Raw genomic sequence first — 57,671 nt, 5'->3', positions numbered from 1 at the left:
TGTTCCATCAAGGTCACATAAGATTAAATGTTTTTGATCCATATTACGACGTTGGATTGCCATGTTATTTCCTCCTATTTTTTATTTTTACTGACTAAATAATTAAGACCAATCGTATCTTGGACTAAGGTTAATTTTTGGTTAGCAATCTGATTAGCAATTTTAGCTCCTTGTTCTAAAAATTCTGTTAATTGAAATGATTTTATATTAACTAGTTCATCATGTTTTTTTTGCATAGGTGTTAATAAACCATTAACTACTTTAATAACTTCTGATTTTAAAAATCCATAGTTTTGATTAGCAAAATATTTTTCGCAAGTTTTCATGTCTTGCTTGGTAATACTAGCATAAATACTTAATAGGTTACTGACACCAGGTTTATTTTCAATGTCGTATTTAATAATATCTTCGCAATCGGTAACAGCCTTTTTAATTTTATTTGTTACTTCTGTTTCACTGTCATTTAGAAATATAACATTTTTAATATTTTCATCTGACTTTGACATTTTTTTAGTAGGTTCTTGTAAACTCATAATTTTTTGTGCTTGTTTGTCAAAAATTGCTTCTGGGATTTTGAATAATTTAGTTTTATGGAGATTATTCATTCTTGTAGCAAGTGTTCTAGTTAATTCTAAATGTTGAGTTTGGTCAACACCAACCGGAACGAAATCAGCATCGTATAATAAAATATCAGCAGCCATTAATGTTGGATACACAAGAATTCCAGAAGGAATACTTAAAGTTTTATTTTGATTAGTAGCTTTTTGACTTTTATCTTTGAATTGTGTCATCCGTTCTAACTCGCCTAAATAACTATGACATAGTAAAATATAACCTAGTTGCGTATGAGCTAAAACATCAGATTGGATAAAGATGTGTGATTTAGTAGGATTAATACCAGCAGCAAAATATCATGCGGCAATGTCTCTAATGTTTTCTCGTAATGTTTGTGGATTAATGGGCAGTGTTAAACCATGTAAATTGGCAACAAAAATTAAAAGTTGGTGGTCATCTTGAAGTTTTAAAAAATTATTAATTGCACCTAAGTAGTTACCTAGAGTTAGTTTTCCAGTACTAGTTATTCCTGATATAACACGAGCCATGTGGGCATTCCTCCTAATTGTTTTTAATTATTATAATTATCAACGATATAATTAAATAATTCAATTAATTATCTTATTTAATTATAAAAAATTTATATTCTAAACCAAATAAAATGCTTATGAGAGGGTCACCTTACTAAGTTTTATCCAACTTAGAGGTGACCCTCTCATGTAGCTCTAATAAGTTTAATATCGATATTTTTTGACAATAATTAATGAATCATAGTCATAAGATTACTACAAAGGTAAATTCCTGAGTAGAAACTATACGTTGACAAAGAAGAATATGATATAATATAAAAATGAAGGATAAAATGAAAAGGTCTTTCATGTGCTTTATTTAACATTTTTTAAATAAAGATTATAAGTTAAGTGGCAGTGTCAAGGAATATATTAGTATTATTTTTGTTAAGCAATATAAGTTAGCTATAAAATATTGGTATATTAAAGTTGATATTGGTAGGGTATTAATGAAGAAGAGGAAGAGAAAAGGGGTTCTTGCCATGATTAAAATATACGTTTCTCCAAGTTGTTTATCGTCAAAAAAAGTTATTCAATTTTTTGAAAAACATAAAATTCCATATATTAAACGTAACATAATTAATAACCCATTAACAGACACTGAAATTAAATTATTGTTAAGATTTGTACCTAATGGTGTCGGAGATATTATTTCAACAAGAGCAAAATTTATTAAAACACATGCTATTAATATTGAAAAATTAACAATGTTACAAGTGTTTGATTTAATTAAAACTTCTCCAACAGTTTTAAAACGTCCTATTATCGTACAAGAAAATAAACAAAGAATTCAAATTGGTTATAATGAAGATGAAATTGAATTATTTCTTCGCGGTTCTATTGAAAATGAATTTGAAGATTCTTGTGAGATATTTTAATTAAGTATTTAAAATGATTGGAATTGATTATGAAAAGTTATGAATTTATCATTATTGCTAATAAATACGAAAATTCACAAATTTTATCTGAAACTTTAAGGGCCAAACTTTTGGCCCTTAAAGCAATTGAGACTGATTCTAACCCACAAATTGTTTTTGTAATTGGTGGTGATGGGACATTTCTAAAAGCAGTTCATGATTATAATCATCTGTTAAAAAGAGTAAAATTTGTGATTTTTAAGTGTGGAAATTTAGGATTTTATGAAAACTTTAACCACACCCAAATTGATGATGTTCTAACTTGAATTGCTAACAATGACAAAAATTTAAAAATAAATCCCTTGTCATTGTTAGAAATAACGGTTAATAATCAAACCTTATATGCAATAAATGAAGTTAAATTTATTAATTTAACTACAACACTATCATGTCAAGTTTTAATTAATAACCAACTCTTTGAAAACTTCCGTGGTTCAGGAGTAGTTGTATCTACTAGAACAGGTTCAACAGGTTTAATGAAATCACTTGGTGGTGCAGTTGTACTATCCAATCATAAATTAATGCAATTTCATGAGATTGCTCCAGTTGCTAATAATAGTTATCGTAGTTTAAACTCGCCCTTAATTTTAGATGAAAAACATGAAATTACTTTAAAAATTAATAATCAAGTTGACAAAATATCAGATTTTGGTAAATTAATTGTTGATACTTTCGTTTTTAATGATAAACTAAATGATGAGATAACAATTAAATTATCAAGATTATCCTTACAAGTTTTAGAGTATAGTCCTAATCATTACTCATTACTTACTAAAGTTAAAAAAGCATTTATTCAAGATTAAAGTAGATGCTATAAAATACATTAAGGAAGTGTTTTATGATGCCAGCTTGACAAATTGCCTTATTAGTTTCTGCGTTATTATTTGCTGTTGTTAGCATTGGTATTTGAATTTGAAATGTTAATACTTCTAAAAAATTACGTAATCAAACTAATGTTAAAGGTAAAATTAATAATAAACCACAAAAATTTCCATTTAAATTAGAAAATTTTATTTTATATTTAGGTGGGATTGAAAATATTAAAGAAACATCAGCCTCTGCTAATAAAATTAAAATTTCAATTATTGAACATACCAAAATTGATTTTAATAATTTAAAAAAGATTAAAAATCGTGGTATCTTAGATCAAAGCGAAGCTGTTAGTTTAGTATTAGGTAGTTATTGTTACAACTTAAGCAGTGCTATTAATGAATTAATTAAATTAAATAACGAAAAGTAGTTTATTTACGATAGTAACCATAAACTCCGTTTTTTAATACATAAGCATTAGGATAACCTTGCTCACGTAAGCTAATAGCTGCTGCTGTTGAGCGATGTCCTGCATTGCAAATAGTGATAATGTTCATATTTTTATCATCAGTGTTTGTAATTTTTTTAAGAACTTGATATTCACCAACATCACGAACATCAATTAGTAGTGCTCCTACTTTCATTTTGTCAAATTCTTTATTTGATAGTTCCACTTTGGTGTTAGGTGATGGCTGTTTATTTTTCAGCATAATTTATCATCTCCTTAAATAAATTTGATTTATACCTAATTTTAACATGTTATTATGCTATAATGCTGATGTATTGTGACAAAAAAGGAAGTTAAGGAGTAAAAATATGTCAAAACAAAAATTTAATTTGACAGTTGGTCAATATGATTTAACTGTTGTTCTGGGGACTATGGCTAATTTAGCAGAAAAATCAGTAAAAATTAGTTATGGTGATACTGTAGTTTTAACTACCGTTGCTTATAATGAACATCTTAATAATCAGGATTTTTTTCCATTACAAATTGTATTTCAAGAAAAACTATATTCGGTTGGAAAAATTCCTGGTGGATTTCTAAAACGAGAAGGTCGCCCTAGTGAATATGCGACACTATGTGCAAGATTAATTGACCGTTCAATTCGTCCCTTGTTTCCTAACGGTTTTGTTAATGAAGTACAAGTAGTAAATAATGTTTTTGCTTTAGATGACAACTGTGATGTTCGTATTAATGCTGCCTTTGGAACATCATTAGCATTATCTTTAAGTAGTTTACCGTTCCAAGGACCAAGTGCAACAGTAGTAGTGGGAAAAATTAATGACCAATTAATCTTAAATCCTAGTCAAGAGCAATTGTTAGTTTCAGCAATGGAATTAATTGTTGGCGGAACCAAAGATGCGATTAATATGGTGGAAGCGGGATGTCATGACATTAGCGAAAAAGATATGATTAAAGCTTTAAAATTTGCCCATGATGAAATCATTAAATTAATTATTTTTCAAGAAACAATTATTAAAGCAATAACTCCTACTAAATTTGAACCAACATTAGTGTTAGTTCCTAATGTAATTAAAGAGTATGTTAAAACTCATTGTGCTACTGCCATTGCTAAAATTAGTACGACTGCTGATAAAAAAGTTCGTGGTAATTTAATTAAAGATTTATTAACAACAACTTTTGATAGTTTTAAAATTTCACAACCAGAATTCTTATTAACTACTAATGAAGCAACAGTAACTCATAACCTTCGTAAAAGCATTGAAGCATTATTACAAACAACAATGCGGGCAATGATTTTAAAAGAAAACAAACGAATTGATGGCAGAGGTCCTGATGAGATTAGAAAACTAACAAGTATGGTTGATATCTTACCTATTGTGCACGGTAGTGCAATGTTTAATCGTGGTGAAACACAAGTTCTTTCAATTTTAACGTTAGGTGCTTTAGCTGAACATCAAATTATTGATGGTTTAGGTAAAGAAGAGTACAAACGTTTTATTCATCATTATAATTTCCCACCATTTTCTGTTGGTGAAACAGGAAGAATGGGAGTGCCGTCACGGCGCGAAATTGGTCATGGTGCCCTTGGTGAAAAAGCATTATTACAAGTTATTCCGCAAGAAAAAGATTTTCCATACATGATTCGATTAGTATCAGAAGTTCTTGCATCTAATGGTTCAACATCACAAGCAGCGATTTGTGCTTCATCAATGGCATTGATGGCCGGTGGTGTTCCAACGAGAGCAGCGATTGCTGGAATTGCGATGGGATTAATTAAAGAAAATAAAGATTTCGTAGTACTAACAGATATTCAAGGTTTAGAAGATCATTTAGGTGATATGGACTTTAAAGTAGCTGGCACAAGTGAAGGAATTTGTGCACTACAAATGGATATTAAAATTGTAGGCATTGATTTTAACATTATTACGCAAGCTTTAGAAAAAGCTAGGATTGCTAGATTACAAGTGTTAGAAAACATGAATCAGGTTATTAAAGCACCGCGAACTATTTTAGCTGCAAATGCACCTAAAGTAATTATGAAACAAATTCCTGTTGATAAAATTCGTGATATTATTGGTTCTGGCGGTAAAGTTATTAATAAAATTATTGCTGATTGTGATAATGTTAAAATTGATATTGAAGATGATGGTCGTATTATACTGTATCATAATAACCAAAGTGTAATTAATAAAGCATTAAGTATTATTGAAAGTATTGTTTTTCCTGTGCAAATTGAAGTAGGCTCGACATTTGCTGCTAAAGTTGTGAAAATTGCTAAATTTGGTGCCTTTGTTAACTTAAAAGATAAGATTGATGGTTTAGTTCATATATCACAATTTTCAAAAATGTTTGATAAACGCATTAATGATTTAAATGACTTTGTTAAAATTAATGATATAATAAAAGTTCGGGTAGTTAAGGTTGAAGATAACGGTAAACTTAGTTTAGAAATTATTGGTTAGAGATAATTATTATGTGTTTAAAGATAAACTAGTAGTTGTTTTTCAATTTTTATAAAACAGTTTCAATATTTTAACTAATTTAATGTTAAAATATTATTATAAGTACAATGAAGAAAAATTATTTTTAATTTATCCATTATTGAGTATGAATTATAAAATTAAATGGGATAGTTAAAAATTAAAAAAGAAAGTAGAAAACTGGTGAAATAAATGGCAAAGATAAAAGTATTTGCACTGGGCGGTCTTGATGAACGTGGCAAGAATTTATATGTTGTAGAAGTAAATGAAAAAATATTTCTTTTTGATGCAGGAATTAGACTACCAGAACGAGAAATCTTAGGAATTGATATTATTATTCCTGATTATACTTATTTAAAAGAAAATAAACAACGTATTCAAGGAATTTTTATTTCAAAACCATCAGATGACACCTTTGGTGCTTTACCTTATTTATTAAAAGATTTTAATAAAGATAAAAGTAATCATAAAGTTCCTATTTTTGCTAGCAAATTGACTGACTTCATGATTAGACAAAAATTAGAACGTTTTCGTTTTATTAATCAAAATGAAATTAGTATTAAAAGTATTCAACCAAATGAAAAAATGAATTTCGGTAATGTTAGTGTTGAAACTTTCAAAACCACAACTTCAATTCCTGGCAGTTTAGGATTTGTACTAACTGTTAATAATGAAGAAAAAAATCAATCAGCAGAACGAATTGTTTATACAGGAGATTATATTTTTGATGGTGAATACCGCAATGATTTTGCTACTGATATTCCCCATTTAGCAAGCGTCGCTAAAAATGATGTCTTGTTATTAATTAGTGAAGCATCATGTGCTGTCAGAAAAAACTTTACAGCTCCTAATCATAAAATTCAAAAAATTATTGAACCAGTATTAAAAGAAGCCCCAGGAAGAGTTATTCTTGCTTGTTATGATCAAGATTTGTATCGTGTTAATGAAATCTTAAATGCCATTCAAGAAACTGATTCGAAACGTAAAATTGCTGTTTATGGTGTAACGTTATATGATATTTTATTAAAAGTTAATGATTTAAATGCTTTTAATTTTAATAAATCACTACTAATTAACTTAGCACAAACGGTTGGTATAAAAGACACAGTTATTATTGTTACTGGTAGTGGTGAACGGTTATTCTTAAAAATGAATAAAATTGCTGTTGGTAATGATGACTATTTGAAATTAGAACCACAAGATACAGTAATTTTAGCAACGCCACCGATTCCAGGTAATGAATTAGCACATGCTTCGTTACTAGATGAGTTAGCAAGGACTGATGTTAAGGTTATTAGTATTTCTGAAAAACAAGTTTGAAGTTTAAATGCTTCATATGAAGATATTAAATTAATGGTTAACATTATTCAACCTAAATACTTTTTGCCTGTGAAAGGATTGTATAAAGATTTTGTTGCTGCCCAGCAAGCTGCTATTAGTGCAGGTGTACTAGATAACAACGCCTTAATACATGATAATGGTGAAGTTATTACTTTTGAAAACGGTAAGTTAGTAGATAACTTTGTTAAGGCAACCTTTAATCGTACATCTTCAATTGGTGATAGAAACTTTAATACTATTAAATCAACAGAAAACCTAATCAAAACTGGTGATGTTTATGTTGATGGAATTGGTGTTGGTGATATTGGTGCCATTGTGATTAATGAGCGTAAGCAATTACAACGTGATGGTGTATTAATTACTGGTGTTACGATTGACCGTAAGACTAAAGAAATTATTTCTTTAATTGATGCGCAAATGCGTGGTGTTATTTATTTAACTAACAATGAAGGAATGCTAAAAAGTATCCAAAAAATTATTATTAATGTTATTGAAAAGTATAAAGCAAGCAATACATTTAGTATTAATGAAGTTAAAAATAAAATGCGTAATGATTTGCAAGATTATATTAAAAAAGAAACTGGAAAATTACCGATGATTTTAACAGTTATTAATGAAATTTAATCTTTTTAAGTAGGTGCACAAGATGGAAAACAGTAATTCACAAAGCATAATCACTTTTTCTAAACCTCATACTCGAGGTGATGAAGTGGGAACCTTATTTTTTGCGGTTATCATTTTGTGCTTTTTAATTATTAGTTTTCTGAGATTTAGTGTTATTGGCAAAGCATTAGATGATTTTTGTTTTAGTTTTCTTTTTGGTTGAGTTAAATACTTAGTATATGGTATTAGTTTGGTTGCTATTGTTCCTTTATGTTTTGGTTATCGTTTAAAAATGGAACCAAGCATTGTCGGAAAACTAGTATTGATATTAGTATTAGTTTGTTGAACAACTGAAACTTTGTCATTAATGATTAATAATCGTAATCATTTATATTCTAATTATTCTAATTTAAATTTAATAAGTATTACTACGAATTATGTTAATACGTGATGAAATAGTAGTGTTATCACTAACTATAATGGGTTTTTTGGTAAACCAATTTCCTTTTCTAATTTAAATCTTAATACGTTTTTTCCAAGCAGTGCCACAGGTGGTATGATTAGTACAATCTTAACAGGACTATTTAGTTATGGTTTTTTCATAACTAATGTTTTTGCTAATATTGGTGCGTTTTTGTTATTAGTTTCTTTTCTTTGCTTTAAACGTCCATTAATTATTTTTACTAAAATCAAATTATTTACGATTGCTGTTACTAGAAAATTGCAATGTGTTAAACATAAAAATAAAAGCAATAAAGTTACTAAGAAACAATTAAAAGTTGAAAAACTAGAGTATGAACAAAAACGTAAACAAGTTCTAACAGATAAAACTGCTATTGAAAAAGAAGTGCTAAAAGAAATTAAAGATATTAGAAAACAAACTAAAAATACAAGTCAACTTAATAATACAATTACTAATCCGACTTCTAATTTAGTTGCTGCCATTAAATTAAAACAACAACAAATCTTAGCTAAACAAAATCAAGCAACTAAGACTAAAGAATTAGATACCCAACCAATAACTACTTCTGAATTAGTTGATAATAAGTCAAAGCATTATTTTAATGAAGATTCTCATTTAACACCATTTGGTAAAATTAATCCAGATCATCAAAAAGACAATGTTAATGTTAATAAAGGAGTACTTGTTATTAAACAAAGTTTAGAAGATAGTGTCTTTAATAATAAAACCGTAGTGCTAAGTTCAGAAAATAATCTTGATGTAGACATAGACAAGTAGTTATTAATTATGAAAATGAAAAAAGAGATTTAAAAATGATTCGTCATGCCAAACCTAATGAAACCGTTGAAAATATAGCCATAATAATTAATATTTTTTATGAAGTTTATCGTTCATCAAAAAGTAAAACCTTTGCCAAATATAGTGATAGTGAAAAAATAAATCTGCTTAAACAAATTTTCTTAATGAAAAATCACTATTTTAGTTATGAAAATTATATTGTTCATGAAGAAAATGGACACATTAATGGTATTACCTTAGTTGTTTTGCATCAAGAAAGTTATCAATTAAAAGTTAATACTTTTAAAATTTTATCTAAAATTTTCCAAATTGATTTAGACTTTGAAATTGAAAATGAATCAAAGGAAAAGGAAGTATACTTAGATACATTTGGTGTTAAAAGTGATTTTCAAGGTCAAGGCATTGGGACAAAGATAATGTTATTTATTGTTGAACAGTATCAAGAACAATCAGATATTAGTTATTTATCACTTAATGTTAGTTTTAAAAATGATAAAGCTCGGAAATTATATGAACGAGTAGGTTTTCAAAAAAATGGTGAATTAAGTATTAATTATCATCCTTTTTATCATATTATTAATTTAGTTAGGAGGTCAGACATCAGGGATAGAACTTGTAACGCTGAATCTAACATCGTTGGAATCCCCTACACACATAGAAAAAGGAAGACCATTTATGACTAATATTCAGTTATGTCATCTATTAGTACTAGGAATTGATGATTCATTAAATCTTTCATTTTGTCAACGATCATTACCACTTGTTCATTCAACTTTATCAGTATCTTGAATAAAACCATTTTTTTCTAAAAAATCTTTTGTTTTACCAGTAATGTATTCATATATTTCTTGAATTGGGACATTTCTCTTTTTAAAACCATCATAAACGTCACGATTAAGTGCGAAATTAAAATTTTCTCATTCTTTATTAAAAGTTCAATTTTTCCCCCATTTAAATAAAGCTTTATTACCAACAAAAAGTTTTTCTAAAATGGTTAGACTGGCAGTATAGTATTCTCTGCTCTATTTTTAGCAGCACTAGTTATATAGTAATGAATTGGTAGATATTTAATTTTCAAACCACTAATTTTTCAATTAACTGCTCTATATTCACCAAACGAAAAGATATCATCTGTTTTATGAATAGTTAAACTGTTTTTAGTTTTTCAAGTTTTCAATAGGGTAGCAAAATGGTTTTCACGATTAATAATTACAGGATTTAATCAACAAATGAAATCCTGTTTTGATTTTATGTTCTGTGCACCTTGTATATTAAAATCCCTGCCATCTTCTGACATTCAATTATAATCAGTATTATCATCACCGAAAATTGCTGAAGATGGGTAAATTTCTAATTCTTTAATATTAAGTTTTGTTTTTAATTCGCCATTAATTTTTTTAACACTTCATCGTGTTTTTTATCAAAACTTTAATTTCATTCTGGATATTCAAGTTTAATAGGGCCAAGCTTTGTTACTTTATCTTCGATATTTGCACTAACAACTTTAACTATTTGATTTAAATTAGAATCATCATTGGCAAAATACATATCAAATGATTGCTTAATAGTAGTCGTATTTACTTTGGCATTTTCACCTAAACATGTAAAATCTAATTCTAAATTAGTAATAAGATAATATCAATCAGTAACACCATAATCATTTTTAGCATCAAATTTTTCTAAACCAAACTTTTTAATCTCTCATTCAAATTCTTTGTTAGTAAGTTTTAAACCATTGGTATTTATTTTTAAAATCTCATTGGGATTGATGCCGTTGAATAATGGTTTTAATTCTGGATATTTTTCCATTAGGGTAGTACTAACTTGTTGGTTTAAGACTTCTAAGAAACCATGAAATGTTACTGGATCATCATTTTCAGTAATAACTGTATCTCCTGCTTGACCAATTCCTTGTAAATATGTCAGAATGTCACCACCATCAGTGACATCACTCTCTTTTCGGAGATTTAATCCATCATTAACCAAATTGGCAAATTCAGTTTGAATTTTTTCTTGGGCTGTTTGTGCTAAGGCAAAATAGTCAGTTTCGTCTACTACTGGTGGTTTAGTTCAGCCACAGGCCATCACATTTAGTGGGACTGGGGTTGTTACTGTTAGTACGGTTAGTAAAGATAGTAGTTTTCTCATAAATTGTTCTCCTCTTTCTCTATATATTAAAAGTAACACTTATTTAGTGAAATAATCTGCCCTTTATTATATATTTATTTACATATAGTAGTGTGAAATATGATTTTTACCTTAATTTTAAGCAAGGAGAGGGTCACCCTTTTTATCATATTAAAGTAATTTTACATTTTAAGAATTATTTATATTATAATAAAAATAACTATTTTAAGTTGGGAGATAATATCTTATGTTAGAAAAATCTTTAAAAGCTAGTTGAAAAAATCTTTTTAATTTCATTATTATTAAAATTACTCATTCTTTCATTACCAATCTTTTATTGATTATTTCGCTAACGCTATCTTTTATTATTGTTGTTGTTTTATTTAGTTTAAACTTAGCAATTAATAAATTCTTGGTTAATATTCAATATTATTTTATGATTTTTTATGCCATTTTCTTGTTTATCTTTGTAATAATGAATGCCATTCGGATTTTTGGAATTCAATTTGAAGATAGTTCTTTCTTATTATTGTATCATTACTAGCACTATAATTGGTGGTTTGATTAGTTGTTGGTGCTGTTATTAAAGAGCCATTTTTGGCTTTTTATATTATCACTATTTTAAAATTCTTTAGTTTTTTTGCTTGTTTATTTGTCATAAGACCTTTTGATGTGGAAATGATTGCGATTCCGTAACCATTTAAAACAGTAGGAAGTTCTTTATATTTTGTATACATTCTTAATCCTGGTTTCGAAATTCTTTTTAATCCAAGGATTGAACTTTTACCAGTATGTACTAGTAACATTTCTAATTTAGGTTTTTTTAATGCTTCTTCAGTGATACGATATTTTTCAATGTAACCATTTTTCATTAAGATTTCAGCAATTTTAACTAATTCTTTTGAAGAAGGTACACTAACTACTCTGTGTTTACTACTATCTGGGGCAGTAATAGCGTTACGAATAACGGTAAGCATATTACTTATTGGATCTGTCATCATAATTATATACCTCCTATCATGATGATTTTCTAATACCAGGGATTTGTCCTTGGTATGCTAAACCACGAAAGCAAATACGGCATAACATAAACTTACGAATAACCGCATGAGGACGGCCACATTTTTGACAACGTGTGTATGCTTGTGTACTAAACTTTGGTTTATGGGCTTGTCTTATTTTTAATGAAGTCTTTGCCATCTGTTATCCCTCCTCCTGCTTTCCTGATTTTTTAAATGGTAATCCCATTTTTTTCAATAACATAAATGCTGTTGAATTATCAGGGGTTGTTGTAACGATTGTTATTTCCATACCGCGAACTTTATCTACTTCTTCGTAGTTAATTTCTGGGAAAATGATTTGTTCTTTAATTCCAACAGTATAGTTACCAGTTTGGTCAAAAGCTTTTGCTGATAAACCTTGGAAGTCACGAATTCTTGGTAAAGAAATTGCGATAAATTTGTCAAGAAATTCATACATTTTTTGTCCTCGTAATGTAACTTTATATCCGATTGGCATTCCTGCTCTTAACTTCAAACCAGCAATTGATTTTTTGGCTTTAGTAACTACTGGTTTTTGACCAGTAATTTTTGCTAATTCTGCTGATGTTAATGCTGTAGATAAATTTAATAATACTGCTTTAATCTTAGTTCAAAATCAAGAAAATTCTAAAATTAAAGAAATATTATATAATTTTTTTTCTTTTCAAGGTTTATTTAAAAAATTAGAATTGAATTTTTACGAAATACTTCTGAAAAATAATAATTTATCTAAAGAAAAACTAATAATCCATTTATTGAAAAATCTTGAAACTATTATCCAAAAACCAAAAATTTTAGATTCAGATATTATATTTTTTTAAGAAAAGAATTTATTAATAATTTAAAGTTTGATGATGAAGATTATTCAATATTACATTTAGCAGTATTAAAAAATATGCTAAATTTAGTTAAGTATTTAGTTAATGAATGACCAATTGATATTAATTATAAAGATGTCATAGGATTATCAGCATGAGATTATGCTTGTTTTTCTTTAGAAAAAGATATTGGTTTGACTATTAAAAAAAGTAATCAAACAACTAAGGAAACTAGAAAATTTGTACAAGATTATCTTGTTGCATCATCAAAAGAAAAATTTGCAGCAGTTGAAGAAAAAGAAATTTATGAAAAATATAGTCAAAACAGAAAATATCTTTTAAATTATTATCAAAACAAGTCAAATGATATTATTGAAGATTTTAATTCAAAAAAAATAAATTCAATGGATTTACAAAATCAACCTTCAAAAAACAAACTACCATCTAATATAAAAATATAGCCACTGTAGAGTAAAACCAAGTAGACATCATTAGTTTTAAAATTACCACTATTAATTTTTTTTAAGATAAAATTATACAGAGAACAGAAGTGAGGAACATTAATGATTCGTATGGCTAAATCTTCAGAAACTGAACAAAATCTATCAATAATTATTGATTTATTTTATAAAGTTTATAAAACTACAAAAAATAAAATCTTTAATAAATCTAGCGATGAGAGTGTTATCAAAATTTTTAAGCAAATTTTCTTAATGAAAAATCACTATTTTAGTTATGAAAACTTCATTGTTAATGAAGAAAACAATCAAATTAATGCAGTTGCTTTAGTCGCTCTTGATAAAGACATTCATGAATTAAAGCACAAAACTTTTCAATTAGTAAAACATAAGCTAAAAATTATTATTTTCTCTGACTTTGAAGTAGAAACTGAAAGTAAACCTAATGAAGTATACTTGGATATTATTGCTGTTCATCACGATTTTCAAGACCAGGGCATTGGTACTAAAATCATTAATTATATTACTATTAAATATCAAAATTATAAAAACGTTAAATGACTAGCATTAAACGTTAGTTATGAAAACCTTGATGCTAAAAAAATTGTATGAGCGTCTAAACTTTAAAGATGATGATAAAATTATGATTAACAATGAACCATACTATCATATGATTAAAGAATTAATCGAGAAATAGAATACTATTTGCAAGTGGAAAGTATTTAGCTATTTCTGATTAAATAAAAACTTAACTTAACTGATTATTAAGAAAATGTTATTTTATTATCGAAAAAGATTGCATAATGCAATCTTTTTTATGTTTTACATTTGTGGTGATGAGTTAGAAGACTTATTATTTCTTTGATATTGATCTTGTGAATTATCTGAATAAGCTGAATTTATTTCATTTGTAGGTTTAAATATTTCTTTAAATTCTGGTTTACTTTTTTGACTTCGTATGTGATTATTAGCATTTTTTTCAGGTCTTTTTATCAATGATTTTGCATTAGAAAGAGCTTGTGATGATTCAATGGCAGGCATATTTCCACTCCTTTTTAAAATAAAAACCCTTTTACTTTAAACATAAAGTAAGGGGTTAAAAACTATATTTAGTTTATAAGGTATCATATAATAATTTTTATTTATTATCTATCAACGATGAGTTTTTAAATTAATCAATAATTTAATAGGTTATCATAATTTTACAAAAAGAATGAACCATGATATTTAAAGTATTTCTATGCCCTTGATTATTAATACCTAAAACTAATTTCTGATTTTGTTTTTAAGTTCATTATCAGTTCAAACATGTACTTTTTTCTTCATTATTTACTTTATCCTTATTATTTTAATTATATAAAAATAATCATAATTAATGATAAAATCAAAGTAACTTTTAAATCATAAACTAGGTGAATTGATGGCAAAAAACATTTTATTACAAGAAAAAATTAAAACCTTACCCAACATTGCTGGCTGTTATCTTTTTAAAGACACCTTTAATAATTTAATCTATGTCGGTAAAGCCAAAGATTTAAAAAAACGAGTTACCTCATATTTAAACAAAGCCAGCAACTTTAAAACTATGTTACTAGTTAATGATATTACTGACATTGATTTTATTACGACTTCCAATGAAAAAGAAGCATTAATTTTAGAACAAACATTAATTAAAAAGCATCATCCCAAATACAATATTTTATTAGCAGATGATAAGAAATACCCTTATATTCAAATCACTAATCATCGTGACCCACAATATCGTTATGTTCGTAGTGCTACGAAAAAAGATGGTCATTATTATGGACCATTTCCCGATGGAACAGGTGCCCGTGATATTTTAAAATTACTAGAACGATTATTTCCTTTACGTAAATGTAATGGCAATTTAGGTAAACCTTGTTTATATTATCATTTAGACCAGTGTTCAGGTGCTTGTTTTCACACTGTCTCTCTTAGTTACTATGAAGATATGATTAGTAAAATTGATCAATTTTTTAAAGGTAACGTTGGTGGTGTTAAAAAAACCTTAATTAATAATATGACAACTAGTGCTGAAAACTTACAATTTGAAAATGCTAATCGTATTAAAATTTTACTATCTAAAATTGATTTATTTTTATCACAACAAGTTGTGGAATTCCAGGACTATGGAAATCGTGATTTCATTAACTTTTTAGTTGAAGATGACATGGTAATGGTAGTATTAATTACTTTATTTTATCGTAACGGAAAATTACAAGCTAAAGATGAACAAATTGTTTCAAATAACTATTTAGAAATTCAAGATTTAATTCGTAATTATTGCCAACAGTTATATAGTAAAAATACCTTGCCAAGTGAAATTTATTTACCACATACCATTGATACAGCAGAATTAAAAATTCTATTTCCCCAAATAAAATTTTTGACACCGCTTAAAGGTTCTAAAGAACACATTTTAACTTTAGTTAAAACTAATGCCATTTACGCTTGAAACAACTACTTGCAAAGTGGTAAAAGTAATAATAACCCTATTAATATGATGAAAGTTTTATCACAATGAATTAAAGTTCCTAATTTAAATCACTTAGAAATCTTTGATGTTTCTAACTTCCAACACAATGCTAGTGTTGGGGGAATGATTGTTTATAAAAATGGTAGTCCTAGTTTTAATGACTACCGTAAATTTTTATTAGATCCCAAAATTCATGATGATTACCATCGCTTTAGTGAAATGATTTATCGTCGATACCATCATGTGGTTATTAATCAATTACCATTACCAGAATTAATTATCGTTGATGGTGGTAAACCACAAATCACAGCAACATTAGAACAATTATCATCATTAAACTTAAAAATTCCCATTATTGGCTTAGCAAAAAATAAAAAACATCAAACTGATCGCATTATTAATGAAAAAATGCAAACGATTAATATTCCTAAAACCGATGCTTGTTTTTTATTTCTAAGTAAACTTCAAGACCAAGTTCATAATTATGCCATTAAATATCATAAATCAAAACGCAGTCAATCCATGATTAATAGTGTCCTTGCTATCATTCCTGGAATTGGAGTACAAATGCAAAATAAAATATTAGCAGCATTTCCGACATGGGAAGATTTACAAAATGCCACAGAAGAACAATTATTAAAAATTATTAAATCCAAAGTGGTTGTTAATAAATTATGAAAAGAGTTACATAGTTTTAGTTAATAATTTGCGTTAGAAAATATGAGAGCAATAAATTCCTGAACTAAAAATGCTGATCAGTTAAATCAACTTTCAATTTCTAGAGATACAACTAATTTATGAGAAAGTGATAGTAAAAACCATAGGAATGTAAGTGATACAGAAACATATACCAGATTGAATAATTTTTTTGCATAAACACACCTTTTTTATTAACCTACCGCTATTTTACAAAAAAATTTTAAACAGAATCTAATATTATTAAAAAAATATTTAATTTAGAATAATATTAGTGTTATAATTTGCATATCTTAATATAATAAGTTGTGAAAACCCTTGAAAATTATAAAATTTTCTAAGGGTTTTTATTTTGAAAGGAGAACAGAAAAATGAATAGAGATGAAAGAATAAATATTAGTGTATTAACAACTGTTGAAATTGGAGATTTAGATGAAGTGGAAAAATTATTAGTTGCTGGTGCTAATGTAAATTATGTAGGTCAAGGTAATGATCCAGCTTTAACGTTAGCTGCTCAACATGGTCATACAAAATAGTTGCGAAATTAATAGCTAATGATGCTGATGTAAATCATGTAGGTCAAGGTAATGATCCAGCATTAATTCTAGTTGCTCAACATGCTAATACAAAAATAGTTGCGAAATTATTAGCTGCTGGTGCAAATGTAGAACAAGCGAATTTAAATGGTTGAACTGCTTTAATGTTTGCTGCTCGAAATGGTCATACAGAAATAAAAAAAGCATTAGATAAATTTTTAGAGATTAAAAAATGAATAGAAACCAGTAAAGAAGTTAAAGATAGTTTTGAAGGCATTAGTGATATTAAAGAGTTAGAGCAAGAAGCACGGATAATAGAGTTATTAGAAGCTTTTCAAACTAAAATAGCAGAAAAAAGTAAGGAATTAAATTTAAACGTTGTAAACTTTCTAAAAAAAGAATTTATCAATAATTTGGAGTTCGATGAAGGTTATTCAATATTACATATAGCAGTAAGAAAAAACATGCCAAATTTATTTAATTATTTAGTTGAAAACCAACAAGTTGATATTAATGCTAAAGATAAGGCAGGATTAACAGCATGAAAACATGCTTGTTTATTATTACAAAAGGAAAATGTTTTTACTCTTAAAAAACCTGAGGAAGTAATCGATGAAGAAAGAGAATTTCTAAAAGAGAATCTTGGTTTATTTTCAACGTTAAAAAATTACCTACCATTGATGAGCATAGTGAAATTGACAAAAAAGCAAGAGATAATAGAGTAACTATTTTAGAACATTATAAGATAGAAATAAAAGAGGAAGATTCAATACCTAATGAAAGTAGTAAAAATGTTGATCAGTTAATTAAATCAACCTTCAAGTTCTAGAGATACAACTTATTTTTGAGAAAGTTATACAAAAACATGTACCAATTTAGTACCAGTTACTTCAAAACTTCCACCAATGACTCAAACGATATCTATGAAAGAGTCATCTGGTAAACAAACTGCACTTGCTTCTTACAACAGTGGCGATGCTACTAATGTTGCAGAATTAGCACAAAAAGCTCAAGAAAAAAATAAAAAACAAGAAGAAGAAAAAGCATTAGCAACAAGCAAAAAATCAAAATCAAGTTTAGCGAATCGTTAATTCTTTGTAGGAAATGAGTAGTTTATCATTACAGTTGCAACGCTAGCAAAATTTAAATAAAAATGACCCAAATGTTATACTTCTAAGTGAATAAAAATGAAAGAAATATAAAAAATCAGTCATAAACAGCTTACCACTGATGAAACTTAGAACAACTAGATTTAAAAAATTCAGAAAGTATTCTAAATGAAAATATATTTTAAAAAATAGAAGTGGAACTGGCAAGTTAGTTAGTGCGACCCGAAAGTCGTAATTTGTAATGGTTCAATTACCTTTTTTTAAACATCAGAGATAACGCATGTCTCACATTTTAAAGATTGGCAACCTTTAGGGTGCGTGTGCCGTAGAAACAAAAAAATGTTTTGAAGCTATATGATAGATAAGGGTAGACCACTTGAATCGGCTTACAAGAGTAGATTCAAACCACCATAAGCTGCGTTGGTAAAGAGCCATCGTTGTGAGCGTTATGGAAAAAGGCACTAATTAAAAGTGCCAGGTGTAGAATAAAGAGACGAACGAAAGTGAACCATTGATGAAGTGTCGTAAAAAGGTATAGAAGATGTCAAAACCAGAGTGTTGCGCCCCACGCTGGGATAAATTTACCGGAAACTTGTTTATTGGATAGGTGGCATCCGACATATAGGTGGCGTAAATTTATTCTGGGCTATTTAAGATGAGTTAGGCCAAAATATAAGAATTTTCGAACTAAAGTAAAACATTCATTTCAATTCTTGTCAAAAATCAAAAAGAGGTTTCCGAGTTTCTTTTATCATTGAATAGTATAAAGGTATAAAAAAAGATTGAATAATGGAAACTGTATGACATGAGAGTGTCACGGACAGTTTTGTGAAGTTCTTGTGGGGAAGTTCCGCTGGCCTACTTACCTGAAGCGAAAGTTTCACGTTGGGTTTCGAAGTCAAGGAGAAAAAGGTGACTTTTTCCTCTTAGATTAACAAAGCCATTTTTAAATCATATGAGAAAAAAATTTGAACATACAGAAAAATTCAGAAAACTTAGTGATAAAAAAAATAAAAAACTAGAGGGTAGATTGAATGTAGATTGAACCCCTGAGAGTAAGCATTAATTAATTTATGATATTTTTATCATATTTTGTTTTTTTATTTTATAATTATAGTAATGAACTTAATTTTTTAGTAAGGTATGGTGTTATAGTCAATGTTTACAAATATATTTACTAATCTAGCAGGAATAGTTACTTCTGATAATGAAACACTAATTGAAGAAGTTGCCATTTTATTTGCAGTAACAATTGCATTATTATTGATAATCTTAATTTTATTAGTAATGTTTATTTTTATTCGCGGTAAAAAAACATGATGAACAACAAGAGCTAAATCACATATGAAACTATTAGCAACGTCAGAAAAAAGAATGTTAGCCAGCGTTTTATCAGAAGCAATTATTAAACTTGCAGAAGAAAAGATTGGCGCTTTAGTAACTATTGAGCGCAATGTCTCATTAAATGAGTATACAGACTTAGGTGTTAAAATTGATGGCGAAGTAACATCACAACTGTTACAATCAATATTTATTAAAGATTCGCCACTTCACGACGGGGCGGTTATTATTCGTTTAGGTCGCATTGAATGTGCTTCTACTTACTTCCCATTAACTAATAAAAAAATATCTTCTCAATTTGGTTCTCGCCACCGTGCTGCCATTGGGATTTCTGAACAAACAGATGCTGTTTCCGTGATTGTCAGTGAAACAACAGGTGCAGTTTCGATTGCGCGTAGTGGTAAATTTTTACAAATTGAAAACCTAAATAATTTAGTTCGTACTTTGTATGATGAATTAGCATCAACTAAAGAAATGGCGCAACAATTACAATAATGAAAACATTATTAATGGATGTTGGTAATACTTTAATTAAAATTGCCACAGTTGGTGATGATAAAATCATTAGCCAATGACCAGTAATTAACACCAAAGGTAAAGATACTAAAATGTTATTAACAATAGCATTTAAAACTCATCATCAATTAACTATTGATAATGCTATTATTAGTTGTGTCGTTCCTAGTTATTTATCATTACTTAAAACATTAGTAAGAACAACTTTTCATTGTCAACTAGCAATTCTTAACTATCAATTAATTGCTCATGCGCCATTAAAAATTAAGTTAAATAATCCACAATTAGGTAGTGACCTAATGGCACTGGCTATTGGTGCTACTGCTAAATATGAAAGTGTTATTGTAATTAGTTTAGGCACAGCCACCACTTATACTATTATTAAAAACAATACCTTAGTAGGTGTTATTATTGGTCCAGGGATTAGTGTTAGTAAAAATTCTCTAATTGCTAATGCAGCACTGCTTAGTGATTTTAAAATAGAACATTATGCTTCCATGTTAGGAACAACGACATTACATGCATTATCAATTGGTTATGGTTATGGTTTTAATGCCATGATTAAAGGAACAGTTAATCAAATTAATCAAGAGTTACAAACGATACTTCCTGTTGTTGTTACTGGTGGTGGAGGTGGTGAAGAATTAAAATCATACTTTGATTTCAACTACGATGATGAACCACAAATTTTATTAAATGGTTTATTTATTATTTCTCAACATCTCCTAGCAAATAAATAATAAAATATAAGATACTATATTAATATGTAGGAATTTTAACAAAAGTAATGCAGAGAGGGGCAAACAAGATGTTAAAAGTGATAGATATTAATCATTTAAGCGTGGCAAAAATTATAACTGTTACCGTTATGATTTTACTTTGTCTAGTTATTATCCTTTTAACATGCTTTTTAGTGTTGTTAAGTAATTATAAAAATAAACAATTCTCCACTTTAAAAAATCTTCAATATATCCAAAATGTTAATATTAAAGAACGCTTAATTCGAATTAAACAAATGGTTATTACTAATGAACAGTATGCTGCCATGTTAGGGATTTGAATTAGTCGTTATCATCTGTTTTTAAAAAAAGATTTAAAAAATCTGTTTAAAAATTATCAACAAACGATTAAATTCCAAAAAAATAAGCAATATTGAAAAACAGCTAAGTTAATGAAAAAAGTTTACAATCGCAGTAAAGTTTTAAAACATCAAATCCAGTTATTAATGACAGAAATTGATTACTTTATTAGTATTGACCAATTGTTACGCGAATATCAATTATTTTTCAAACAAAATTTTAATTATTTACAAGACCAAACGGTTAAAATTACTTTACAAAACAATTTAAATGAAGAACAACTACAAGCAGTAATTAAAATTATTAATGATATGTTTAAACAATTAGAATTAGTTATTAGTGATGCTAACTTACCAAAAACAATTAGTTTATTAGGAGAAATTGCGCTTGCTGTAGTTACATTAGCAGAAATCATTGCTCACTTACCAAAACTTAATTATCTAGTTAATGATGAAATTAAACAAAAAATGATTGTTTTAAAAACTAAATGTCAAGTTACTAAAATTGATGAAAGTTTATTATTACAATTTCAAGAATTTGAAATTGTAATTAAAGAACAATTAAAATTAGTCATTAATCAAATTAATAATTTACAATATAAAAAAGCTAAAATTCAAGTTAGTGAAATTTTAGAAAAAATTGCTATTTTTAATAGTGAGATTAATAAAGAACAAGCGTATTATAAAACCTTTAAACAAAATTATACGCATTTTTTAACGGTTAATTTTAATTTTAATGAAATATATGATGATATTAATCGTCAAATTATTGCTATTACTAAAACACAACAAGCAGAATTTAATCATGAAAAAGTTCAAGATTTAGAAACTATTATTAATAAACAATTATCTAGTTTTAATCATTTTGATAATTTATTAATTGTTGAAAACCAAAAATCAATTAAAAGCACTAGTTATCATCAATTATTATTAATATTAAATGAATTATTTGAACATAGTATTCTTGTTTTTAATAGTTTAAGGGAGTATAATAAGTTGTTAAACCAACAAAATAAACCCAAAATTAAATTCGAGATTATTATTAATAAAATTAATTCTATGATGTTACAAATTGATACTATTTTAAATAATATAAACTATTATTATTTAATTGAAAAATATGATGAAAATTTTCTGGTATTACAACAATTAATTAATGATACTATTATCAAGTTTAAAATTAGTGATGTTAATAATCAATCATTATTAGTGTTTAATAACGTGCAAAATAAAATTTTTCAATTGTATACATTAATCAAAATGGAAATTACTATTCATAAATTATCACATGCTACCTTAGTATTTGCTAATCGTCATCGTGTTAATTTTCAAATAAAATCAAAGTTTGATGATATTGAAACCAATATGCACAATAATCACCATCAACAAGCATTAATATTATTATTGCAATTAATGGAATAAAATAACAAAAGAGGATTCAATGATACCAATTATTATCATTCGCTATGGCGAGTTAACAACTAAAAGTAAAAATCGCATTGATTTTATTAAACAATTAAAAACGAATATTAAAATTATTTTACAAGATTTTAAAGATATTAAGATTATTCATTTTCATGACCGCATGGAAATTACTGATTTAGATTTAGCGCTAGCGTCACCAATTATTAGTATCTTAACAAAAGTATTTGGTATTAGTTCATTATCTTTTGCTTTTAGAATTGAAAAAGATATTGCACAATTAAAAACTAAAGTTCTGGAATTAGTAAATCAACAAGATAGAGCGAATTTTAAAACCTTTAAACTATTTGTTACTCGTAGTGATAAAACCTTCAACATGAGTTCTGATGAAATTACAAGAGTTATTGCTCCTATCATTTTAAATAAAACATCATTAACAGTTGATGTAATTAATCCTGATTTAAAAATTAATATTAAAATTAATCAAAATGATATTTATTTATTTGCTAATAAAATTGATGGTGCAGGTGGATTTCCTGTTGGTAGTTCGGGGAAAGTAGTGTTATTACTAAGTGGTGGTATTGATTCACCAGTCGCAGCTTATAAATTAATGAAACGTGGTTTACAAGTTCAATATTTACATTTTGCTACACCACCTTTTACTTTACCTGCTGCGTTAAAGAAAGTTCAAAAGTTAGTAGAAATCTTAGCACCTTATAATGTTGGTAATAAAAAATTATATATTTGTAACTTCACTAATTTACAAAATGAAATTAGTCATATTAAAAAGGAAAGTTATCGTATTACACTAATGCGCCGGATGTTTGTTCGTATCGCTAATATCTTTGCTGAGAAGCATAAGTTCCTTGCTTTAGCAACAGGTGAAGCTATTGGTCAAGTAGCATCACAAACTTTAGCAAGTATTAATGTGATTAATAATGTTTCTACCTTACCAATTTTACGTAGTTTAATTACTGAAGATAAAGTTGATATTATTAACTTTGCCAAGAAAATTGGTACATATGAAACATCGATTTTACCATTTGCTGATTGTTGTTCTTTGTTTGTTCCTAAGAATCCAGTAACACAACCAAAACTATACGAATGTGAGAATTTAGAAAATCAATTAAAACAATTAATTGATTGAGAACAAATTATTATTGATACTGTTGAAAATATTGAAAAATTAGAAGTGTAGTTATATTTTTGCTAAAAATTGAAGAACATACAATACGAAGAATTTTGAAAGTAATTAAAGAAAAAATGTTATTCAAAGTGGATTAGTTAATTCAATTGTTGATTCTATCTCAAAATTAAAGGTTGTAAATGATATAAAAAGTAAGGAGAAAAATAGTAAGAGAAGAATTTTAAGCGAACCAAGTAAACAAAAATTTCACACTATTCATAGTTCTCAAAATAGAAAGAGAAAACAAAATGTTGAAGAATTAAAAAAAGAATCCAAATCTATTTCGAAGTTAAAGGCTGTTAATGATAAAAAATAAAAAAAATAATATTGAAGAATTTTATAAGTATTAGAGATGATTAAAATTAAAAAAATAAGGAAATACTTGAAAGAAATTCATAAAAATGGATTGAATTCTTTGAAAATTAATTTATTTTAGAAAACAATTAAAACTGACATTATGACTTTAGCAATTCCAAACCACAAAATGTTTGAAGAAAAATTTGATGAATATCTTCATACAACGGAGCATGATTTTATTGATTTAAAAGTTATTGTTGATTCTAAACAACTATTAGAAGATTGAAAAAATAAAACTAAGTTGCCTTTTTCATTAGACTATATATTGAATAATTATGTACGTTTTGAAGATAATTTAGAAACAGACATCTTTTTTGATGATTTAGATCTAACTTTTTACTTACTTGGTAAAAATTATATTTCAAAAAAGAATATTTGAATAGTAAATTCCTGAACATTTTCTTTTGAAGAAAATCAATTTAATAAAGAAAGTAAAGAAAAAAATTGAAAAAAAATTATGGATTTTGATGAAGAATATGTTTGATGGTTAGAAAAAGATTCTTTTAAAAAAGAAATAAATAATAGTAATCCTACATGATCTTTAACAATGCATTTACACAGCTCTGATAATTTAGTAAAAGAACTGTTGTTTAAGGGTAATCAAACAATTAGAATAAATTATTGCAAGGTTAATACTACACTAACTGAAAAAGGTTATGAATATTTAAATTCAGGGTTTTTAAAAAATAATTGAAAATGATTAGGAACCTCATTAATAGCTGTTATCATTCCTATTTTATTTAAAATATTTTGAAAATAAAAAAGAACCTTAAGGTTCTTAATAATATTTAACCGGTTTGGTTACCAGGCAAGACATCGCACATTACTACTTTGCCATATCGGTATATATTAATTATATATTATCTATACTTAATGTCAAGAAAAAGAAAAGAGAAAAAATAAATGAGTAAACTAGTTTTTAAAAGAATGTATATTTATAAATTACATCGCTCTGAGTTATTAGATCACAAAGAAGGAAGACCTGCAATTTTATTAAAATATAAAAACCAAAAATCATTAATTTGAGCAGGAACTCATAAATGTGATTTAAAAACTACAGAAATCATTAGATTGAAATAAAGAATTGCAAGAAGAAAATTCAGTGTTAAAAGATAAACATTTATGAAAAGAAAAACCAAATATTAAAACTAAGAAGAACCATGAAAATGAAAGATAAGCGTTAAAAAATACAAACGAATTGGGGGGGGTTAGTATTCACAAAAGAAATGTTTGATAAATATCCTATAATCATGCTTAAAATACATCTTAAAAGAGCACACTAATTATGAATGGAAATAATGAATACCTATAATAAAGTAGACACAAAAAAGAACCGTTTTGTGGTAAAACTTTATTGAGAGAGGTGTTCATTTTATGCATAAATGATATTCAAAAAAAGTAAAAATAACTCAAGACCAAAAGAAAGCAAAGAATTTAATCCCTGATTAAGTCAAGCAAGAATTAGAGTAGAGCATGTTTTTTCATGAATAAAAAGATTCAAAATTTTTAAAAATTGTTATCGTGGAAAATTAAAAAAATTTGGGCTACGTTTTAATTTAATTGTAGGCATTTATAATTGAGAAAAAAATTTAAGTACTCTTATGTTATAAGTTTTACAAAGCACCAAGTCTATTGGTTTACCTCTCAGTTTGTCTCATTTGCATATTAGCGTTCCTTTAGATTTTGTATTCTTATTTTTAATTACATCTAGCCCTAAGAATTTCTAATTCCTGAATTCCTGAACTAAAAATTAATTAACTTAAGAAACCCTAATACCTTAATTTAATGTTAAAATTAATTAGTATGAATATTAATAAAACATATTAGAATGTAGGGAAAAATATGAAATATGCTGTTAATTTAAATGTTCGTTCTAACTGCTCATTCCTATCATCAACCATTAAAATTCCAGAATATATTGCCTTTGCTAAAAAAAATAATATTAAAACACTGTCATTAGTTGATAGAAATATGCTTTATGGTGCCTATGAATTTTATTCTACTTGTGTTGAAAATGATATTCAACCATTAATTGGTTTAAATTGTACTTGAGAAAATGTTAATATCAAAGTAGACTTAACGCTAATGGCTACAAACTATTCTGGTTACCAAAAACTTATGACTATTTCGACAATTATTAGCACTAACAACGGAACAATTAATAATGAAATAGTGCAAAGATATCTGACTGTAGGTCGTGAAATTATTGTTATTGTCCATGTTGATAAACAAAATGTACGCTATATTAAAAATATTTATGATATTTTAAATGCTTCTCGTTATCAATTAATTTACTTTGGTTTAGTGCCCTCTGATATGGTTAATATTGAATTACTAAAAGGGATTACCAAAAACGTTATTCCCTTTGATTTAGTTTTATATTTAGAAGAAAGCCATCATAGTACTTATCAAGTCTTAAAAGCAATTAAAGAACAAAAACAATTAAAACCAAAAGACTTAGTTAAAAGCAAAGAATTTATTTTTAAAACCCAAGACCAATTACATAAAGAATATCCCATTGAAATTATCGAAAACATTGAAAAATTAGTTTTAATGTGTGATATTAAATTCCCTAAAACTAATCTTGCTACTAAAGAGTTGAATTTACCTAAGTTTTCTTGTCCTAGCGGCTTAACTAGTCCTGTATATTTACAAGAATTGTGTAAACAAGGTTTAGAAAAACGATTCCAAAGTCAAGAAATTTCACAAGTATATGTAAAACGAATTTTATATGAATTACAAGTTATTAATGAAATGGGCTTTGCTGATTATTTTTTAATTGTCAATGATTATGTTAAATTTGCTAAAAATCAAAATATTATGGTGGGACCAGGAAGAGGTAGTGTTGCTGGTAGTTTAGTAGCATATGTGCTTGGTATATCTGATGTTGATCCTATTGTTTATAATTTAATTTTTGAACGTTTTTTAAATCCACAACGAATTTCATTACCAGATATTGATATTGATTTTGAAGACATAAGACGTGATGAAATAATTGAATATATTCGTCAAAAATATGGACAAGAACATGTTGCATATATTGTTACATTTCAAACTATTGCTAGCAAAATGGCCATTCGTGACTTAGGTCGTGTCTTTCAAATTAGTATGGATGATATTAACGAAATGAGTAAACTGATCCCTATCCAATATAATTTTGACATTGAAGTTGCCATTAAGAATTCTGCTAAACTGCAATGATATGTTAGTAAATATCCGTTATTATTTACGTTAACCAAAAGAATTCTTGGTTTTCCTCGACAAATAAGTACCCATGCTGCAGGAATTATTATTGCTAAAACACCATTAGTTGACACTATTCCTTTACAAATAGGTTTTAACGGGATATATCAAACACAATTCCCTATGCAAACTGTTGCTAGCTTAGGATTAGTAAAAATGGATATTTTAGGGTTACGCAATTTAACAATTTTACAAAATATTTTAAAACAAGTAAGCGAACATTATTCTGTTAACTTAAATTTATCAAAAATTCCGTTAAATGATGAAAGAACTTTTGTCATTATTAAAAATGGTGATACTAGTGGTATTTTTCAACTAGAATCACCTGGTATGCGTCAAATCCTAATAGCAATGCAAAATAACAGTTTAGAAGACATTATTGCAGCTTCATCGTTATTTCGTCCTGGACCCCAAGACTATATTCAAGATTATATTAATTGTAAATTAGGCAAAAGTAAACCTAATTATGCTCATCCCGACTTAATTCCTTTTTTGCAATCAACATATGGGATTATTATTTATCAAGAACAAATTTTATTAATTTTACAAAAGATTGGTGGCTATTCATTAGCTAAAGCTGATTTAATTCGTCGTGCCATTGGCAAAAAAGATGATGCTAGTATGAAAGCACAAGCTACTGAATTTATGAAGAGTGCTACTGCTCGGGGTTATAAAAACAAAGTTGTGAAACAAATTTGAGATGATATTGCTAAATTTGCAGGTTATGGTTTTAATCGTTCTCATGCTGTTGCCTATTCTTTAATTAGTTATTACTTAGCGTATTTAAAAGCTAATTATCCATTAGCATTTATGGTTTGTTTACTAAGTAGTGTTATTGGTAATGATCAAAAAATGTTGCAATATTTAAATGAATGTCAAAAATATAATATTAAAATTTTACCACCTTCATTACAATATTCAGGTGTTGATTTTTTAATAGATATTAAAAATCAGGCTATTCGTTATAGTTTACAAGCTATTAAACAAATGAGCCAAGGTACGTGTAGTTTAATTGTTAAAGATCGTAATAGTCATGGACTTTATAGTGACTTCTTTAACTTTTGTGCCCGAGCTATTTTAATTGGTTTAAATCGTAAAAATATTGAATTCTTAATAGCAGCAGGGGCCTTTGATGATTTAGAACAAAATCGTACAATGTTATTAATAAATTTAAATGCTGCTTTAGAATATGCCAATATGGTACAAATCAAAGATGAAACAACACAGAAAATTATTCTTAACTTTAATTTAATTTCCAAACCAATAATGTTACAACGAGAAGATGATTGAAATAATAATAGTATTAATGAACATCGCGCCTTAGGAGTGTATTTAAAATATAATCCAAAAACATTATGACAACAACAATTAGATCCTAATAATAAAACTGTTGATTTAGCAGACCTTAATAAATATGTTAATCAATATGTGCGAGTATATGGAATTATTATTAATATTAAAACAATACTAACTAAAAATCAAAAACTAATGGCATTTTTAGAATTACAAAATGAAAATACAGTTGTTGCAGTTACCGTATTTGATAAATTATATAAAACTTATCAAGAATATTTACAAATTAATAAAGTAATTTTAATGGAAGCTAAAGTTGAAATTTATCAAGAAAAACTGCATTTGGTATTAGTAAGAGTAGTAGACAAAATCTAATGTTATATGAAAATAAATAATAAGGCGATTTTTCTGTTATTTTTTTTGAAAATATATATTGCAACTATTAAGTTTATATTTTATAATTACAACATATATTTAAACTTTTAACTATGTAAATTTAGAAAAAGGCAGCGGTTATAAAATTAAAGGAGGTTTATCTATAGTTAAAACTATTTTTTCATTATTAACAAGTTCTAAATATAAATTAGTTTTTATGGAGGAATAAAGGATATGAATTTAAAAAAATTATTAATGTTAGTTGCTGGAACAGTGTTAGTTGTTCCAGCAACTTTATCAGTTGTTGCATGTAATGAACCAACACAATTAACGAAAATTGATAGTGTTATTACTACAACGGATTTAAAAGAAATTACAGTTCCAAGTAGTGATGAGGCTACTCAACCATCATCAGTTGAAATATTAGCTGCTATTGATAAAGTAGATAAAATTGATTTAACAGTTAAAGATGTTGAAATTACTAATATTACAACTACTAGTGCTGATGTTAAAGGGATTGGTAATTATGATGGTGATGTAACTGTAACATTTACAATTGTTAAACAATATTCAGATGCTGACATTCAAGATGCATTTAAAAGTAATATTACTGATGAAAACCCATTAGTATTTTCTATTGAAAAGACTGACAATAATGATACTGCTGTTAAAGAGTTAACTGATATCTTTGCTAAGGATAGTGATAAAATGTTTGTTTCTTTATTATCTGAAGATATGCAAAAACAATTTGATGATAATAAATTAGGTTTCTACAATCATGTTTATAACTCACCTAAGAATGCAGATTATGTTGCTGATGATTTCTTTAAAAATCCTCAAGATGATGTAAAAGTTTATTTCTATATTGCGTATAATGCAACTCATGATACAAGTGGAATCTATATTCCTATTAATCTAAAAATAACAGATAAATAATCATTAAATTTAAAAGAGTTACTACCTTCAGTGTTCACACATTATGGTAGTAACTCTTTTCTTATCTATTTAATAATTGATTTAATTTTAGTAACAATAATATCAATGGCCACACTATTATGAAAATCAAAAGGAATAATAATATAAGCATATCTTTTTGTTGGTTCAACAAAAGCATCATGCATAGGTTTTACTGTTAAAGCATATTGTTGTAAAACATTGTCAAGACTACGATTACGGAAACTAACATCGCGTTTAATTCGTCGTAACAACCTCGTATCACTATCCGTATCAACAAAGATTTAATGGTTGATAATTCACGAAGAATAGCATTCTCTAAAGCAAAAATCCCATCAAGAATAACAACATCACCAGGGCCAATGACTTTTGTTCCCTTACTGCGCGTATTAATTGTAAAGTCATAAATAGGTTCTTCAATAGCGTTACCAAGTAATAATTGTTCTAAATCATGAATTAATAATTCCATATCAAAAGCATCAGGATGATCAAAATTAATACGCTTTCGTTCTTCAAGTGTCAGTTTACTTAAGTCGTGATAGTAGTTATCCATTTCAATAAAAACAACATTTTTTTTTATCACAAGCCTCACCAATTTTTTCAGCAACAGTACTTTTCCCAGAAGCACTACCACCAGCGATGGTGATTAAATTAATTTTTTTGTGTTTCATTTCATTTCACCTAAACTATTTGTTGATTTATTTTGTCAAAATAAGATTGCAAAATAATGGCTGCTGCTAGTTGGTCTTTAACTATTTTTCACTTGTTACGTGACACATCAGCTTTAATCAATATTTGTTGCGAAGAATACGTTGTTCTTCTTTCATCTTGTAAGACAATATTTAGTTTATCATTATTTTGTTGTAATTTAAATGTTTCAATAAACTTGTTTACGGTTTGTGCACTAGTACCAATTGAACCATCCATATTCAAAGGATAACCAAAAACAAGAGTATCAACTGGATATTCCTTTATTGCAGTGTTTAGTTGTGCTATGGCATCATTAAAGTCATGTTCGTAGAAACGTAAAGTTTTTCAACTAAAAGCAATTTTTCCTTCACCACGAGCAAGACCTAATGTTTTACTGCCTAAATCAATGCCTAAATATTTCATAATACAATTATACGCAATATTTAATAACAAAGTTAAACTTTATCAAAAATAGTATTAACTTGCTTTTAAATGATTTTAAAAGGAGTTTTTAAAATGTCATTAAAAAAAGAATTTGTAGAATCATTAGACAATAATGAATTAATTAAAACTGAAGAAGATTTTCTTCAATTATTAGAATTGCTTGATAAAGAAAATGATGTTAATAAGCAAATAGGTAATGGAGAAACATTATTACATTTAGCAGTTTGAGAAGGCTATGTTGATGTAGTTAAAGAATTGCTAAAAAAAGGTGCTAATATAAATCTTCCAGACACTGCTTCTAGTAGGACACCTATTCATTTAGCAGTTAAAAGAAATAATATTAAGATGGTTAAAATTTTACTTGACACAAATTATGATTACTTTTATTATTCTGGCTTTAGTATTAAAGATTTAGAATATAATACACCTTTAATGATTGCAGAAAAACAAGGTTATCCAGAAATAGTTGAATTATTAAAGTTAGATAATATCATTGATAAAATAAAGAATAAAAGTAAAGAACAACTAGAAAAATGCCAATATGATGAAGAAAATGAGAAAGTAATTTATAGAAATTTTGAAGATAACATTCATTCTTATAAGAAGCTTACCAAAGAAATAGAAATATTAAATAAAGATAATGAAAGATTAAAAAGAAAAAAAAGTAGTAAAAGTAGTAAAAGTAGTTGATTAAAAAACCTTATAACATTTGGTTTTTTCAGTCGAAAAATAGTTCAAAAAATGATGAAAAATACTAAAGATATTTTTACTAAGAGAACTCAATTAAACGAAAAGAAAGAAAAACTAAAAAATATTACTGAATCAATAAAAGAAAAGTCAGAATTATCTGAAGTAAAAAAAGCAATAAAATATTGAATGACCAACTTCAAAGTTTGACAAAAAAATATGAAAAGCAATCTAAAGATTTTTTAACTATGAAACAACACCTTAAAATTAATGACGAAAAACTAATTAAATTAATGGAAAATTTAGAAATTAATAAAGAAAAAATTAATGAGTTAAATACAGAAAATGAAGAATATAAAAAAACTCAAAGTACACATAATGATGAAAAAGATAATAAATTCTTATTATTAGATAATACTATAAGAGGCCAACAAGAGGAAATTACATTTTTGAACGCCCTATTGCGTGATTTCAAATTAAGAGATTCCGGAATTGAAACTGCTTCTGAAGCATTTGATTCAGATACAGATAGTTTTAATAAAGATTTAGTAAATAAAGAAACAAGCCAACTACTAAACATCACTTCAATGCATAATTAATTAAAATTAAATTTAAAGATAACTCTTTTGAAAAGAGTTATCTTTTTTGTTTTATCTTTTGTTTTTTTATGAAAAGTTTTATATTATTTGTGGGTAGTTTAAAGATAAAAAATAATCCGAAAAAAATTAGTAGTCAAAGAAAGGAAAATATTTAATATGGACAAAAAACAAGAAAATATGAATAAGGAATCTGAAGAAAGAAAAAAGTTTTTACATAAATTAAAACAACAAAATAGAAAGATTGATTTATTAGCAGCAGATTGTGAAAGACAATCAGAGAAAATAAAAAGCTTACAAAATTCTCAACCTTCAACAAGTAAACATAAATCCTCTAAATCACCCAAAATGTAAATATTTAAGATTATAAAAAAATTAAATTAGCGGTATTTGAATTCTCTTATGGGTATGTCCAGTAAACTGTGTGACTAACAAAAATAACTATACCTAATTAGTTCTAGAGAATATATAATAAATATACCTAGAAAGAGTGAGTTACACATATGTCTAAAAAACATAACCCTAATACCAATGATTCAATATCAAAAGCAGTAGATTTATTACTAGAAAATACAGATGATTTAACAACAGTATTTAAAGAAGGAGGACTATATAAAGAACTAACCAAACGACTAGTAGAAAAAATGTTAAATTCTGAAATGCAAAATCATTTAGGACACGATAGAAATCAACGTAGTAATAATGATAATGTTCGTAATTGCACGACAACAAAAAGAATAATAACTGAACAAGGTACGGTTGAAATTGATGTACCAAGAGATCGTAATAGTAATTTTGAACCAATGTTAGTTCCGAAACGGCAAAGACGATTTGATGGATTTGATCAAAAAGTATTTTCTTTATATGCTAAAGGAATGACTTTATCAGATATTAGAATTCAATTACAAGAGTTATATCATGGAGTTGAGATTAGTGAGAGCTTAATTAGTGAAATTACTGATGATGTAAAAGCATGGCAAAATCGGCCATTAGAGATCATTTATCCAATTGTTTACTTTGATTGTATAAGTAGTTAAAGTAAGGCAGGATAAACGTAGCATTAACAAATCCGTGTAGCATTAGGCATTAGTTTAACTGATCATAAAGATATTTTTAGGTCTTTAATTAGCGAAAATGAAGGAGCCAAGTTTTGACTAGCAAACCTAACAGAAATGAAAAATAGGGGTCTAAAGGGTAGCTTAATCGCTTGTACTGATAATCTAACGGGAATGAATTATTAATTTTTAATGCTTCATCTATAAATAAAGAATCAGGCGCTGTATTATTTAGAATATTAAAATCTGAAAATTAGAAGAACTAAAAAGATAAAAGAAGCTAATGCTCCAAAACAGCCAATGAATGCCTATTTCTTTTTTCTTTAAGAAAAAAGAAGCGATTTCAAAGCAACTCATCCAGATTTAAAATCAACTGAAATTATTAAATCTTTAAATAAACAATGGATTGAATTGGATATAACTGAAAAAGAAAAATATCAAGCACTAGCTAATGCGGATAAAGAACGGTATTTACTTGCTAAAACTAGCAAAAAATAAAGGAATTAAAGAAATAAATATTTTATAAAAGTTGCTCAACGTATTAAAATGGAACAAAACATTTTGATTATATTTTTAATAGTGTTGGTGTTGATATAGAAACGTATGATATATATGCTAATGGACAAAGAACTAAAATTAATGAAAAAGAATTTATACGATATAGTGAGGATGAATTTTAAGATTTAGTAACTACATCTTGATCTTTAAAAAGATATTTTCTTGAACTAAATTTAGAAGAAATATTTTTTAAACAAAATGATTCATCAGGTTTTGTAGTTGAATGAAATTGACTTGGTCAATTAAAATAATAAAAAGATTTAAGGAAGTGAATTTATGACTAAAAATGACTTAATTAAAGGAATTTAGAAGAGAACATGAGTTGATAAAACTGATGTTCAAAAATGTGTTAATGAATTATTTAAAATAATTATTGAAACTAATGTTAAAGGTGAAAATGTAAATATAATAAATTTTGGTAAATTTATAGTTATGAAAGTAAATGAGCGAACTGTTAGAAATCAATAGACTTCTTACAAAACTATAAATGCAATAAGTTGTAGTAAAAATACAATTAGTACAAATTATTCACAATTAAATATTGATGGTGCAGTTATGAACTTAATTTCTTTTAAAAATAATTTATATTTAGCATCATATGGAGTAAGCGGTGAAAGTGGTAAACTTTATAAAAGTACTAATGGCAAAGATTTCAAAGAAATAAGTGCCATCAAAGAAGGCGTTATGAGTTTAGTTTTATACAACGATACTTTATATGTGGGTACTATTGGTATTAAAAATAAAGTTACTGTTGGTAATTTATATCAATCAACAGATGGTGATACTTTTAATATGATAAGAAAAACAGAAGGTGGCATTCATGCTTTAACTACATTTAAAAATAATTTATATGTAGGATCTTGAGAAACTACTGGTTCTAATAATACTGGTAAACTTTACAAAATTTACTAAAATAAAAAATAATCTTGAAGTTATTTGTCATCAAGAAAAAAGGGATATTCCTAATTTAAAAATTTTAATTAATAATGTAAGAGAAAATCCTTATTATTGAATTTCATTTTCATATATTTTTTTGTTTTCTTCTGACATTTTTACATATTTATCTTTTAAAATAAACACTTTTTAAATTTAAATTTAAAATTTTAGAAAGTTGTTCAAAATTTCACTTATGTTGATAAATTGGTGTTTTTTTAGTTTCAAATACTACTTAACTTATTTTTAGATTTAATAAAAGTATCACCATTTTTAAACAGATTATAACGATAATGCCAATGTAAGTATAAAAGTAAGTAATTTTATGAATAAAATTATACGTATTATCATACATATAAACATACTTATTAAAAGGAGATTAATTATGAAGATAATTACTATTGGTGCTTTAAAAGGTGGAGTAGGAAAAACTAACTTTGCTTTTAATCTTTCTTGTTTTTTAATAATTCTAATAATGATATTTATTTTTTAAGTTCTGATCAAAATAATGGTAATCAAATTTATGTTTTGGAAAATGGTAATACGATACCACATAAAACTGATTTTGATGCTCATGAAGTATCAAAAATAGCAATTGATAAGAATGATAACATATATTATGCTAGTAGAAATAATGATATAAATGAACACATTTATATTATAAAACATAATGAAAAGTGTTCAGAAAAAATTGGAACTATACCATATGGATTAGTAAATATAATTATGTTAGATAGTGAAAATAATATTTTTGTTGGAACAACATTTTATACTTATATTTTTAATCTAGGTGAAAACATAATTAAAAGAATTGATAGATTAAATGAAATTAGTTTTATAGTTTTTGATCAAGAAAATAATGCTTATTTTACTAATTATCAAAGTAATAATATATATACACTAAGTAAAAATCAAATAGCAAAACAAATTCCAATTGCTAAAAAAATAGTAGAATTGGAAACAAATAAAAAAATTTCAAGTGTAACATTTAATAGAAATAATATTTATTTTTGTGCTAATGATATTTGTTATTCTGACATATATAAATTAGTTTAGGATTGAAAAATAAAAATTTTTTGCTTTTTAAAAAAATAGTTCTATAATTAATATGAACAGAAAAATATTTCCTAATTTTGGATTTATATTAATTATCTTTTATAAAGAAAAAAATAATATATTAATTTAAAATTCCTTTCAAGTTTATGAAGTACATAAAGAACTTAAATCAAATGAAAAAATTATTAAATTCACTTGCAATTTTAATATTGGCAAGTTCAACAGCACCAGCATTTACTCAAGAAATGATAAATACAAATTTATCAAAATTTAAAAAGTTGATCAATGGATAGATTTATTGATCACATATTATCAGTTTATTATAATTATAATAGTGGTATGGACAATCAAAAAATAAATATAAAAGTAGATGAAATTTTAATTTTAGTAATAGTACAACTCAAACAACTTCTAATAGTGAAACTGTTAAGGCTCCTTCTCAAAAAATAAATGTATCACCTCACAAAGAAACTTCTGTAGATTATGATTTATATTCAGTTAATTATGAAAATAATTATATGTTAAAAGTAAAATTAAATATAAATTCTACTTTTTCTGGAGATATAATAACAGATAACATGGATTGAGATGAATTTAATTTTTATCAAGTTTTGAGAAAGATAGGTCTTAATAAACCAGATGAAAATAATTTAATGTATGCTACAGATGATGGTTTATACTATGCTATACCTTTAACTTTAGATAGTAAAGGTTATGATTTAAATGTGGATATTAAACCAGAACAACCAATAGAAAATTAATTACTAAAACTAAATTATAATTTCAAATTATTTATATATTTTAAATTTGCTTAATTAAGCAATTTTACTTTTCTTTTTCATTTTTTCCTGTATTTTTTTGATGGTCAAAAATTGATTTAAGTTCTTTATTGGGAATATCCAATAAACTGTGTGACTAACAAAAATAACTATACTTAATTATTCTATTCTTTCTTACTATTTATATTGCTTTTGATTTATTGGTGTTATATAATGGTGTTAATCTTTGGATAAAACTAATGTTGGCATTGGTTAGATAAGTTTACTTTCGTTTCTTTAAATCTGTTATATTTATTCCTTTACAATAAAAAAATTGCATCTTATTAATTCATTATGGTATTATGGTTAATATGATGTTTTGACACTATCAATTTAAAGGAGTAGCACCATGGATTATAATCATCAAAAAATAGAAAAAAAATGACAAAAATATTGGTTACAAAATCAAACTTTCAAAACATATCTTGATGATACTAGTAAACCAAAAGCCTATCTACTTGATATGTTTCCTTATCCTTCTGGTTCTGGGTTACATGTTGGCCACCCCAAAGGATATTGTGCCACTGATGTGGTAGCACGAGTTAAAATGATGAATGGTTACAATGTATTACATCCCATTGGATGAGATGCTTTTGGACTACCTGCTGAACAATATGCTTTAAACACTGGTAATGATCCCAAAACTTTTACTTTACAAAATATTAATAATTTCCGTAAACAATTACAAAGTATTGGTTTAAGTTTTGATTATAATAAAGAAGTAAATACAACTGACCCCCAATATTACCGTTGAACACAATGAATTTTTATTAAACTTTATGAAAAGGGTCTTGCCCAATTAAAAGATGTAGAAGTTAACTTCTGTCCAGAATTAGGAACAGTATTAGCTAATGAAGAAATATTAAATGTTGATGGTAAAATGGTTTCAGAACGCGGTAATTTTCCTGTTATTAAAAAACCCATGCGACAATGAGTTTTTAAAATTACTAAATATGCTGAGCAATTATTACAAGGTTTAGACAACCTTGATTGACCACATAGTGTCAAAGAACTACAAAAGAATTGAATTGGCAAAAGCGTTGGAACCCTAGTTGATTTTCAAATAGAAAATACTAAAGATAAAATTACGGTGTTTACATCACGTGTTGACACTATTTTTGGTGTTTCATTTTTAGTAATTGCTCCTGAGCATCCATTAGTTCATAATTTAACTACAAGTGAATACAGTAACGAAGTTACTAAGTATTGTCGAAATGCCCAAAGTAAAACTGATTTAATGCGTCAGAGTGAAGATACTTCAAAAACAGGCGTCTTTACGGGTAGTTATGTTATTCACCCCTTAACAAAAATTAAAATCCCAGTATGGGTAGGAGATTACGTTTTAAACCACTATGGCTCTGGTGCCATTATGGGGGTTCCTGCTCATGATGCTCGTGATTCTTTATTTGCGCAAACTAAAAAATTACCTATTACATTTATTATGAAAACTAATGATACAACCCATCCTTTTATGGGTACTAGTGAATATATTAATTCTGATTTTATTAATGGTAAAAATGGCACGGAAGCTACTAAATTAATTGTGGATAAATTAATAAAATTAAAACAAGGTAAAGTCCATACTGCTTATAAACTACGTGATTGATTATTTTCTCGTCAACGTTATTGAGGTGAACCATTTCCTATTATTCACTGAGCAGATGGGACTATTAGTACTGTTTCAGAACAAGAGTTACCAGTATTATTACCAAAAATGTCCAATATTAAGCCATCAAGTGACGGTAATGCTCCGTTAAGTAAGGCAATTAAATCATGATTACATGTGACAAGAGTTGATGGTGTTACAGGCACGAGAGAAGTTAACACGATGCCTCAATGAGCAGGTAGTTGCTGATATTATTTAGCTTATATAATGAAAAATGATGATGGTACTTACGCTGATTTTGATAGTAATGTTGCTAAGAACAGATTTAAACATTGATTACCAGTTGATTTATATATTGGTGGCCAAGAGCATGCTGTTTTACATTTAATGTATGCTCGCTTTTGACATTTAGTATTATATGATTTAGGATTAGTACCGACTTCAGAACCGTTTTTAAAGTTAGTAAATCAAGGTATGATTCTTGGTGAAAACAATGAAAAAATGTCTAAGTCACGGGGTAATGTCGTTAATCCAGATGATATTATTAATGAATATGGTGCTGATACATTACGTCTTTATGAAATGTTTATGGGTTCTTTAACAGCATCATTACCATGATTAGCTAGTGGTCTTGTTGGTAGTCATAAGTTTTTAACCCGTGTTTATCGTTTATTCACTGACAGTGAATATCAAAGTAAAATTAGTCTGACTAATGATATGACATTAGATACTATTTATCATCAAACTGTGAAAAAGGTGACTTGTGATATTAATGATTTAAGTTTTAATACCGCTATTGCCCAATTAATGATTTTTATTAATGCTTGTTACAAAGCAAGTAGTATTTATCAAGAATATCTATTTAATTTCTTAAAATTATTAAATCCATTTGCTCCACATTTAAGCGAAGAATTATGAGAACTTACAGGTAATAAAGCAAGCATTAATCATAGTAAGTTTCCTACATATAATGAAAAGTTTTTAATTGCTAAAACAGTTACTATTGCTATTCAAATTAATGGTAAAACTAAACATACTTGTCAATTAGCAGCTGATTTATCACAAGTAGATGTTGTAAAAATTGTTACTAATAATGAGAAAATTAAACCATGATTAAACGACAAAACTATAATTAAAACCATTTTTGTTATGAATAAAATTATTAATTTTGTTATAAAATAAAAGGAGTATTTTGATGAAAGTTGCTATTATTTTTGCTGCGGGAAGTGGTACAAGATTACACCCATTAACCCATGAGATTCATAAATCATTGATTAAATTTAATGGTGTACCATTAATTGAGCATACGATTAATAATTTATTGCAAGTACCAGAGTTGACAAAAATTATTATAATTACTGGCTACTTAGCAAGTGACTTTAATTATCTAACTGTTAAATATTCAAACTTAACTTTAGTTCATAATAATCATTATTCAGATTATGATAGTGGCTATGCTTTGAAATTAGTAGCAAAGTATTTTGATGGCAATAGCGATATTTTTATTATTTCTGGTGATATGGTTAGTACGACTAATCATTTTAATTATGAATTTGCTACTAATGTGATGGTTGGCGTTACTCGTGATAGTAATGATAGAAAAGATGATTGAACTTATGAATTAAGTGATGATGGTAATATTGTTGATATTATTAAGTCTAATGATACTAATAGTTTTTTAGCAGGTGAATGATCATATGTTAATAAATTATGAGCAAAAAAACTTGGTCAAGATTTAAATAGTTCTGAACAAGTTTTAATGTTAAAAACGATAATGGTTGGTAAGTATTTAATTAATAATAGTATTAAACATCATATTGAATTAAAACCTTATGTGTTAGATTTTAACAGTCATTGGGATATTGATAATATTAAGGATTTAGAGCGTACTAATAAGTATTTTAAATAGTAATTAAAGTGTTGGTGTCACTATTGGTGGTAATGGTATTTCACTATTATGTTGTTGTTCGGCTTCATTACTTACTTGAGTAAGATCTGTTGTTTCTACGTTAGATTCTGGACTTGTAGTGTTTGCTGGATTTTGTTGTTCTGTAGTAATGTTAAAGGAAACGGGTTTTTCTGCAATTGTTTTTTTCCTTGATGAAAATAAATATTTTACAATACTAAATAAAGCCTCTCCACAACAAAGATATCAAATTTTTAAAAAAAATTTGATAATTCAATTTGATTGTTTTGAATTTGATGGAGAATGTTTTTTTGATTTTTCTTTTTTCGGTTCAGTCAATTCTTTAAGTTTTTCTTGACTCATTTGTTGTTGTTGTGCTTCTGCTGCCATCTTGTTTCACTGCTCCTTAATATTTAAATAAAACTAGGCTCTGCCTATTAATAAATAATAAGTAGAACCTAATGGTTATGTAATTTAGTTTAGTTTACTATATTCATAGTATAACACACTTTTAATTAAAAGACTTAGTAACGATCTTTTTTTCTTCAATTAGAGTTACCATTGTTATTACGTGAGAAATCATTTCTTCCTCTGTCTCCTCTATCACGTGATAAGAAACTTGGTCTTTGCGTAGTAGCAGGTGCTAAAACAATGTTTTTTGGTAATTCTCAATCAACACTATCAAATAATTTAATATCATGTTTTTGGTAGTATTGAATATCTTGAAGTTCATTGTATTGAGCTCTGTTGCTCACTAATGTAATAGCAGTTCCTTTAGCTCCAGCACGGGCAGTACGTCCAATACGGTGTGTATAATATTCATGTTCACGAGGGATATCATAGTTAAATATGTAATCAATTCCGTTAACATCAATTCCACGAGCAACAACGTCAGTAGCAATTAAGACTTTAACAGTTCCATTCTTGAATTGACGCATTGCATCCAAACGTTCTCTTTGACTCTTATCACCATTAATAACTGCAGATTGGATACCATTATCAGAAAGTACTTTAGCGATTCTTGTAGTGAATGCTTTAGTATTTGAAAAGACAATGCTTAACTCTGGTTTTATATTTTGGTATAAAGCAACTAAAGCGGTTTCTTTATTTGTATTACGACAGTCAAAGTAGAATTGGCTAATGTTTTCTTGTTGTAGTTTTGATGTTTCATCTTCAACACTGATACTTACTGGATTATTTTGGTAGTCATCAGCAATTTTTAAAACTGGTTTTGACATAGTAGCTGAGAAAAGCACAGTTTGAATATCAGTTGGTGAGTTTTCAAATAAAAAATCAATATCTTTTTTGAATCCCATTTTTAACATTTCGTCAGCTTCATCTAAAACAATGGTTTTGATAGTGTTTAAACGTAGACTTCCACGGTTAATATGGTCAGTAATACGGCCTGGTGTTCCCACAACAATATTACTTGTTCTTAAATCATATAATTGATTTCTGATGTTAGCTCCTCCACATAGTAAAGCGACATTTACACCATCTAAAAAGTAGGCATATTTCTTTACTTGTTTAGCAACTTGAATTGCAAGTTCTCTTGTTGGACAAACAATGATTGCTTGGTTACGGTATAATTTAATATCTAAATTATGTAAGATTGGTAAAACAAAAGCAGCAGTTTTTCCAGTTCCAGTGTGACTTTTTCCAATGATATCTTTATTTTGTAAAGAAACAGGAATTGTTTTCTTTTGAATTGCAGTTGGAGTTGTATATCCTCATTTAGCAATGGCTGCTGTTAGTTCTTGTTTTAAGTTTAGTTCTGTAAAACTCATATATTTTTTTCTCCTTAAAAAGTAAATTTTGAATAAATTTAGAAAAGACAGTGATAAATATAATTTGAAAAATAACCTCGTAAAAATAAAAAGGGGTTACTCTAAAAAATATTAGGTTTTAAATTAATTATTATTTTATATACTTATATTTAAAAGTATTAATTCATCTAATTTTTTCTAAAATTAAAAGTTGTCAAGTAATTTCATTTCGATTGCTTGTTTCTTTGACATCATTAACAACTCTTTGATAAATTTTTATCAATCATATCTTAAAAGAAAATTGTGAATTAATCAACAACGTATTAATAATACACTATATTCTTTAAAAAGTAAATAACTATCCGAGATAATTGTTATTTAATTTCCTTATTAATAATCATTTTTCTTTATTTTTGTATGATAAAAATAATCAGGCAGATTAAAAAATCGTAAGTAATAACTTACTTACGATTTCTATTTTGTTTACGTTCATTTTCGGTTAAGAAACGCTTACGCATACGAATGTTTTCTGGCGTTACTTCCACAAGTTCATCATTATCAACAAATTCTAAAGCTTCTTCTAAACTAAATAGCATTGGTGGTGTTAAACGAACTGCTTCATCATTACCTGAACTTCTAGTATTAGTTAATTGTTTTGCTTTACATGGGTTAACATCTAAATCTTTATCACGACTACTTAAACCAATAATCATACCTTCATACACTTTAGTTTGTGGCTTTACAAATAGCGTTCCACGTTCTTCTAAAGAATTTAAAGCGTAAGGTAAAGTGGTCCCTGTAACCATACTTACTAATACACCATTACGACTATGTCCGATTTCACCTTTTAATGGCTCATAGGCTAGGAAACTACGAACCATCACACCAGTGCCACGGGTAATGTTAATATATTGACGACCAAATCCAATTAAACCTCTAGTTGGAATATGGAAAACAATTTTATCACGAACATTATCAGAGTCCATATTAGTCATAATACCTTTACGACGATTTAGATTATCAATAATAGTACTACTATATTCAGTAGGGTGGTTTAGAGTAGTTTCTTCAACTGGTTCAGTAGTGTGACCTTTTCCATCTTTTTTAAAAACAACTTCTGGTTTCGAAATTCCTAATTCGAAACCTTCTTGACGCATGTTTTCAATTAATACTGATAAATGTAATTCACCACGACCAAAGACTTTGAAACCATCAGCATTGCTGCCAACAAGTTGTTCAACTTTTAGTCCCACGTTAGTTTCTAATTCACGAGTTAAACGTTCTTTGATTTTATTACTTGTAACTAGTTTTCCTTCCGTACCACAGAATGGTGAATTATTGACTAAGAAGTTCATTGACATCGTTGGTGCTTGAATAGTAATGGGATCCATGGGGTTAACGTTATCTTTATCACAAATCGTATTACCAATGGTAATATTTTCAATTCCAGCTACACATACAATATCACCAGCGATAGCAGTTTTAACTGCTACACGTTTTAAACCTTGGTAAACAAATAAGTATTTAACGCGTGCTTTACGTTTTAAATCATAATCATCAACAACAACAATTTCTTGGTTTTCAGAAATCGTACCTTGGAAAATACGACCAATTCCGATACGACCAATAAAACTATCATAGTCTAATGAACTAATTTGCATTTGTAGTGGTTTATCAATTTTCACGAGCGTAGAAACTTTAGCGTGTTTAATAATTGTTTCAAATAATGGTTCTAAGTTATCACTTGGTTTATCTAATTCGTACTGACAAATCCCTTGTTTTGTAATTCCATACAGTGTTGGAAAGTCTAATTGTGTATCGTTAGCATTTAGTTCCATGAATAAGTTTAAAACTTCATCTTTAACTTCATCGATTCTTTGGTCTTTTTTATCAATTTTATTAATCATTAAAATGGGATTTAAATTATGCTCTAAGGCTTTTTGTAAAACAAAACGTGTTTGTGGCATTGGACCTTCAACACTATCAACTAGCAAAATTACACAGTCAACTGTTTTCATAATTCTTTCAACTTCGGATGAGAAGTCAGCATGGCCTGGTGTATCAACAATATTTATTTTAACATCACCGTGCATAATAGAACAGTTTTTGGCATAAATAGTAATTCCACGTCTTCGTTCTTGTTCATTACTATCCATAACTTGTTCGACAACAACTTGGTTTTGGCGAAAGATTCCTGATTGTTTTAGTAGGACATCAACTAATGTTGACTTACCAACGTCAACGTGAGCAATCACAGCAATATTAATAATTTTTTGGTCAGCAGCTAGTTTTTTTTGTTCAGACATTATACATTCTCCATTGTTCTTAAATTTTGACATTATATAAATTATACGCAATATTTTACAAATTGCGTAATTAATTATTAAAAATGTAATATTTATTTTATTAATAAATGCACAAAGTCTATTCTGTTTTAATCTATAATTTCGCTAATCTTTTAAATTGATTTCTTTAAATATATGCGCTAAATCCATTCCTACATGTTTATGAGCTCATTTATTAGGATGAACATCATCAAAGAAAAAGTCATTATCAATTGTTTTTGCTGAAATATTATTGATATATTTTGGTTGTTCATTTAATAATAAGTTTAAAGTATTTCATTTAATTGAAGCCTGAGTAGTATTTTTACCAATACTTTTTGCTTTAGTTAACAAAGTGTTAAATTTTTCATATAAATCATAAGGATAAATATTAGTTTTATGATAAATGTTACCTAAGGCATGCATAGCTATTTTTCATGAAAAATTAAAACGAGATGATATTTCTGCAGCTGTTTGTGCTTGTGAAGTATTCAAAAATCTTGGAATTTTACTAATATCTGGGGGATTAGCAATAATAAAATTTTGCCCTCCATTGTTAATTAAAGTTTCAATTGAATTGATTTCATTAGTAATAGCATTGCTAATAACCAAATCTTGTTCTAATTTAGATTTTTTTTCTACAGCATATATTAAATCATCTCCACCAATAACTATTAAAATATCATCAGTTTTTTTAAGTTTATGTTGCTTTAATAAATAATCAGTTTGGTTTGCTAAAGAATAATGATTTAGAAAAAATCGATATTGTAAAGTATTGTTTTCTCCTGCTTGTGCACCATCTACAGCATAATTATTGCCAACTACATGATTTCTATTATCCCAAGCAGGAATTAAAGTGGTGCCTAAACTTTCCACAGCAACTTGTGCAGCAACATTACCATCAGTACAAGAATTATGATAAAAAGGTGTTTGAAAGTTAACGTTATCAAACTTGTAAGAATCATGAGTAAGAATATTGGCCATTGAACCATCATCTGATAAACTATCTCCTAATACATACAGATTTGGAGTTATTACTTTTTTAGTATTATGTACATACGTACAAACAAAAGTAGTTCCTACTGAAGTAGTACTACTTAAAATATTAAATATTAAAAAAACATTTAATAAACATCTCATAGAAGTTCTCCTTTTATAATTTATTTATAAGATTTATTGCATAACGTTTTTATTTTTTTGTATTTTAAAAATAAGTCCTGAAACACATAACAAATATGCGCTTAATTACAATATTTTTCATATATTATTTTAATTTTTTTCAAGTTTAATAAAACATTTTCAATAACCATTCTCATTTTTTAAAATAATAGTTATACATTAAATCTATTTTTTGTATTAGCGTTTTAAAAATTTATAACACTAATATAATTTTAATAATTACATATTTTTATATATATTCATTAAGATTATAACGATATAGGTATATCGTTATAATTTATAATATATTATTTATGTTATTTTTCCAATATTTTTTTGCATACTAATTTTAATGATTTCTGCACTCCAAAATGGGATATTATTACTGTACTCTGAGTTTAGAAACTGGTGAATCATTAAATTTACTAAAAATTTGTTAATCATTGAAAAACTTAATATATTTAGTTGCGCTTACTCTTAGGGTTGCGGACTAAATTATCATAAGGTACATTTTCTAAATATCAAAGAAAATCTTTAACTAAAATTTTTTTCAAAAGAAAACAAAAAATATGTTATAAATAAGATGTGGTTATATTACAATTATTTTTTAAACATACCTGGAGGTAAAAATGAATTCTACTATATATGCGGTACAAATTATTGACGAAGCAAAAATTGGTTTACACGCACGACCAGTATCAAAAATTACTGGTAAACTTGCTGCTTTTAAAGAAACTACAGTAAAAGCTGTAAAATTAAATGATAACGCTGATGTTGGTAAAAATATTACTGTTAAAGATGGTAAACTTACAGGAACTGATACAAATGGTAAACCCGTTAGTGGTAAAGAACTAAGTAATGAAGTTGAAGGTAACGCTAAATCAGTACTTAGTTTACTTGGATTAGGTGTTAAACACCTTAATAAAATGGCGTTCATTATTACTAGTGATGACTCTGAAACTGTCAAAAAAGCTATTCATGATGTCTTACTTGAAGAAAAATTAATCAAATAATTCCCTTATGATATAATTAATTACGTTGTTATCATACTATCTTATTAATAATTAATGGAGGAATATTTTATGAGTGAAATAAACAAAAATAAACAAATCATTGTTACTGAACAAGGATTAGAAAAAATTAAAGCCGAACTAAAAAAGATTGTTGAAGTAGAACGTGAATCAATTAAGGAACGTCTAAAAGCAGCCAGAGCCGATGGTGACTTATCTGAAAATGCTGATTATACTAGTGCTCGTGAAGAACAAGCTAAAAATGAAGCAAGAATCCAAGAATTAGAAGCTATTATTAATAATGCTGTTATTCTTGAAGATCAACATAACCGTAAAAACACTAACGTAAAAGCTGTTCGTGTTGGTAGTTGAGTAAATTTTGTTAAAGTTAAAGATGGTAATCCCATTGAAGAAACGCAACAAAAGTTTAAAATCGTTGGAAGTATCGAAAGTAATCCATTTGAAGGTTGAATTTCTAATGAGTGTCCATTAGCAAGTTCAATTATGAATGCTACAGCAGGAGAAATTGTTGATGTTAAAGGCATTAAAGAGTCTTATAAAGTAAAAATTTTAAAAGTAGAAAACCAAGGTTAAGTTTGATTATTCTATCTGATCATACATTAGTCTCGAAACATACAAAATTGAATTTAAAAACGTAAATATTTTTAACTAGATATTTACGTTTTTTCAACTATTATTCTTGGTTAAAGGTTACTAAATGTTCGATATTAAGCACAAAGTCTTGGTTTAAACGCTCTTGAATATGTGGTTTATTAACTAAACGTTTTTCATATTTTGGTAAATAGTAAAACTTGTATCACAATAAAGCAAAAGTTATAGTAGCAATAATAAAGACAAACTCAACAATCATTCCTACTAACGGACTTGTATCATCAGGATTGGTTCTTAATTGTGCAACTGTATCACGAATTAAACTATAATAATGTCAAAATAAAATTAAACCTAAGAAAAAGAAAACCATAATAAATAACAGCAATTCCCAAACTTTTAATTTTAACTTTCTAATAAAGGTTAATTTTAAAGTAGTTAAAACCACCATCATATAAATAAAAGTTGTAATGACACTAGAAGCACTAGTTAATGATGAAACATCAAGCGCTGAATGATAAGTTTTACCAGGGTGGTTCGTTAATCAAAATCCTTTAATTAAATCAGGAATTATTAGTCAACAAAAAATCATAATTACAGTGATCCATAAATTTAATAAAATTGCTTTCATTGGTAATCCATCTTTATTTAAAATAAATAGTTTATCAGAAATATATCCCTCTTTTGATAATGGTTGTAAGACTGTACCTCCATATAAAGAATTTTGCATTCCTAAATTAATCTTTAATGCTAAACCACTAATAATCATGATAATAGGTCCACCATATAAAATGATTTTATTATTAAATGATAATCATGAACCCATATTCATATTTTGTTGGAATTGGCTGTAAACTGCAAAGAAAATAACAGAAATAACAATATAAAAAATAGTACAAATGAGCACAATTAACGTAATCCTTTTGCCAATATTCTTTTCAGGATTATTAATATTTTTACCTGCTGTGGCAAATAATTCAAAGCCAGCAAAGAAAAAGAAACATGAAATAAAGGAATTCATAAATCCATTAAAGTTTAAAGTACTATTATTTACTCAGTAATGTCAATTAGTACTACCTTGACTAAGAGCCAAACTAATTCCAGCAACTACTAAAAAACCAGCAGTAAATCATTTTACAATTCCTGAAATATTAGTTACTTTTTTATATACCTTAATCCCTCAAAAAAAAGTAGAAGATGCTAATAAATAGATTAATAAGACTCCTAATAAATCTAAGTATAAGTCACTAAAGGCACCTCAATGAATACTATATCATGATCATGCTTCACTAGCAAATTCAGGAGAAAAGGTACCACGAATTAACATTAAGATTTGTAAGGTAATAACGAATGGTAATGATATATATTGCATAAAGGCTACCATTCAGCCTCAAAACCGTCCAAAACTACTGCGAACATAAATATATGCTGCACCATTCATTATTATCAGAGTTATGAATTTTAGCCATTTTAGCAAATGCTCACGCACAAATTCCAACAACAAAACCTTCAATTAAAAAGACTCAAATGACATTGGCACCAATGGAATTAATTTTGCCAATATTGGCAAGTAAGGCAAAATTACCAATAAATCCGATTCCAACTGTATAGTTAAAACCCATTCATACAAATTCTTTTAAACTTATTTTTTTTACTATCATTGCCATCTTTCATATCATTCTTCCTCACTTTCTAAATATAATATTACTAATAATAAAAATTTATTATTAGAAACTCCAAATAAATCAGAAAATTAACAGTTTATTCCTAGTTTTGTGTCGTTATCTTATGATTATGTTTTAACCTAAGGTTTGCTCAGGACAGACAAGTACTTATTATTAAATTTTACTTAATGTTTTCATTTTTCTGGTTTATAATATGCTTGTCAAGAATAATACTTAGAGTTAGAATAGAACAATTTAATGAATAAAACTGATGAATATGTTAATCTAAGAGGAAAAAGTCACCCTTTTCCCCTTGACTTCAAAACCGTACTTGACAGTTTCCTTGTCATACAGCTCCTCTTGAATTTGGTGCTTGTAATACATACTGTTTATGTAAATTTTGTAACAATATACGTGCAGCAAAGATAAATTTTTGGTTAAGTCCAAAATCTTGTGTAAATTTAAAAAATAATAAAAAAATGAGTCATATACTCTCTTATATCCAATATAATTAGTTTGTTAGAAAAAAACTTTATTAGCTATCATGATGGAAATGGTAGTTCAAGGTGTTGCTACTAGAAAAGTAGAAGTAATCACTGAAAAATTATGTGGATTAAGTTTTTCCAAATCAACGGTTTCTAATATTTGCAAAGAATTAGATGGACCCATCAATGAATGAAAAAATCGTAATTTAAGTGCAAATTCTTCTCCTTTTATTATGATCGATGGGGTACATGTTTGAACACCTATAATAAAGTAGACACATAAAAGTCACTTCAAAAGCAATATTTGTTGCTTTAGGCATTAATCAAGATGGTCATCGCGAAATTCTTGGTTTTTTTGTCCCATGCTTGCATCCTAAAGGTTGCCAATCTTTAAAATGTGAGACATGCATTATTTCTGATGTCTAGAGAAAAGGGAATTGAACCCTTACAAAATTACGACTTTCGGGTCGCACTAATACTTACAATTCAGGAAATAAAAAAACACCTAATCATTTCTGATTAGGAGAACTCGAGGGCTATACTCCCTTGCATAAAACTAATTATACTCAATTTTCTTCATATATAATATCCTTTCTATTTTCTAGTTTTTGCTATTATTAAATGCTATAAGCTAGTTAAGTTTAATAAATAAAAATTAAAAATCATATTCTAATTCCTTATAACTATTTTGTGCTCAAAAAAACAAATAATGTAATGATTCATTAGGGTATGATTTATGGATATATTATATCTTAATAGAACAGGGTTTTTAATTAATTCCCCTTTTACTCTGATATGTGTACACTATAAATACTTATACCAATAATTGTGAAAATAAAAGCAAGCAAATCATTACAATACAATTGTTGTAATATTATGTAATAATCAACAATTATCAAAAAATGGAAATTATTATAAGTTTATAAGCAAATATTATATTAACTACAACAAATTATTAGTATAATTAGCATTATAAATAATATATATAATCAGCAAACTTAATGTTGATAGCAAATAAAATAATAACTAGTTATTTCAAAGGAGAATAATAGATGACTAAAAATTATAAAGATACCTTGTTAATGCCCCAGACCAACTTTGAAATGCGTGCTAACTTAATAGAAAAAGAACCACTATTCCAAAAGTTTTGACAAGAACAAAACATTTATCAAAACCTAATTACTAAAAATAAATCTTTTGGTAAAACTTTTATTTTACACGATGGACCACCATATGCTAATGGCGATTTACATTTAGGTCATGCTTTAAATAAAATCTTAAAAGATTTTATTGTTCGCTATTACAATAGTAATAACTATTATGCTCCCTACATTCCTGGTTGAGATACCCATGGATTACCCATTGAAACAGCAGTTACTAATTCTGGAATTAACCGTAAAACTACTACTGTTAGTGATTTTCGAAAACAATGTCAAAATTATGCCCAAATCCAAGTTGCTAATCAAATTAGTCAATTTAAAACATTAGGTTTACTAACTGATTTTCAAAACTATTATGTAACTTATGATAAAAATTATGAAGCCCAACAAATTAAAGTTTTTGCGACCATGGTGGAAAAGAATTTAGTATACCGTAATTTATACCCTGTGTATTGATCACCTTCTAGTGAGAGTGCCTTAGCAGAAGCTGAAATCGAATATTTAACAAAAACTAGTGCTGCTATCTATGTTGCTTTTTTATTAAATGATGATAAAAAACAATTTACCTTACCCACATCACTAGTAATTTGAACAACAACCCCATGAACTATTCCTGCAAATCAAATGCTAGCAGTTAATGAAGAAGTTACATATACAATCTTAAAATTTAATAATCATCAATATATTATTGCTCAAGATTTGATAACAAATTTTACCATAACTAATAATATTACTAACTTTGAAATTGTCAAAACCATTGTTGGTAACCAATTAGTTGGGCTAACAGCATCACATCCACTATATGGTGGTAAAACCCCAGTTGTTCATGGGTCACATGTAACGACTAGTGATGGTTCTGGAGTTGTTCATATTGCTCCTAGTTTTGGTGAGGAAGATTTTGATTTAGGAAAAAAACATAATATTAAAATTCTATGTCCGATTAATGACCAAGGATACTTTACTAGTGAGATTAATGACCCTGAAATTGAGGGTAAATTTTATGATGATGCTAATAAAATTGTCGTTACGAGATTAAAAGATAATGGTTCATTAATCGGCATGAAATGATATAAACATCAATATCCCCACGACTGAAGAACTAAAAAACCAGTTATTTATCGTGCTACTTTACAATGATTTATTGCGATTGAAAAAATTAAACCACTGCTTACCAAAAATATTAATAGTGTTAATTTCTTACCAGAATGGGCTAAAAAACGCATGCTCTTAATGACTAATAATCGCTTTGATTGATGTATTTCCCGTCAACGTGCTTGGGGTTTACCAATTCCTATTTTCTACAGTGAAAATAAGCAACCAATTATGGATTGTAAACTGATTAATCATGTTGCAACATTATTTGCTACTCATGGTTCAAATATTTGATTTGAAAAAGATGTTAAAGACTTGTTACCACCGAGATATAAACATAAAGCTAGCCCCAATGGTATTTTTTATAAAGAACAAGATATTATGGACGTCTGATATGATAGTGGGGTTTCACATTTAGCTGTTATTAAAAATCACAAATTACCATGGCCAGTTGATTTATACTTGGAAGGAAACGACCAATTTCGTGGTTGATTCAATTCTAGTTTAATTACAGGTGTTATTACGCATGGTCACAGTCCTTATAAAAACTTATTAGCCCACGGTTTTGTTACCGATGCTAAAGGTAATAAAATGTCTAAATCAATTGGTAATGTTATTAGTGTAAAATCAATTTGTGAAACTAATGGTGCTGACATTTTACGGTTATGAGTAGCTAGTGTTGACTTTCAAGATGATACACGAATTGGAACAGAAATTTTAAAACAAGTTAGTGAAAACTACCGTAAGATTAGAAATATCTTCCGTTTTTTATTAGGTAACTGTTTTGATTTAGATATTAAAACAGTTAATAATACTATTCCTGAAGAACTTATTGTTACCCTTAGTGAAGTTGATCAATTCATTTTAAATAAATTAAATGTTTTAGTTAATAAAATTGATGGTTACTATCAAAACTATGAATTTAATACGATTTATCAATTAATCTTGAATTTTGTTACCAATGATTTATCTGCTTTCTATTGTGATTTTACAAAAGATATTTTATATGTTAACCATAAAGACGATATTAGAAGAAAACAAGTCCAAACGACAATGTTTTTACTAGTAAAAACATTAATGGGGATCTTAGCTCCTATTCTCCCACACACAACCGAAGAAAGTTTCCATTCATTATTTAATTTAGAACTAACAACTACTAATCAATCATTGCATAGTTTAGCGTTCCCTACGAGTTGAGAATGAAAACTAAAACCACGAATAATTGATAAGTGAGAATACTTTATTGCTTTTAAAAATGATGTCAATAAAGCGATTGAAGAAGCTAAAAAAGATAAAGTAGTAAAAAGTGCTTTAGAAGCTATGATTACTATTTCTTTTCTCGAAAAAAATAGTATTTTAAAAACCATTCCGATTAAAGATATGGCACAACTGCTAATTGTTAGTGATGTGACCTTTATCGTGCATCCAACAAATGTTACTAAAGATTGAACTATTGCTGTTAGTGCTAAATTAGGTACTAAATGTCCCCGTTGTTGATTAATTGTTGATGAAATTAAAGATGATGTTTGTAATCGTTGTTATGAATTGTTATTCTTAAATAATAACAATTCATAGAAAGAAGTAATTATGGAATTCTCTTGAACAAATATTAAAAATAAGTTAAAAACTCGTGATTGAAAGTGATTAACCAAAATCATTTGTTTAGTTACTATTATTGCATTAGTAGTAACTAAACAAATGGTTAAACTCGCAGTCCAAACTAATCTGAAACAAGGACAAGAATATAGTTTCTTACCAGGATTTATTAATTTCAAATATATTATTAATTATGGTTCAGCTTTTAGTTTCTTTCAAAATCAACGTATTTTTTTAACAACGTTTGCTTTTTTAATTAGTATTACTGGTATAATTTGATTGTTATTTGCAAAATCAATAACCAGAACACTAGGCCTAAGTTTTATTATTGCTGGCACTTTGGGTAATCTAATTGATCGCTTTTTACATAATGGCGGTGTTGTCGATTTTTTATCATGACAACTATTTCCTCCCTATACTATTTTTAATACTGCTGACACGTTTATTACGATCGGCATTATCATTATTATTTTACAACTAATTATTGAACCAATAATTCATCACTATCAAGAAAAAAATGGAGAACAAAGCAATGACATCACTAACTACGGATTCACAACCAGCATCGAAAAAAGACATGCAAGTGATAAAAATAATATATCATGAAACATCAAGTATCAGACTCGACAAGTATCTAACTTCTGTTTTAGAACAATACCATTATTCACGAAGTTTTATTCAAACCTTAATTGCTAATGAACAAGTGACAATTAACGATAAAATTGTGCTTGGTGCTAAAACATCATTAAAACTTAATGATGAAATTACTATTACCATTAAAGCTACAGCACCTAGTAGTTTGCAAGCAACAGAAATTGCCTTTGAAACTGTTTATGAAGATGATGATGTTATTGTTATTAACAAACCAAATAACTTAGTTGTCCACCCTGGGGTTGGTAACTGAGATAATACATTAGTCAACGGACTTTTATTTCAATCAAAAATTGATGCGAATGATAATAATTTACGACCAGGAATAGTTCATCGTATTGATAAACAAACAACAGGTTTATTAATCGTTGCCAAAAATAATATTAGTCATAATCAATTAGCTCAACAATTGAAAAATCATGAAATTAAACGAATTTATATTGCCTTAGTTCATGGTACAATTAAAAGTAGATCAGGAACTATTAAAGCGCCAATTGCTAGAAGTACTAGTAATCGTTTAAAAATGATGGTTAATGAACAAAATAGTAAAGTTGCAATAACCCATTTTGGAGTGCTTGAAAGATTTAAAAATTATACTTTAGTGCAATGCCAGCTAGAAACAGGAAGAACACACCAAATTCGTGTCCACTTTGAATGAATTAGTCACCCCATTGTTAATGATCCTTTATATAGTAAATTTAAAGTGGAAAGTGTTAATATTGGACAATACTTACATGCCAAAGAGATTTCTTTTATTCACCCAACTACCAAACAAGAGATGACTTTTGATTGTAAGTTACCTGATTTTTTTGAAAATAAACTACAATTATTACGAAAGGAAAGTGTTAAATAATGGATGAGAAAATTTTAGATATTCTAGGCCTACAATTAGTTGATTATTTCATTACTCAACAAGGATATCTCCCATTTAATGTTCCTAAGGAATTAAAACCCTACATTAAAGGCGAAGTTTATTTAACCAATAAAGAAAGTAATACTTACCATATTATTAAAATTATTAAAGAAAATAATTTTAATGCCCAACATTTAAAAATTAAAGATGATGTTTATGAAGTGTTACATAAACAATTAGAAAAAGATGGTATTAAAGAAATCCGCTTTTTAATGATTATTTTAAATGATGATAATGAAAATGAAAATCGTGCGTCACCTGCTGTTGATGTAATTATCGCTACTCCTGATAAAATAGTAGACGAAATCGCTAAATTTTATCCAAGTATTGTTAAATCAGTTAAAGTTGATTTAACAGAAATTAGTAATAATGAAAATGATAGTAATAATGATGAAGATAGCGATGATAGTAAAGATACTGATGGTAACGGTTCTAACTTAAGTGAAAAATGAAAAAAAGTAAATTTTCAAAATCGTCGTTATTTAAGTGATACTTTAAAGAAATGTAGCAATGCTAATTTAGTTGTAACATGATTTTTATTTATTATTCCTATTATTACTTATTTTGCTTTTTTAATAATCATTTATCAGACCAAAGATGGTTGGTTGAGTAATAATTTTAATTTACAAGAATTGATTTTTGGTGCTAATTATCATAATTTAATTTTTGGTGCTCATGAATATTGAAGGTGGTTAATTTATCCATTTGTGGGCAATGATAATGGTAGTGTTCCTATTAATTTGATTTTCTCATTATTAATGTTCTATCGTGTAGGAAGATTTGTTGAAGGATTTTATGGATGATGAAAAGCAATTATTATTTGATTTGGTGCTATGATAGTAACAGGAATTTTACAAAGTGTTGTTGATCAATATAACATAATGTCTGGATTTTGAGTGTTTGTTTGAATTTCATTAGGAGCCATGCTACCTTTCATTTGAAATTACAAATTATTTAAAACACCAATTATGAGTCGTTTTGCAATAACTGTTGTCTTAATGCTATTCTTTTGGTTTTGATTTGACCAACAAGTAGTAACATTATTATACTGAATGATGGCATTTGCTTTAGGGTGATTATTTGCTTCCATTGTTGGTTATCATAATCGTAAGATGACAGTATTTTATGCTTTTAGCCCTGTAGCATTGGGTGCAGTATTTTTACTTGTTGCCTTATTATACTTATTAAATAATTACTATGCCGTTGATTATAATAATTATACGTTAACTGTTTTAGAACAATATAAGTCGTATGGCCTAATTAGTCAGAGTACTATTAATAGTTTTATGAATAATTTCTTCCATTATAATTGATAGTAATAAAATAAACCATATAAATTTTTATTTGGTCTTGCTATGTGCTTATTAGGCACCTTATTTTACATTTTTAATGAACTTGTTGGTTTAATATATGCATTTGTTGAGAACTGTTTTTCTAAATCCATGGAATTTATTTCAGTTTTTGTAAATTTATTATCTTCTGATTCATTGTTATTATTAGTATCTAATTTAGATACTTTTAATCTAATATTTTCTAAATTTTTCTTTTTTAAAAAATGTTTTTTATAACAATCTAAATATGCGTTTTTTCATTTTATAAATAATTTGCCTTCTGATGTTTCTATAAATTTTCAATAAAATTTATATCAAAATTTATTTATGATCAATTCTAATTTGTTAACATTAGTTAACAAATTTTTATGTTCTTCTAATGGTTCTAATTGTTCTTGTCATTCTAAAAGTTTAATTAGATACTCTTCTTCAGTAGATTTATATAGTAGTTCGTCAATGTTTCATTTCATTAGTTCTATTTGTTCTTTAGAGTATAACTTACACTCATTATTTGTTTTAATTATTGTAATAATTTTATCATTATATTCAAATAATTCTATTAGTGATAAAACTTCTTTATTTATGTCTTTTGCTTCAATATTTGTCATTTTCGCTTCTCCTTTTAAAATAAAAACCCATTTGCTTTAAATAAAACAATGAGTTAAAAATTATATTTAGTCTATAAGTGTATTATATAATAATTTTTTATTTATTATCTATCAATAATGAGTTTTTAATTGATTGTTATACTAGTAATGTCAGTAACAACATACATTAAGGTATTTGTAAAGTTTGATTAGGCAAGCGATACGACGACGGATGAGCATTTAGTAGCATTAAGTTCACAGGCAGGATAGGTGTGTGTGGTCTCATTATTAGCATCTTTAATATATGCCCTTGTATATCTTCATATGCTGGTGGTAAATCATGTGTTGGTTGTTGATCCAATCTATTTTCAATATTATTACCATTATCGCAAAACTTAACAAAGAGTTTTAGTGATTGACCTATAGTAATTGCTCCAAACCCAACTAGAAAAAATTCCAAGTAAGAATCATTGTCAGAAGTTTTCTCGTTTTTATCATATCCGTTTTCAATGAGTTCATTAAGACCAGACCCTCCTCCATAAAGTAAACATCCTGTACCAACAATATATAGTACATATTTTGTCTTTCTCATCATATTAAGAAAATACTTTTTTACACTACTAGTTGATAAACAACTAGTTGAATTAGTAGGTAATAATTGTTCTTCTTCTTCTATGTTATCCATTTGATTTTCTCCTTTTCATTATTTTATATAATTAAATTATTAGTTGAACAAAATTCTTAACTAATAATTTAACGGACTTCTCCCCACATGTACTTGTGGAGGAAAAAATGAATTGAAATGAATTCAACAGAATATTTCAAACTGAAAAACAATGTCTTGCATATATAGCAAGTTTGAAACAAAGCAAATGTATTAGGTGTTCTAGTTTTAATTTGAATACTTCTGATTTAAAAAGAATGAGAT

General features: G+C 27.2%; 55 protein-coding genes and 6 pseudogenes (1 of these 61 only partly in view). 42 read left to right on the top strand and 19 right to left on the bottom strand.

Annotation, left to right across the window (positions count from 1 at the left end; genetic code table 4):
- Both AAHM98_RS06760 and trpS read right to left on the bottom strand, forming a co-directional pair.
- A protein-coding gene (locus tag AAHM98_RS06760; protein WP_342276093.1) for a Cof-type HAD-IIB family hydrolase crosses the window boundary here: on the bottom strand, nucleotides 1-63 show its start. It extends 819 nt beyond the left edge of the window; the window shows 63 of its 882 coding nt (coding positions 1-63); its start codon is at nucleotides 61-63; its stop codon lies off the left edge, out of view.
- Nucleotides 64-74: 11 nt separating this feature from the next.
- Nucleotides 75-1,103 (bottom strand): tryptophan--tRNA ligase, encoded by a 1,029-nt coding sequence (gene trpS / locus AAHM98_RS06755; protein WP_342276092.1) that lies wholly within the window; start codon nucleotides 1,101-1,103, stop codon nucleotides 75-77.
- 503 nt (nucleotides 1,104-1,606) lie between these two features.
- Here trpS and AAHM98_RS06750 point away from each other — a divergent pair.
- Genes AAHM98_RS06750 through AAHM98_RS06740 form a run of 3 tightly spaced genes read left to right on the top strand, consistent with a single transcriptional unit; the run spans nucleotide 1,607 to nucleotide 3,281 of the window.
- On the top strand, nucleotides 1,607-2,002 hold the full coding sequence (locus AAHM98_RS06750) for a Spx/MgsR family RNA polymerase-binding regulatory protein (RefSeq protein WP_342276091.1): 396 nt from the start codon (nucleotides 1,607-1,609) through the stop codon (nucleotides 2,000-2,002).
- A gap of 29 nt (nucleotides 2,003-2,031) precedes the next feature.
- Nucleotides 2,032-2,844: a hypothetical protein gene (locus AAHM98_RS06745; RefSeq protein WP_342276090.1), complete on the top strand. Its 813-nt coding sequence runs from the start codon at nucleotides 2,032-2,034 to the stop codon at nucleotides 2,842-2,844.
- 38 nt (nucleotides 2,845-2,882) lie between these two features.
- Entirely contained in the window at nucleotides 2,883-3,281 is a 399-nt protein-coding gene (locus AAHM98_RS06740; protein ID WP_342276089.1) for a hypothetical protein, read from the top strand.
- Nucleotide 3,282: 1 nt separating this feature from the next.
- On the opposite strand, the gene AAHM98_RS06735 is transcribed toward AAHM98_RS06740, so the two are convergent.
- A complete protein-coding gene (locus tag AAHM98_RS06735) occupies nucleotides 3,283-3,561 on the bottom strand; it encodes a rhodanese-like domain-containing protein (protein ID WP_342276088.1) in 279 nt (92 codons plus the stop codon).
- A gap of 106 nt (nucleotides 3,562-3,667) precedes the next feature.
- Here AAHM98_RS06735 and AAHM98_RS06730 point away from each other — a divergent pair, with 106 nt between their 5' ends.
- The 5 genes from AAHM98_RS06730 (at nucleotide 3,668) to AAHM98_RS06710 (ending at nucleotide 9,887) form a co-directional block, all read left to right on the top strand.
- Complete coding sequence (locus AAHM98_RS06730; RefSeq protein WP_342276087.1) at nucleotides 3,668-5,779, top strand: polyribonucleotide nucleotidyltransferase; 2,112 nt, start codon at nucleotides 3,668-3,670, stop codon at nucleotides 5,777-5,779.
- A gap of 210 nt (nucleotides 5,780-5,989) precedes the next feature.
- Nucleotides 5,990-7,762 (top strand): ribonuclease J, encoded by a 1,773-nt coding sequence (locus AAHM98_RS06725; protein ID WP_342276086.1) that lies wholly within the window; start codon nucleotides 5,990-5,992, stop codon nucleotides 7,760-7,762.
- Nucleotides 7,763-7,784: 22 nt separating this feature from the next.
- On the top strand, nucleotides 7,785-8,981 hold the full coding sequence (locus tag AAHM98_RS06720; protein ID WP_342276085.1) for a hypothetical protein: 1,197 nt from the start codon (nucleotides 7,785-7,787) through the stop codon (nucleotides 8,979-8,981).
- Nucleotides 8,982-9,016: 35 nt separating this feature from the next.
- Nucleotides 9,017-9,685: a GNAT family N-acetyltransferase gene (locus tag AAHM98_RS06715; protein ID WP_342276084.1), complete on the top strand. Its 669-nt coding sequence runs from the start codon at nucleotides 9,017-9,019 to the stop codon at nucleotides 9,683-9,685.
- Complete coding sequence (locus tag AAHM98_RS06710; RefSeq protein ID WP_342276083.1) at nucleotides 9,678-9,887, top strand: hypothetical protein; 210 nt, start codon at nucleotides 9,678-9,680, stop codon at nucleotides 9,885-9,887. Before AAHM98_RS06715 ends, AAHM98_RS06710 begins: the two co-directional genes overlap by 8 nt.
- 109 nt (nucleotides 9,888-9,996) lie before the next feature.
- Here the strand turns inward: AAHM98_RS06710 and AAHM98_RS06705 are convergent, their stop codons facing one another.
- The 5 genes from AAHM98_RS06705 to rplE all read right to left on the bottom strand — a co-directional run bounded on the left by AAHM98_RS06705 (nucleotide 9,997) and on the right by rplE (nucleotide 12,806).
- Nucleotides 9,997-10,299, bottom strand: coding sequence for a hypothetical protein (locus AAHM98_RS06705; protein ID WP_342276082.1), 303 nt, complete (start codon nucleotides 10,297-10,299; stop codon nucleotides 9,997-9,999).
- Between the two features lie 131 nt (nucleotides 10,300-10,430).
- Nucleotides 10,431-11,150, bottom strand: a complete 720-nt coding sequence (locus AAHM98_RS06700; RefSeq protein WP_342276081.1) for a hypothetical protein — start codon at nucleotides 11,148-11,150, stop codon at nucleotides 10,431-10,433.
- A gap of 584 nt (nucleotides 11,151-11,734) precedes the next feature.
- Nucleotides 11,735-12,130 carry a 30S ribosomal protein S8 gene (rpsH, locus tag AAHM98_RS06695; RefSeq protein WP_342276080.1) on the bottom strand — a complete coding sequence of 132 codons (396 nt, stop codon included), beginning with the start codon at nucleotides 12,128-12,130 and terminating at the stop codon, nucleotides 11,735-11,737.
- Nucleotides 12,131-12,143: 13 nt separating this feature from the next.
- Complete coding sequence (locus tag AAHM98_RS06690) at nucleotides 12,144-12,329, bottom strand: type Z 30S ribosomal protein S14 (RefSeq protein WP_342276079.1); 186 nt, start codon at nucleotides 12,327-12,329, stop codon at nucleotides 12,144-12,146.
- 3 nt (nucleotides 12,330-12,332) lie between these two features.
- Entirely contained in the window at nucleotides 12,333-12,806 is a 474-nt protein-coding gene (rplE, locus tag AAHM98_RS06685) for a 50S ribosomal protein L5 (RefSeq protein ID WP_425289611.1), read from the bottom strand.
- A gap of 258 nt (nucleotides 12,807-13,064) precedes the next feature.
- Between rplE and AAHM98_RS06675 the strand changes: the two genes are divergently transcribed.
- Both AAHM98_RS06675 and AAHM98_RS06670 read left to right on the top strand, forming a co-directional pair.
- Nucleotides 13,065-13,448 (top strand): hypothetical protein, encoded by a 384-nt coding sequence (locus tag AAHM98_RS06675; protein ID WP_342276077.1) that lies wholly within the window; start codon nucleotides 13,065-13,067, stop codon nucleotides 13,446-13,448.
- Between the two features lie 102 nt (nucleotides 13,449-13,550).
- Nucleotides 13,551-14,072 (top strand): GNAT family N-acetyltransferase, encoded by a 522-nt coding sequence (locus AAHM98_RS06670; protein ID WP_342276076.1) that lies wholly within the window; start codon nucleotides 13,551-13,553, stop codon nucleotides 14,070-14,072.
- Between the two features lie 195 nt (nucleotides 14,073-14,267).
- Here AAHM98_RS06670 and AAHM98_RS06665 read toward each other — a convergent pair whose 3' ends face one another.
- A complete protein-coding gene (locus tag AAHM98_RS06665; RefSeq protein ID WP_342276075.1) occupies nucleotides 14,268-14,486 on the bottom strand; it encodes a hypothetical protein in 219 nt (72 codons plus the stop codon).
- A 379-nt stretch (nucleotides 14,487-14,865) separates the two neighbouring features.
- Between AAHM98_RS06665 and uvrC the strand changes: the two genes are divergently transcribed.
- The 13 genes and pseudogenes from uvrC to AAHM98_RS06605 all read left to right on the top strand — a co-directional run bounded on the left by uvrC (nucleotide 14,866) and on the right by AAHM98_RS06605 (nucleotide 30,030).
- Nucleotides 14,866-16,644, top strand: coding sequence for an excinuclease ABC subunit UvrC (gene uvrC / locus AAHM98_RS06660; protein ID WP_342276074.1), 1,779 nt, complete (start codon nucleotides 14,866-14,868; stop codon nucleotides 16,642-16,644).
- 365 nt (nucleotides 16,645-17,009) lie between these two features.
- Nucleotides 17,010-17,174: a hypothetical protein gene (locus AAHM98_RS06655; RefSeq protein WP_342276073.1), complete on the top strand. Its 165-nt coding sequence runs from the start codon at nucleotides 17,010-17,012 to the stop codon at nucleotides 17,172-17,174.
- Nucleotides 17,171-17,323, top strand: a pseudogene (locus tag AAHM98_RS09060) (hypothetical protein); the annotation flags it as partial. The gene AAHM98_RS06655 and the pseudogene AAHM98_RS09060, both read left to right, overlap by 4 nt.
- Nucleotides 17,324-17,338: 15 nt before the next feature.
- Complete coding sequence (locus AAHM98_RS06650) at nucleotides 17,339-17,899, top strand: ankyrin repeat domain-containing protein (RefSeq protein ID WP_342276072.1); 561 nt, start codon at nucleotides 17,339-17,341, stop codon at nucleotides 17,897-17,899.
- A gap of 198 nt (nucleotides 17,900-18,097) precedes the next feature.
- On the top strand, nucleotides 18,098-18,265 hold the full coding sequence (locus AAHM98_RS06645; RefSeq protein WP_342276071.1) for a hypothetical protein: 168 nt from the start codon (nucleotides 18,098-18,100) through the stop codon (nucleotides 18,263-18,265).
- 1,176 nt (nucleotides 18,266-19,441) lie between these two features.
- The gene (locus AAHM98_RS06640; protein ID WP_342276070.1) at nucleotides 19,442-20,119 is read left to right on the top strand and encodes a DNA integrity scanning protein DisA nucleotide-binding domain protein; all 678 of its coding nucleotides are present in this window, start codon (nucleotides 19,442-19,444) and stop codon (nucleotides 20,117-20,119) included.
- Nucleotides 20,119-20,880, top strand: coding sequence for a type III pantothenate kinase (locus tag AAHM98_RS06635; protein WP_342276069.1), 762 nt, complete (start codon nucleotides 20,119-20,121; stop codon nucleotides 20,878-20,880). The genes AAHM98_RS06640 and AAHM98_RS06635 overlap by 1 nt, the downstream gene beginning before the upstream one ends.
- A 68-nt stretch (nucleotides 20,881-20,948) precedes the next feature.
- Complete coding sequence (locus AAHM98_RS06630; protein WP_342276068.1) at nucleotides 20,949-22,640, top strand: hypothetical protein; 1,692 nt, start codon at nucleotides 20,949-20,951, stop codon at nucleotides 22,638-22,640.
- Nucleotides 22,641-22,659: 19 nt separating this feature from the next.
- Nucleotides 22,660-23,838, top strand: a complete 1,179-nt coding sequence (thiI, locus tag AAHM98_RS06625; protein WP_342276067.1) for a tRNA uracil 4-sulfurtransferase ThiI — start codon at nucleotides 22,660-22,662, stop codon at nucleotides 23,836-23,838.
- 445 nt (nucleotides 23,839-24,283) lie between these two features.
- Entirely contained in the window at nucleotides 24,284-24,943 is a 660-nt protein-coding gene (locus AAHM98_RS06620) for a hypothetical protein (protein WP_342276066.1), read from the top strand.
- 143 nt (nucleotides 24,944-25,086) lie between these two features.
- Entirely contained in the window at nucleotides 25,087-25,263 is a 177-nt protein-coding gene (locus tag AAHM98_RS06615) for a hypothetical protein (RefSeq protein WP_342276065.1), read from the top strand.
- A 762-nt stretch (nucleotides 25,264-26,025) separates the two neighbouring features.
- Entirely contained in the window at nucleotides 26,026-29,094 is a 3,069-nt protein-coding gene (locus AAHM98_RS06610; protein ID WP_342276064.1) for a DNA polymerase III subunit alpha, read from the top strand.
- A 234-nt stretch (nucleotides 29,095-29,328) separates the two neighbouring features.
- A complete protein-coding gene (locus AAHM98_RS06605; RefSeq protein ID WP_342276063.1) occupies nucleotides 29,329-30,030 on the top strand; it encodes a hypothetical protein in 702 nt (233 codons plus the stop codon).
- 65 nt (nucleotides 30,031-30,095) lie between these two features.
- Here AAHM98_RS06605 and udk read toward each other — a convergent pair.
- Both udk and ruvX read right to left on the bottom strand, forming a co-directional pair.
- Nucleotides 30,096-30,719: pseudogene (udk, locus tag AAHM98_RS09055) on the bottom strand (uridine kinase).
- A 10-nt stretch (nucleotides 30,720-30,729) separates the two neighbouring features.
- Nucleotides 30,730-31,161, bottom strand: a complete 432-nt coding sequence (gene ruvX / locus AAHM98_RS06585) for a Holliday junction resolvase RuvX (RefSeq protein WP_342276059.1) — start codon at nucleotides 31,159-31,161, stop codon at nucleotides 30,730-30,732.
- 93 nt (nucleotides 31,162-31,254) lie between these two features.
- Between ruvX and AAHM98_RS06580 the strand changes: the two genes are divergently transcribed.
- From AAHM98_RS06580 to AAHM98_RS06540, 11 genes and pseudogenes are all read left to right on the top strand, one after another.
- Nucleotides 31,255-32,115 (top strand): ankyrin repeat domain-containing protein, encoded by an 861-nt coding sequence (locus tag AAHM98_RS06580; protein WP_342276058.1) that lies wholly within the window; start codon nucleotides 31,255-31,257, stop codon nucleotides 32,113-32,115.
- A gap of 2 nt (nucleotides 32,116-32,117) precedes the next feature.
- Nucleotides 32,118-32,468: a hypothetical protein gene (locus tag AAHM98_RS06575; RefSeq protein ID WP_342276057.1), complete on the top strand. Its 351-nt coding sequence runs from the start codon at nucleotides 32,118-32,120 to the stop codon at nucleotides 32,466-32,468.
- 156 nt (nucleotides 32,469-32,624) lie between these two features.
- Nucleotides 32,625-32,819: a hypothetical protein gene (locus AAHM98_RS06570; RefSeq protein WP_342276056.1), complete on the top strand. Its 195-nt coding sequence runs from the start codon at nucleotides 32,625-32,627 to the stop codon at nucleotides 32,817-32,819.
- 149 nt (nucleotides 32,820-32,968) lie between these two features.
- Nucleotides 32,969-33,700: pseudogene (locus AAHM98_RS06565) on the top strand (IS256 family transposase); the annotation flags it as partial.
- A gap of 159 nt (nucleotides 33,701-33,859) precedes the next feature.
- Nucleotides 33,860-34,018 (top strand): annotated as a pseudogene (locus AAHM98_RS09050) (HMG-box domain-containing protein); the annotation flags it as partial.
- 393 nt (nucleotides 34,019-34,411) lie between these two features.
- Nucleotides 34,412-34,546: pseudogene (locus AAHM98_RS09045) on the top strand (HU family DNA-binding protein); the annotation flags it as partial.
- Between the two features lie 87 nt (nucleotides 34,547-34,633).
- Complete coding sequence (locus AAHM98_RS06560) at nucleotides 34,634-34,990, top strand: hypothetical protein (protein WP_342276054.1); 357 nt, start codon at nucleotides 34,634-34,636, stop codon at nucleotides 34,988-34,990.
- Between the two features lie 474 nt (nucleotides 34,991-35,464).
- On the top strand, nucleotides 35,465-36,067 hold the full coding sequence (locus tag AAHM98_RS06555) for a hypothetical protein (RefSeq protein WP_342276053.1): 603 nt from the start codon (nucleotides 35,465-35,467) through the stop codon (nucleotides 36,065-36,067).
- Nucleotides 36,068-36,456: 389 nt separating this feature from the next.
- Nucleotides 36,457-36,828, top strand: a pseudogene (locus AAHM98_RS06550) (ETX/MTX2 family pore-forming toxin); the annotation flags it as partial.
- A gap of 406 nt (nucleotides 36,829-37,234) precedes the next feature.
- Complete coding sequence (leuS, locus tag AAHM98_RS06545; RefSeq protein WP_342276052.1) at nucleotides 37,235-39,673, top strand: leucine--tRNA ligase; 2,439 nt, start codon at nucleotides 37,235-37,237, stop codon at nucleotides 39,671-39,673.
- A gap of 13 nt (nucleotides 39,674-39,686) precedes the next feature.
- Nucleotides 39,687-40,400, top strand: a complete 714-nt coding sequence (locus AAHM98_RS06540; RefSeq protein ID WP_342276051.1) for a sugar phosphate nucleotidyltransferase — start codon at nucleotides 39,687-39,689, stop codon at nucleotides 40,398-40,400.
- A 3-nt stretch (nucleotides 40,401-40,403) separates the two neighbouring features.
- Here the strand turns inward: AAHM98_RS06540 and AAHM98_RS06535 are convergent, their stop codons facing one another.
- The 4 genes from AAHM98_RS06535 to AAHM98_RS06520 all read right to left on the bottom strand — a co-directional run bounded on the left by AAHM98_RS06535 (nucleotide 40,404) and on the right by AAHM98_RS06520 (nucleotide 45,627).
- Nucleotides 40,404-40,787, bottom strand: a complete 384-nt coding sequence (locus AAHM98_RS06535; RefSeq protein WP_342276050.1) for a hypothetical protein — start codon at nucleotides 40,785-40,787, stop codon at nucleotides 40,404-40,406.
- 134 nt (nucleotides 40,788-40,921) lie between these two features.
- Nucleotides 40,922-42,184 carry a DEAD/DEAH box helicase gene (locus AAHM98_RS06530; RefSeq protein WP_342276049.1) on the bottom strand — a complete coding sequence of 421 codons (1,263 nt, stop codon included), beginning with the start codon at nucleotides 42,182-42,184 and terminating at the stop codon, nucleotides 40,922-40,924.
- A gap of 440 nt (nucleotides 42,185-42,624) precedes the next feature.
- Entirely contained in the window at nucleotides 42,625-44,469 is a 1,845-nt protein-coding gene (gene typA, locus AAHM98_RS06525; protein WP_342276048.1) for a translational GTPase TypA, read from the bottom strand.
- Nucleotides 44,470-44,613: 144 nt separating this feature from the next.
- Nucleotides 44,614-45,627: an SGNH/GDSL hydrolase family protein gene (locus AAHM98_RS06520; RefSeq protein WP_342276047.1), complete on the bottom strand. Its 1,014-nt coding sequence runs from the start codon at nucleotides 45,625-45,627 to the stop codon at nucleotides 44,614-44,616.
- Nucleotides 45,628-46,274: 647 nt separating this feature from the next.
- Here AAHM98_RS06520 and AAHM98_RS06515 point away from each other — a divergent pair.
- Nucleotides 46,275-46,658, top strand: coding sequence for a hypothetical protein (locus AAHM98_RS06515; protein WP_342276046.1), 384 nt, complete (start codon nucleotides 46,275-46,277; stop codon nucleotides 46,656-46,658).
- 69 nt (nucleotides 46,659-46,727) lie between these two features.
- Nucleotides 46,728-47,249: a transcription elongation factor GreA gene (gene greA / locus AAHM98_RS06510; protein WP_342276045.1), complete on the top strand. Its 522-nt coding sequence runs from the start codon at nucleotides 46,728-46,730 to the stop codon at nucleotides 47,247-47,249.
- Nucleotides 47,250-47,349: 100 nt separating this feature from the next.
- Here greA and AAHM98_RS06505 read toward each other — a convergent pair whose 3' ends face one another.
- Nucleotides 47,350-48,705, bottom strand: a complete 1,356-nt coding sequence (locus AAHM98_RS06505) for an APC family permease (RefSeq protein ID WP_342276044.1) — start codon at nucleotides 48,703-48,705, stop codon at nucleotides 47,350-47,352.
- A complete protein-coding gene (locus tag AAHM98_RS06500; RefSeq protein ID WP_342276043.1) occupies nucleotides 48,671-48,931 on the bottom strand; it encodes a hypothetical protein in 261 nt (86 codons plus the stop codon). Before AAHM98_RS06500 ends, AAHM98_RS06505 begins: the two co-directional genes overlap by 35 nt.
- 529 nt (nucleotides 48,932-49,460) lie before the next feature.
- On the opposite strand from AAHM98_RS06500, the gene AAHM98_RS06495 reads away from it, so the two are divergent.
- The 6 genes from AAHM98_RS06495 (at nucleotide 49,461) to AAHM98_RS06475 (ending at nucleotide 56,141) form a co-directional block, all read left to right on the top strand.
- Nucleotides 49,461-49,688 (top strand): transposase, encoded by a 228-nt coding sequence (locus AAHM98_RS06495; RefSeq protein WP_342277255.1) that lies wholly within the window; start codon nucleotides 49,461-49,463, stop codon nucleotides 49,686-49,688.
- 4 nt (nucleotides 49,689-49,692) lie between these two features.
- A complete protein-coding gene (locus tag AAHM98_RS09040) occupies nucleotides 49,693-49,839 on the top strand; it encodes a transposase (protein WP_425289610.1) in 147 nt (48 codons plus the stop codon).
- Between the two features lie 626 nt (nucleotides 49,840-50,465).
- Entirely contained in the window at nucleotides 50,466-53,240 is a 2,775-nt protein-coding gene (gene ileS, locus AAHM98_RS06490) for an isoleucine--tRNA ligase (protein ID WP_342276042.1), read from the top strand.
- Between the two features lie 12 nt (nucleotides 53,241-53,252).
- Entirely contained in the window at nucleotides 53,253-53,957 is a 705-nt protein-coding gene (lspA, locus tag AAHM98_RS06485) for a signal peptidase II (RefSeq protein ID WP_342276041.1), read from the top strand.
- Entirely contained in the window at nucleotides 53,839-54,765 is a 927-nt protein-coding gene (locus AAHM98_RS06480; RefSeq protein WP_425289609.1) for an RluA family pseudouridine synthase, read from the top strand. Before lspA ends, AAHM98_RS06480 begins: the two co-directional genes overlap by 119 nt.
- Entirely contained in the window at nucleotides 54,765-56,141 is a 1,377-nt protein-coding gene (locus AAHM98_RS06475) for a hypothetical protein (protein WP_342276039.1), read from the top strand. The genes AAHM98_RS06480 and AAHM98_RS06475 overlap by 1 nt, the downstream gene beginning before the upstream one ends.
- Nucleotides 56,142-56,203: 62 nt before the next feature.
- Here the strand turns inward: AAHM98_RS06475 and AAHM98_RS06470 are convergent, their stop codons facing one another.
- Together AAHM98_RS06470 and AAHM98_RS06465 are read right to left on the bottom strand one after the other, a co-directional pair.
- Entirely contained in the window at nucleotides 56,204-56,764 is a 561-nt protein-coding gene (locus tag AAHM98_RS06470) for a hypothetical protein (protein ID WP_342276038.1), read from the bottom strand.
- 166 nt (nucleotides 56,765-56,930) lie between these two features.
- On the bottom strand, nucleotides 56,931-57,428 hold the full coding sequence (locus AAHM98_RS06465) for a hypothetical protein (RefSeq protein ID WP_342276037.1): 498 nt from the start codon (nucleotides 57,426-57,428) through the stop codon (nucleotides 56,931-56,933).
- Nucleotides 57,429-57,671: the final 243 nt, after the last annotated feature.

The sequence above is a fragment of the Spiroplasma endosymbiont of Nebria brevicollis genome, assembly GCF_964030895.1.
Lineage (GTDB): Bacteria > Bacillota_I > Bacilli_A > Mycoplasmatales > VBWQ01 > Spiroplasma_E.
Note: the sequence above shows the minus strand (reverse complement) of the source record. Positions and strands in the feature narration are given on the sequence as shown.